Raw genomic sequence first — 56,636 nt, 5'->3', positions numbered from 1 at the left:
GCGAAGTGCCAAAAAGTTGGTCGCCAACACCGGACGGTCTGTTTCTGATGGGCGAGGATGGAACAGCTCTGGTGCATATGAACCGGATTGAGCCCGGTCACTATGAAGCGAAGATCAAACCCGAAACAGTGTTGGTGATGGTGCGTGGCAATCATTAAGTTGTACTGAAATTGTAACTTCAATCGCGCGAGGCTGGGCGCCCCCTGTGAGGAGCGGCGCAAGTGCGCCTGTCAGTTTTATTTATGTGCGAAAGCCGTACTTATCGATCAAGGACGATTCATGAGGCGATTGAAAAACAGCACCGTTGCGCCGTTGATACATGCACTGGCTGACTATAAGAGCATTCTGGTCAGCGTGGGCTGCTTTACTGCCCTGATCAATATATTGATGCTGGTGCCATCGATTTATATGCTCCAGGTGTATGACCGGGTACTGTCGTCACAGAACACAACAACGCTGGCCATGCTGTCATTCAGGGTGGTGGGTTTTTTCATCTTTATCGGGATGCTTGAAACGGTCCGCAGTTTTATTGTGATCCGCATCGGCAGCCAGCTGGAGCGCAGGTTCAACCAACAGGTGTACCGCGCCGCGTTCGAGCGCAACCTGTTCAGCGGCCAGGCCCACGCCGGGCAGGCATTGGGGGATTTGACCCTGATCCGCCAGTTTGTCACCGGTCCGGCGCTGTTCGCCTTCTTTGATGCTCCGTGGTTTCCCGTCTATTTGTGCGTGATCTTTCTGTTCAGTCCCTGGCTCGGTCTTATGGCGACGTCTGGGGCACTGCTGCTCATAGCCCTGGCGTGCATCAATGAGGTGATGACGCGCAAGCCCCTGAGCCAGGCCAGCCTGTACTCCCAACAATCCAGCCAATTGGCTACCAGCCACCTGCACAATGCCGAGACCATTCAGGCCATGGGCATGCTGGGTGTGTTGCGCCAACGCTGGTTTAACCTGCATTCGCGATTTCTGGCCGAGCAAAACAAGGCCAGTGACACCGGTGCAGTGATTGGTTCGGTGAGTAAAACCTTGCGCTTGTGCCTGCAGTCACTGGTGCTCGGCCTGGGTGCCTTGCTGGTGATCAACGGTGATATGAGCGCGGGCATGATGATTGCCGGTTCGATTTTGATGGGCCGTGTGCTGAGCCCCATCGATCAGTTGATCGCTGTCTGGAAGCAATGGAGCTCGGCAAAGTTGGCCTATCAACGCCTGGACAGTCTGTTGCGCGAGCATCCGCCCAGTGAAGACAACATGCAGCTGCCAGCCCCCATGGGTCAGGTGAGCTTTGAACAGGTCAGTGCGGCACCGCCGGGACAGCGCCTGCCCACCTTGCATCAGGTCAGCTTTAGCCTCAATGCAGGCGAGGTGCTCGGTGTGCTGGGCGCGTCGGGTTCGGGCAAGTCGACCCTGGCGCGGGTGCTGGTAGGCGTCTGGTCGACGCTGGCGGGCACGGTGCGCCTGGATGGCGCGGACATTCACCAGTGGAACCGCGATCAATTGGGCCCACATATCGGCTACCTGCCCCAGGATATCGAGCTGTTCAGCGGCAGCATTGCCGAGAATATCGCCCGCTTTCGTGAAGCAGATCCCCGGCAGGTGGTCGCTGCGGCGCAGCAGGCCGGGGTTCACGAGATGATTTTGCGTTTGGCGCAAGGTTACGACACGGTTCTGGGTGACGAGGGCAGCGGCCTGTCGGGCGGGCAAAAGCAGCGGGTCGCTCTGGCGCGTGCCTTGTATGGCAATCCGCGGCTGGTGGTGCTGGATGAACCCAACTCCAACCTCGATGCCGTCGGTGACGCAGCCCTGACCCGGGCCATTGCTCACCTCAAGGCGCAGGGCTGCACCGTGGTGCTGGTGACGCACCGTTCGGCGTCGCTGGCCCAGGCCGACAAACTGCTGGTACTCAATGAAGGTCGCTGCCAGGTGTTCGGACCAAGTGCCGAGGTGCTCAAAGCCTTGTCCGGGGCCCAGCAGCAACACGCCGCGCCGCAGGCGGCCAGTATCAACCGTCAGAGTGCTGACGCATGAGCAAGGACGCTGGATTGATGAATGACCACAATCAACCGCCATTGCGCGAGCGCGGGGCGGGATTTTACGTGCGGGCAGGCTGGGTGCTGACCCTGGTCGGAGCGGGCAGCTTTTTTCTCTGGGCCAGCCTTGCACCGCTGGACGAAGGCATACCTGTACAGGGTACGGTGGTGGTCTCGGGCAAGCGCAAGGCAGTGCAGTCGTTGGGGGCCGGGGTGATGAGCCAGATTCTGGTGCGCGAGGGCCAGACAGTACGTCAGGGCGAGGCATTGTTTCGACTGGACCAGACCCAGGTTGAAGCTGACGTGCAATCCTTGCGCGCGCAGTACCGCATGGCCTGGGCCAGCCAGGCGCGCTGGCAAAGCGAGCGTGACAACCTGGCACGGGTGAGTTTTCCGCCGGAATTGAGTCTGGACCCTGACCCACGGCTGGCCCTGGTACTGGAGGGGCAGGAGCAGTTGTTCAGTAGCCGGCGCGAAGCCTTTGCCCGTGAACAGGCCGGGCTCAAGGCCAGTGTCGAAGGCGCAACCCGGCAACTGGACGGTATGCGTCGTGCGCGCAGCGATCAAATAGCGCAGGCCGACTCCCTGCGCCAGCAGTTGAGCAACCTGCGCCCCCTGGCTGAAAAAGGGTATATCCCGCGCAATCGCCTGATGGAATACGAGCGGCAGCTGTCACAGGTGCAGCAGGATCTGGCGCAGAACGCCGGTGAAAGCGGGCGTATCGAGCAGGGTATTGTGGAGTCGCGGCTCAAACTGGCGCAGCACATCGATGAATATCAGAAGGAAGTGCGTAGCCAACTGGCCGATGCCCAGCTCAAAACCCTGACCCTGGAGCAGCAACTGACTTCGGCCGGGTTTGACCTGCAGCACAGTGAAATCTCTGCGCCAGCTGATGGCATCGCAGTCAACCTCAGCGTGCATACCGAAGGCGCGGTGGTGCGGGCGGGCGAAACCCTGCTGGAGATCGTGCCGCAGGGCACCCGCCTTGAGGTCGAGGGACGCCTGCCGGTGCATCTGGTGGACAGGGTGGGCAGCCAGTTGCCAGTGGATATTCTGTTTACGGCATTCAATCAAAGCAGCACACCGCGTGTGTCGGGGCAGGTCAACCTGGTTTCAGCCGACCAGTTGCTCGATGAAAAAACCGGCATGCCGTACTACGTGCTGCGCAGTTCGGTGAGTGATCAGGCGCTGGAGAAACTCAACGGGTTGGTGATTAAACCTGGCATGCCGGCCGAGATGTTTGTACGCACGGGCGAGCGTTCGCTGCTCAATTACCTGTTTAAACCGCTGCTGGATCGCGCAGGGTCTGCGTTGACTGAGCGCTAGGATGCTGCCATTTATGAAAATAGCTTCGATGTTGGGCCTGGGCCTCGCGCTGTGGGCGGGCCTCGCAGCCAGCGCACAGGCGCTGGGGCCGTTTCAGGTATATGAACAGGCCTTGCGCAATGATCCCGAGTTCCTCGCCGCCATCAAGGCGCGGGACGCGGGCCTGGAGAGTCGTAATATTGGTCGTGCCGGGCTGCTGCCCAAACTCTCGTACAACTACAACAAAGGCCGCAATAACTCCCAGGCCACCTATTTGAATGAGCGTGGCAATACCCACGACGACCGTAACTACAACAGTTATGGCTCGACCTTGACCTTGCAGCAGCCATTGATCGATTACGAGGCGTACGCCAATTATCGTAAAGGTGTGGCCCAATCGCTGTTTGCCGATGAGACATTTCGCAGCAAAAGTCAGGAACTGCTGGTGCGGGTGCTGACCCATTACACCCAGGCGTTGTTTGCGCAAGACCAGATCGACAATGCCCGGGCCAAGAAAAAAGCCTATGAGCAGCAGTTTCGGCAAAACGAGCACATGTTTCGCCAGGGCGAGGGCACCCGCACCGACATTCTTGAAGCCGAGTCGCGTTACGAGCTGGCCACTGCCGAGGAAATCCAGGCCCATGACGAGCAGGATGCGGCCTTGCGCGAGCTGGGCGCGTTGATTGGCGTGGCCACCCTGGATATCGATGAGCTGACGCCATTGACCCGCAGTTTCAGCTCATTGCCGCTGGAACCGGGGAGTTTCTCGAGCTGGCATGAAATGGCACTGGAGAGTAATCCGATACTGGCGTCGCAGCGTGAGGCGCTGGAAGTGGCAAGGTACGAAGTTGAGCGCAACCGGGCAGGGCATCTGCCCAAACTCAATGCCTATGCCAGCGTGCGAAAGATGGAATCCGACAGTGGCAACACCTACAACCAGCGCTACGACACCAACACCATCGGCATTGAAATCAGTGTGCCGCTGTATGCAGGGGGCGGGGTGTCGGCCTCGGTGCGTCAAGCCAGCAGCAATCTGGCCCAAGTGGAGTACGAGCTGGAAGGCAAAACCCGTGAAACCCTTATTGAACTGCGACGCCAGTTCAATGCCTGCCAGTCGGGCGTGAGCAAACTACGGGCTTATCAAAAAGCGCTGATTTCAGCCGAGGCGCTGGTCGTATCGACCCGTCAGAGCATTCTGGGCGGGGAGCGGGTCAACCTCGATGCGCTAAACGCCGAGCAGCAGCTGTACAGCACGCGGCGTGACCTTGCGCAAACCCGTTACGACTATCTGCTGGCCTGGACCAAGCTGCATTTTTACGCAGGCACCCTGGGCGCGCAGGACCTGGCACGGGTCGATGAAGCGTTTATCGCGCCGGGGCAAGCATATTGATTTGATCAACGAAGAGAGAAAAACCATGGCAGTGTTTGACTACAAGGATGTGGGTTCCAGCGTATCGGCAACACAGTTCAAGGATGCGATGGCAATCATGCTGTACAGCTATCACAACCTGGACAACGGCTTTGCCGTGGGTTACCAGCAACATGGCCTTGGCACCGGGCTGCCTGCCACACTGGTCAAGGCCTTGCTCGGCGGTACCGATGCCCAAGGGGTAGTGCCGGGGATTCCCTGGAACCCCGATTCGGAAAAGCTTGCCCGCGAGGCGGTCGAAAAAGCCGGGTGGACCCCTATCAGTGCAGAACAGTTGGGCTACACAGGCAAAGTCGATCAGCGCGGGACTTTTTTTGGTGAAAAAGCCGGCTACGGCACTGCCCAGGTGGAGATCCTCGGCAAGTACGCAGCCGATGGCCAACTGACTTCCATCGGTATCGGTTTTCGCGGCACCAGCGGACCGCGTGAGTCGCTGATTAGCGATTCCATCGGCGATGCCATCAGCGATTTGCTGGCAGCGATCGGGCCTGCCGATTACGCTAAAAACTACAGCGCCAACGCGTTTGACATGCTCCTGGGCAAAGTGGCGACCTTTGCCAGCGCGCAAGGGTTGAGCGGCAGCGACATACTGGTCAGTGGCCACAGCCTTGGCGGCCTGGCCGTCAACAGCCTGGCGGACCTGAGTGGCGATCATTGGGCGGGGTTTTATCGCGACTCAAAGTACATAGCCTTTGCTTCACCCACCCAGAGCGAAAGCACCGACAACGTGCTCAATATCGGCTACGAGAACGACCCAGTGTTCCGTGCCCTCAATGGTTCGGATTTCAATCTGTCGTCGCTGGGCGTGCATGACGCGCATCAGCCATCCGCCACCAACAATATTGTCAGTTTCAATGATCACTACGCGTCCACCGCGTGGAATCTGATGCCCTTTTCGATTGCCAATATTTCGACCTGGATCACCCACTTGCCCAGTGGCTATGAAAGCGGCATGACGCGGATTTTCGACTCGGCGTTTTATGACCTGACCGAAAAGGACTCGACCATTGTGGTCGCCAACTTGTCCAGTCCGGCACGGGAAAACACCTGGGTCCAGGACCTCAATCGCAACGCCGAACCGCACAAGGGCAGCACCTTTATCATAGGCAGCGACGGTAATGACTTGATTCAGGGGGGACGCGGCAATGACTTCCTGGAAGGTCGCGACGGCAATGACACCTTCCGTGACAGTGGCGGCTACAACATCATTCTGGGTGGCAAAGGCGTCAATACGCTGGACTTGCAACAATCGTTGAGCCGCGTGGATGTGGTCAATGACGGGCAGGGCGCCTTGTATGTGCGCGATAGCCACGGCGGGATCACTATTGCCCGTGATATCAGTTTCCTGATAACCGAAGAGCCCGCCTGGCTGGGCCTGACCCACCGCGAAGTCAGCCATCGAGTTGATGATCAGGGGCTGTGGGCCGGCAAAGACCGCACTGATTACACTCACTCGGTCAAGGCAGGGGCTGCGGACAGTACCCTCACGGCCGGTGAGCAGGGTGACTGGCTGCTGGGGCAGGGCGGCAACGATCACTTGATCGGTTTGCACGGCAATACGGTGTTTGTTGGCGGCGCAGGCAATGACCTGCTGGAGTCGGCAGGCGGTAATAACACCTTTGTGTTCAGCGGCCATTTTGGCAACGACACGCTGCTGGGCTACCAGCCCAGTGACAAGTTGGTATTCCTGGGGGTGGATGGTGGCTACAACGCGGACTACCGGGCCCATGCCAGCGCGACGGGGCATGACACCGTGCTCAGCTTTGGCAGCGACTCGGTGACCCTGGTGGGTGTAGGGCTGGCCTCCCTGGCGAGCACGGACATTGTCATCGCCTGACGGCGAGTTGCAAGGGGCAAGCTTCAAGCGTGCTGCTTGTCACTTGCCGCTTGCGGTTGCCTCTAAACCTTAAACTGACGTAACAGCCCATTGAGCTGCACGCTGAGCTCCTTGAGGTGGGCACTGGCAGCGCTTGATTGCTCTGCCGCCAGGGCGGTGCCTTGGGACAGCTCGGCGGCCTGGGTCACATTCAGGTTGATGTCTTCCACGACATGGGCCTGTTGCAGGGTGGCGCTGGCTATCGAGGCATTGAGGTCGTTGAGGTTGCTCAGGGCCTGGCCGATGCTGGTCAGGCTCTGCCCGGCCTGGGTGGCCTGTTCGATGGTCAGCTGCGAAGCGCGACTGCTGCTGCCGATCACGTTGACGGCGGCTTCCGAGTGTTTTTGCAGGCCTTCGATCATGGTCTGGATTTCGGCCGTGGATTTTTGCGTGCGCTGGGCCAGTAGTCGAACCTCGTCCGCCACCACCGCAAAACCCCGACCCTGCTCGCCGGCGCGGGCTGCTTCGATCGCAGCGTTGAGGGCCAGCAGGTTGGTTTGCTCGGCAATCGAGCGGATCACTTCAAGCACGCTGCCAATTTCGCTGCTTTGCGTGGCCAGGGTGCGGATCACCTCGACGGCCTGATGGATGGTGGCAGACAGCTGGCCGATCTGTTCCAGGCTGGTATCGATATTCTGCTGTCCAAGCTCGGCTTGTGACTGCGCACCGCGCATTTCGCTGGCTGCGTGCTCGGCGTTTTTCGCCACGTCTTGCACGGCGTAGGTGACTTCGTTGATCGCCGTGGCCACCTGATCCATTTGCAGGGCTTGCTGTTGGCTGCGTTGTTGCGCGTCGCTGGCGTCACTGCCCAGTTCCGTGGAGGACTGGTCGAGTGCCGTGGCAGTGGCCTGTAAATGGCTGATCACATTGCGCAGCTTGGCGGTAAAGGCATTGAAATGATGGGCCAGTAAAGTGACCTCATCACGGCCGTGGGTATCCAGGCTTCGGGTCAGGTCGCTTTCACCACTGGCGATATTGGCCATGGCCTGCACGGCCTCTTGCAGCGGTCGCACGATGCTGCGAGCAATCAGGGTCACCAGCAGCGCCATGATCAACGCGATGCCAAGGCCAGCCCAACTGGCTTTCCAGGCTTGAGCGCGGAACTCGGCCTGCATGTCGTCGATATACACGCCCGAGCCTATTACCCAGCCCCACGGCTCGAACAGTTGTACATAAGAGGTTTTTTGCACAGGCGCTTCGGCGCCCGGTTTTGGCCAGCGGTAGTCCACCATGCCTGAACCTTTGCTTTTGGCCAGGCTGGCCATCTCGTTGAAAATCGCAAAGCCGTCCGGGTCCTTGATGGCCGACAGGTCTTTGCCATCGAGTTTGGGGTTGGTGGGGTGCATGACCATATAAGGGCGCAGGTCATTGATCCAGAAATAGTCATCGTGGTCATAGCGCAGCTGGCTGATCACGGTCAGCGCCTGCTGTTGCGCGGCTTCACGGCTCAAGCTGCCGGCAGCTTCCAGGCCCTGGTAATAGTTGAGTACCCCGCTGGCCGCTTGTACCACGTGCCGGGTTTTCTGGGCTTTACCTTCATACAAATCGTCATGTATCTGTTTTAGCATCAGCAATCCCAACGCCAGCAGCATGGCCATGGCCACAATCAAGATCAGCCATAAACGTCGGCTGATGGATAACCCGCGCAGGGTATTCATAAAGGCTCACTCCTGGTTTTTCTTCTTGTGGTGATTCACAGAACAACTTTTTTCAGACTTGCCTGTCAGACGAGACCGAGCTCATGTCATAGCAGCGAAAGTGGAACGTGTCTGATAGGATCTCGGCCGAAATTGGCAAAGCTTCATCTTTATTGATTTCTGACAGTTTTTTCACAGCGCGTCGGGGCGCATGTCGCACTTTTATCCTGCTCCGGGGCCGTGGCTGCAACACCTTAATCAAGACTAATCAGCTCTGCATGAGGCAGGGCTTTATGGGGGAATAATGGATCTTTGGACTGCCGCTCAGGCGTTGATTTTGGGCGTCGTTGAAGGCTTGACGGAGTTTTTGCCGATCTCGAGTACGGGCCACCAGATTATTGTGGCCGACTTGCTCAACTTTGGCGGCGAGCGGGCGATGGCATTCAACATCATCATCCAGTTGGGTGCGATTTTGGCTGTGGTCTGGGAGTTTCGCCGCAAGATCATCGATGTTGTCGTTGGTTTGCCCACCAAGCCCGAGGCACGTCGTTTCACCACCAACCTGATTATCGCGGTGATGCCGGCGGTGGTGCTGGGGGTGATTTTTGCCGATGTGATCCACGAGTACCTGTTCAACCCGATTACCGTGGCCACGGCCCTGGTGATTGGCGGTGTGATCATGCTGTGGGCCGAGCGCCGCCAGCATGTGATTCGCGCTGAAACCGTGGACGACATGACCTGGAAAGACGCAGTTAAAATCGGCTTTGCCCAGTGCCTGGCGATGATTCCCGGCACTTCGCGCTCGGGTTCGACCATTATCGGCGGCCTGCTGTTTGGTCTGTCGCGCAAAGCGGCCACCGAGTTCTCATTCTTCCTGGCCATGCCGACCATGGTCGGTGCTGCGGTTTACTCCGGCTACAAATACCGTCATCTGTTCCAGCCTGACGACCTGCCAGTATTCGCGATCGGTTTTGTCACCTCGTTTATCTTCGCCATGATCGCAGTACGCGCCTTGCTGAAGTTTATTTCCAATCACAGCTATGCCGTTTTTGCCTGGTATCGTATTGGTTTTGGCCTGTTGATCCTGGCCACCTGGCAGTTCGGCTGGATTGACTGGACGGCAGCTGCAGCGTGAGGAATGGGCATAACGGCGCACTGGTGCGTGGCTTGAAGCTCAAGTTGCTGGTATTGCTAGTGCTGTGTGCCTTGCCGATTGGTGGCTCGGTGAGCGTGTTGCTCACCGAGGGCAGCCCGCTGCCGTTGCTGGCCTATGCAGTGGCCAGCCTGCTGGCGTTCGGCCTGTACCGCTACGACAAGCAACAGGCCGCAGCTGGCCAGTGGCGCACGCCGGAGAAAATCTTGCACGGGGTTGAGCTGCTGGGCGGTTGGCCAGGGGCACTGGTGGCGCAACAAATGTTTCGCCACAAAACCCGCAAATTGTCTTATCAGCTGTTGTTCTGGTTGATTGTGGCTGTGCATCAGGTGGTATGGATCGACGTCCTGTTCCTGAACAGGTCGTTTCTCCAGCTGTTGCGGTTACAGCAGTAAACCGATCTGACGTTTTTTCGCCAGTTTTCCCACCACCAGTTGGTGGGAACGGCGCAACAGGTCCTGCAGCTCTTCAGCGCCCATCGGATAAGGTGCTTGCATATTGATCCAGTACGCTCGCGCCAGATAAGGCGACGGGCGTATACCCGGCCGATCGATGTAGCCCAGAAACAGTTCTTTCTCGACCTTGAACGAAAGCCCGTTGCTGTTGAGGTTGAACAGGGCAAACATCTTGCTGTCGTCGATAAAAAAAACCTCGACCCCACCCCATTTCACTGCTTCCTGAGCGCCCGGCAGGTTTCGGCAGAATTCGGCTACATCCTGTTTGGTCATTGCGGTCATAGCAGTTTGTCTCCACAGCTTTCGAATGACTCAACCAGGTGGTCGATCCAGGCCCGCACGGCCGGTATCACCCCGCGTCTGTGGGGATACACTGCGTGCAGCCAGCCACCGGGCAGGGTCCATTTGGGCAATAGTTGAACAAGCTGGCCGTCTTGCAGCTCCTGCTCGCAATACATCATGGGTAACACGGTGAAACCCAGGCCGGCCAAGGTGCAAGCTTTGCGCACGATAAAATCGTCAACCCCCAGGCGTGCTTCAAGCACCAGGTTGCAGCCCTTGCCGTGCTCGTCGAGCATGCGCAAGTGAACCATGCGATCGGCCTCGAGCGCGCCCAGCAGCGGGATTTTTTTCAGGTCTTCAGGGCTATCAACCGGCCAATTACGGGCAAATTCGGGGGTGGCTACCATCACGGTGCGGGCCTGACGCAGGCGCCGCGTGACCAGCGACGGGTCTTCATCGCCTTCTTCGCGCACCCGTAAGGCCACATCGATGCCGTCGGTGACCAGATCGACGCGACGGTTGAGCAGGTTGACCTCCAGCTGCACCAGGGGATAGGCCTGCAGAAAGGAACTGATCACCCCGGGCATAAATTCATGGGCCAGCCCCACAGGGCACGACACTCGCAAGGGGCCGCGTGGCTCGCTGGACATGCTGGCAACGGCTTCGTCGGCCATTTCGGCTTCCAGCAACATGGCCTGGCAATGGCGCAGATAACGCTCGCCCACAGCGGTCAGCTTGAGCTGACGTGTGGTGCGCTGCAGCAAGCGGGCGCCCAGACGCTCTTCAAGTTCGGCCACGCGCCGCGACAGACGTGACTTGGGGATGCCCAGCAATCGTCCGGCAGCAGCGAAGCCACCGGATTCGACCACCTTGGCGAAATAGTAAAGGTCGTTAAGGTCTTGCATGGCGTGCTCACTGTCCTGCAGGTGGGACGAACTATCGCATAATGGCCAACTTATCGTCGATTGCTTTCATTGGTAGTATCCCCTCCATCGAGATCGCCCAGAGGCGGTCATCATCTGGAGATCACCATGAAACTGTTGCATATCGATTCGAGCATTCTGGGCGACAACTCGGCATCCCGTCAGTTGAGCAGCGAAGTGGTCAAGGCATGGCAGGCTGCTGATCCACAAGTAGAGGTCAGCTACCGCGACCTGGCCGCTGAAGCCATTGAACATTTCTCGGCCGCCACCCTGGTGGCTGCCGGTACTCCGGCCGAGCTGCGTGATGCGGCACAAAAACACGAAGCCCAGTTGAGTGCTGACACCCTGGCCCAGTTTCTCGCGGCTGACGCGGTGGTGATTGCAGCGCCGATGTACAATTTCACCATTCCAACCCAGCTCAAGGCCTGGATTGACCGCATCGCAGTTGCTGGCCAGACCTTTCGTTATACCGAAGCCGGCCCTGTAGGGCTGTGCGGCAACAAGAAAGTAGTAGTGGTATCGACCTCCGGTGGCCTGCATGCGGGTCAGGAAACCGGCGTAGCTCACGAAGATTACTTGAAAGTGATGCTGGGCTTCATGGGCATTACCGACGTCGAATTTGTCCGCGCCCACGGCCTGGCCTATGGCGACGAGGTACGCAGCAAAGCCATGAGCGATGCACATGCGCATATCAAGCAGGATCTGTTCAGCGCAGCGTAAGCAATCTCAGGCGCAGCACTGTCTAAACTCTGTATTCTGGTCTTTGTAAAAGGATCGGGGTACGGAGTTTTTTGCGTCTGGCCCGGGTTGTGCAGAGTGTGATGCTGTCGAGCAATGCACCGTTGAAGGTGAGCCTCCATGATGCGTCTGTGTGCGGTACTGGTGTTGTTGATCGCAGGTTGCCCTGTCATGGTGCAAGCTGAGCCCGTATACCCCTGGAGCGTGGGTTTTCATCGCCTGAGCTTTCTCGATCCGCTGGACGATCAGCCCATGCGCGCCATTGCCTTTTATCCTTCCACGGATCCCGAAGGCGTCAGCAAGATGGGCAGCTACGAAGTGCAAGCCACCGAAGGCGCGAAAATCGCCATGGGCCGTTATCCGCTGCTGATGCTGTCCCATGGAAACACCGGCACGCCACTGGCGTTGCATGACCTGGCCACCTCATTGGCGCGCAAGGGGTTTGTAGTAGTCGCCGTGCTGCACCCTGGCGACAATTACAAGGATCACAGCCGTCTGGGCACACTGAGTAACCTTTATGGGCGGCCGATGCAAATATCTGCTGCGATCAGCGCGACTCTGGCCGATCACGATTTGTCACCCTATGTGCAAGACGATCAAGCAGGGGTCATCGGTTACTCGGCAGGGGGCGAAACGGCGTTGATCCTGGCCGGCGCCCAGCCTGACCTGGATCGACTGCGCCGCTATTGCCAGGAACGCCCTGAAGACCGTGATGCCTGTACTACCAAGGGCGAGTTGATCGCCGATCGTGATGACTTGGTCGCTGTCTCGGACCCTCGCGTAAAAGCCCTGTTGCTGATGGCGCCTTTGAGCCTGATGTTCGGCCGGCAAACCCTGGCTGATGTGAATGTGCCTGTGCTGCTGTACAGCGGTGACAACGATCAGTTGGTGTTTCCCGATAAGAATGCCGATGCCCTGGCGCGCAAGCTGCCCGTGGAACCTGAGTTCAAGATGATCCCCGGTGCCGGGCACTTCGTCTTCATGGCGCCCTGCAGCGACGAGCAAATGGCGGTTATGCCCGGTTTATGCACGGATGCTCAAGGGGTTGATCGAGAAGACATCCATCGTGACCTGATTTATGAGGCGGGGAGGTTTTTCAGCAAGGTCCTGGAACCTGCAGCACAGGGCAGAACCGCTTCAACCGACCACCAGACTTGCCCTGTTGGCCGGTTGGGCGCTCGCCACTGTTAGTTCTATTTTTGCGCGGCTTCAAGTTGTTTGATACGCGCATCCATTTCGCGCACTGATTCGATCAGGGGGGCGACAAGTTTCTCGTAGTCGACGCGTAACTGATTGTTATCCTCGCGCACCAACTGCGGATAAACTTTTTGTACGTTTTGGGCAAGAACGCCGATATCTTTACGGCCACCGTCCTTCCAGTCGAAAGTTACGCCCTGAATTTGCAGTAACGTGTCAGTGGCATTTTTCATTGGCTGAATATTGGTTTTAAGGTTCGCATCACTGAACGGGCAGCACGGCCATCCCGGCGGGAAGTCATAAAAATCTTTGGACTCCGCGTGGGCTGTTGCTTGCAGGCCCATGAACAAAAAAGGTACTGCCATTATCGTTAGATACTTTTTCATATGATACTCTGCAGTGTTATCCAAAATAATTGGTATTACAGCGCAGAAAATAATATCCCTAAGTGCTCTTCGCACAATGATGGCTAAACGATTTAACTTTTTCCGATTATTACTGAGCGTAATCAGTTCGCCATGTCAGAAGAAGTTTTAACGCGTTTTTCGGTTTGACAACCAAACGCTCAACAGTAATCCCAGAATGCACATCACCGCTGCACTGAAGAATATCCACGGGTACCCCATGTTCAGCGCAATAACCCCCATGATCGGCCCCGCGATGGCCAGTGCCAGGTCAAAAAACACGGCATAGGCACTTAACCCGGCGCCGCGGCTGGAAACAGGCACTTGCTTGACCGCTTCGACACCCAGGGCCGGGTACACCAGGGACAAGCCAAAGCCGGTCAACCCTGCCCCTGCCAGGGCAAATGCGGTGCTGGGTGCCAGCCACAGCATGACCAGCCCCAGCGTTTCGATGCTCATGCAGGCAATCGCCACGTTGTAGCCACCAAAGCGGCTGATGCTGTTGGTAAAGATCAGGCGGCCCAGGATAAAACACACACCAAATACTGACAGGCAATACGCAGCCCCGTCCCAGCCCTGGTCAATATAAAACAGGGTGATAAAGGTGGTCAGCGTGCCATAGCCAATAGAGGCCAGGGTCAGGCTGATGCCATAGGGAGCAATCAGGCCAAACACTGACCAAAAGGGCAGGCGCACGCCAGCGACCGCCGGGATTGCCGGTTTTTTGCGAATCAGCCCCAAGGCTGCCAGCGCCAGCAGCAACAGGGTTACACCCAGCATGGCAAAGCCCAGCCGGTCGACCATCACCACGCCCAGAGGCGCGCCAATGGCGATCGCGCCATAGGACGCAATGCCATTCCAGCCGATAGCTCTGGCGGTATGTTGAGATCCCACCTGGGCAATGCCCCAGGTGATGGTGCCGACACCGATCAGGCCCTGGGCAATGCCGAGAAATACCCGGCCGACAATCAAAACGCCCAGGCTCAACAGTGGCCAGTCTTGCAGCGCTACGGCCAGGGACGTGAGCACGCCGCTGATGGCGATGCCGGTCAAGCCATACACGATGGCGGGCTTGGTGCCGATGCTGTCGACCAGTCGCCCGGCTGAGGGGCGGCTCAGCAGGGTGGCCAGATACTGCGACGCAATGGCCAGCCCTGCGACGATCGCACTGAAGCCCAGTTGGTCATGCACATAGCTCGGCAAAACGGCTATCGGCAAGCCAATACAGATAAAGGCAATAAAGGTGTAGAACACGATCGACAGGATCTGCAGGGTGATCGACAGGGAGCTTGCAGGGGAAGGGTGTTGCGCGGGCATTAGCGGGGAGTCCGGCTGGCGATCGGTAACCGACATGATGGCGCGGCCCCGGGATAAAAGAAAGCAGGCTAACGGTAATATTGGCCCACGCACACAGCCTGTGGGAGCGGGCTTGCTCGCGATAAAGGCGCTGCGCTGTATCAGGCCTCACGCGAGTGGCTAAAGGCCAGAAACGAAAAACCCCATCACCAGGACGGGGTTTTCGTTATAGCTGATCAGGCAGTGCCTGAATCAGAACGTAACGCCCTGGCTGCGCAGGTAGTCATCGTAGGTGCCGCTGAAGTCGATCACGCCGCTTGGGCTCAGCTCGATAATACGAGTGGCCAGGGAGGATACGAACTCACGGTCATGGCTGACGAATACCAGGGTGCCCGGGTAGTTCTCGAGTGCCAGGTTCAGCGCCTCGATGGATTCCATGTCCAAGTGGTTGGTCGGTTCGTCCATGACCAGCACGTTGGCCTTTTGCAGGATCAACTTGCCGAACAGCATGCGACCTTGCTCACCACCGGAAATAACCTTGACCGACTTGAGGATGTCATCGTTGGAAAACAGCATGCGGCCCAAAGTACCGCGCACCATTTGTTCGCCCTGGGTCCATTGGCCCATCCAGTCGAACAGGGTCATGTCGTCTTCGAAATCGTGAGCGTGATCCTGGGCGTAGTAGCCCAGTTCGGCGGCTTCAGTCCACTTCACCGTACCGGCATCCGGGGTCAGTTCGTTGACCAGGGTGCGCAGCAGGGTGGTTTTGCCAATACCGTTCGGGCCAATGATCGCAACGCGCTCGCCGGCTTCAACGGTGAAGCTGAAGTCCTTGAACAGAGTCTTGCCATCAAAGCCTTTGGCCATTTGCTCGACAATCACAGCCTGACGGTGCAGCTTCTTGTTCTGCTCGAAGCGAATGAACGGGCTGACACGGCTCGAAGGCTTGACCTCGGCCAGGGTGATCTTGTCGATTGCCTTGGCGCGGGAGCTGGCCTGCTTGGATTTCGAGGCGTTGGCCGAGAAGCGGCTGACGAACGCTTGCAGTTCGTTGATCTGCGCTTTCTTCTTGGCGTTTTCCGACAGCAGTTGCTCGCGCGACTGGGTCGCGACGGTCATGTACTCGTCATAGTTGCCCGGGAACAGACGCAACTCGCCGTAGTCCAGGTCAGCCATGTGGGTGCACACGCTGTTCAGGAAGTGACGGTCGTGGGAGATGATGATCATCAGGCTGTTGCGCTGGGTCAGAATGTTTTCCAGCCAGCGGATGGTGTTGATATCCAGGTGGTTGGTGGGTTCGTCGAGCAGCATTACTTCAGGATCGGAGAACAGTGCCTGAGCCAGCAATACGCGCAGTTTCCAGCCTGGCGACACTTCGCTCATCGGGCCGAAATGCTGCTCGATACCGATACCCAGGCCCAGCAACAGCTCGCCGGCACGGGATTCGGCGGTGTAACCGTCCATTTCAGCGAACTCGGTTTCGAGTTCGGCTACGGCCATGCCGTCTTCTTCAGTCATTTCCGGCAGCGAATAAATGCGATCGCGCTCGGCCTTGACCTTCCACAGCTCTTCGTGACCCATGATCACGGTATCGATCACGGTGAATTCTTCGTAGGCGAACTGGTCCTGGCGCAATTTACCCAGACGCACGTTCGGCTCCAGCATGACCTGGCCGCCGGACGGCTCAAGGTCATCACCGAGGATCTTCATGAAGGTGGACTTGCCGCAACCGTTGGCACCGATCAGGCCGTAGCGGTTACCGGCGCCAAATTTTACTGAAACGTTCTCGAATAGCGGCTTTGCGCCGAACTGCATCGTGATATTTGCTGTGGAGATCAATTACTTTACCTATCAATAGCTTAGAGTTCGCTGGTTTCAGCCGGTACCCATATGGGACCAATTTGGAGCTTTTCCAGCTCGCTCCAATCTGAGCTTGAGTCGAACCAATGCGCATACGTTGACAGCAACATTTGGACGCTATGGCCAAACTGCTGGGAAATGAAGGCGGGATTCAAACCGGACATTGAGCGTATTGTCTCATAGGTATGGCTACAGTTGTATGGCACCGGGCATCTGATTCAGTGTGTTTGCTGGCTGACTGCACAAAACCCTGGTTTGGTATGACAGGTACCTCTCTTTGAAGCGCAAGCGGCCCAAGGATTTCGCCTGGCCCGTGAGAAGCCTGCTTTTAATGGAGGCTATGAGAAGCCGTCAGCGGCAAATACGAATTTGCATAGGGTTTTTTTGCAGGCAAATCTGCCGGTATTTCCGCGTATGGCCTACAGGGTTGCCCTGTAGAAAGCCGATGTGAATGAGCGGCGCATCTTGCGAAAGGCCCATATTCAATCATGGTGGGCAGCGTCACTCATAGGGTGCTTTATGCACACCTTGGAACTGCAAGCCCCGGTAGTCGGGCGAAGTTCGTGCAGAGGTCAATCATTCAAAGAGACAATCAATGCCTTTGATTTGTAGGGGTGAACAATTTAAAAGCCATGCCCTGAATTGCAGTGTTAGTAAGCAATGCTGCAAGTTTATAAAGTGGGCAGCATCAGCGGCTGATGCGGATTTTTTTACGGGTGAGTTCACACATAAAGGTCCCCGTATCGCCGCGCAGTACGTACAAGGTCGCTCGGTAGAAGGCCGAAGGCCGCGTGCAGTGCAGGTCGCGCATCTTGCGATAAGCCCATTTCCAGCCGCGCTTAGTTACAGTACTCATCTTATTCATCCTTGAAAGATTTTATATTTTGAGTGTATCAGCACTTTTGGATAAATGGACTACTCCGTATGAGGGTGTTTTTCTGGCAAGGAATGTCGCCATGCTCAAGTTTTAGCTGCACTAAATTGTTTCGAATGTATTAAATTTAGATGGTCATCTAAACGAGTTTTGCACTTTTTTAGTGCGCAGCTGAAAGTGAGTGCAAGTTGGCGGTTGTTATTGGGGTAGTAGCACTAAGCCATCTCTTGTCCAGGTTCTCCGTCAAATAATCCATGAACGCTTTGACCTTGGCCGTCAGGGCAGAGCGATCCTGTACGCAGGCATAAATATCCAGTGGCTCGACGCAGGACTGGCTCGAGTCGTGACTGTGTTTGAGCAGTGCAATCAGCCGGCCTGAATCGACATGGGGGGCAGCCACGAACTCTGCCAGGCGGGCAATCCCGGCACCGTAAATGGCCATTTGGGTCAGTGCGTCGATATCGTCACTGATAGCCGTGAAGTTCAGCGCTACATAGTAATGCTCCCCCTCGCGGAAAAACCCCCAGCGCAACAAGCGCCCGTCAAGCGGATAGCGAAAGGCCAGGCAGGCATGCCTCTGAAGATCTTCAGGGCTGCGTGGGATACCGGCCCGCTCCAGATAGGCAGGGGAGGCGCACACCACAAAAGGTACTGAAGCGATCTTTCGCGCAACAATGCCTTCTTCCAGCTGCGGCTTGATCCGCAGGCTCAGGTCAATACCGTCCTGGATATGGTTTATTTTGCCGTCAGTGGTGCACAGTTCAAGGCGCAGGCGCGGGTGGCGTGCCGCAAAACCGGCAATCAAGGGAGCCAGTACATGGCGGCCGAACGCGGAGGTCGATGCAATGCACAAACGCCCTTGCAGTTCTGTCTCGCCAGCGCTGATGGCCATTTGTGCAGACTCAAGGTCTGCAGCGACGCGTCTGACTCTTGCGTAGTACAACGCACCGCTTTCTGTCAGCGCCATACTGCGCGTGGTGCGGTGCAGCAACCGAGCGCCAAGGTGCTCCTCCAGGCGGTTGATGGTCTGGCTGACGGCGGCGGCACTGAGCCCCAGATTTTTTGCCGCGCCCACGATGGACCCCGTTTCGACCACTTTAATAAAGCTGGCAATCGCCGCGAGCAGATTCATGAGGGGCTCTACAGGTTATTCGTAAGATTTTCTTTATAAAGTAAGTGTCCTAGAACGTCTAGTTGACCGTTTTTGATCTTGCTAAGGTGCGTCATCTCTTTATTACATGCTCAAAAAAGGCCTTTTATGACCTCCAAAACATCCAGCGCCGTACTTTCGTCGAAGCGCATGAAGCTCTCCGCGCGGGCTACGCCTTATGTCTTTGCTTTCTACATGTCGACGATCATGGCCTTTCTGATGTCCTTGGTAATCACCGCAGCCAACTCCGGCATTGAGGAAGATTACCTGAGCAATGCGCTTCATGCTTATCAGCTGGCAATGCCGGTTGCGTTCCTGTGCATCCTGGTGGTGCGGCCCATTGTAGTGAAACTGGTGTCATTTACCGTGCACCCGCACCGTTAGTCCGAAAACCCTTTTTGTGACCTGTGGCAAGGGCACAGCAGAAAAAGGCTGCTTAACTGCATCAGTGATTTTGGCGGCTGCCAGACAGGGGGACCTGAGTGGCAGCCACGGATGATTTTTGATCAGGTAAAGGAAGGCCATCATGAAAGCGCTCACCTACCAGGGGCCCGGCGAAAAAGCCTGGGCCGAGATCCCCGATCCGGTCATCGACAAGCCGACCGATGCCATTGTGCGCATCCTGCACACCACCATTTGTGGCACCGATCTGCACATTCTCAAAGGCGATGTTCCCGAAGTGACCCGCGGCACGGTTTTGGGGCATGAAGGTGTGGGGGTGGTTGAAGCGGTCGGCTCGGCCGTGCGCAATTTCAAGCCCGGCGATCATGTATTGATATCCTGCATCACCTCGTGTGGCAGCTGCGCCAATTGTCGACGTCAGATGTATTCCCACTGTGCGGATGGAGGCTGGATTCTGGGGCACTTGATTAACGGAACCCAGGCCGAAAAAGTACGCATTCCCCACGCAGATAACAGTCTGTACCCAGTTCCCGCCGGGGCTGATGAAGAAGCTCTGGTGATGCTCAGTGACATCTTGCCCACCGGTTTTGAAATTGGCGTGCTCGCGGGCAAGGTCAAGCCCGGCGACAGTGTAGTGATCGTGGGGGCAGGGCCGGTTGGTATGGCAGCGTTGTTGACCGCGCAATTTTACTCGCCGGCCCAATTGATCATGGTGGATGGTGATACAAACCGGCTTGAGGTCGCCAAGCGTTTTGGGGCCACGGATATCATCGATATCAATACGCAAAACGCGGTTGAACGTATTTTTGAGCTGACCCATGGCGTCGGGGTGGATGTTGCGATTGAAGCGGTGGGTATTCCTGCCTCGTTTGACACCTGCCAATCAGTGATAGCCCCGGGCGGCAGCATCGCCAACGTGGGCGTACATGGCAAAAGTGTCGAGTTGCACCTTGAAAAATTGTGGATCCAGAACGTCACAATTTCAACCGGGCTGGTCAATACCAATACCACCCCTCTGCTCCTGAAAACCGTGCAGTCCGGAAAAATCGATGCGGGCAAGCTGATTACGCACCGCTTTGCGCTCACAGACATCCTCCAGGCTTACGAGGTGTTCGGGAACGCAGCCAAGGAGAAGGCAATGAAGGTGATTCTGTCGCAACAATAGACAGATACACCATCCACTACTATGTTGTTTGCGGCAGAACTAATGTTACTTAATCGTTGATAATAGGGATATTGGCATATGAAAAAGCACATTTTGTTAGTTGGCGTTGTGGGTTTGGCGGCACTTTCCACACTTGCACAAGCTGAAACCAAACAACCCGTCGCAAAATGGACGTGCGCGGATTTCCTGGCCGTGGATGAGAGCTTCCAGCCGACCGCCGTTGGCCTGGGCGAAGCCATCAACAAACAGGGCAAAGTTGAAGATGCGGTGCTGGATGTAGACGGTATCGCCAAAATCACTCCTTTGGTGGTGACGGCCTGCAAGGAAACCCCTAAAGAATCCTTCGTCTCCAAGCTCAAGGCTGAGTGGGCAAAAGTCAAAAAAGACGTTTAACCCAAACCCGGCCTGTACTTCACGCGAGTACAGGCCTCTGCGGTGCAATCCTGGCCCGTATGCGGCCAATAACCTCCTCGCCGTTGTGAATTTCCTGCGCTGTAACCCCTCTACATAAAGACAGGCCTGCCTTACTGGTCAAAAGGGCGTAGTAGACTAGGCTTTTTTTATCTCTATCTGTCGGGGAACCCTATGTTAATCAAGTCATTAGCTGAGCTTGACCGTATTCGTGACGAGTGCCGTTCCATGGTCACCAAGCGCTCGGCCGTCTCGGCAGGTGCGGCTGCGATCCCCATCCCGGGGCTTGATATCGGTACGGATGTCGCGTTGCTGGTTGAAATGCTGCCGGCCATCAACAGCAAGTTCGGCCTTACCCCACATCAGATCGAACAGATGGACTCACGTTCCAAGCGTCTGATCGTGGTGGCTGTCAGTGGTATTGGCAGTGAAGTGATCGGCAAATTCATCAGCCGTACGCTGGTCATGTCCCTGGTCCGCAAGATGGGCACCAAAGTGGCGACCAAATCCGTGGTTCGCTTTGTCCCTTTTGTGGGGCAGGCCGTGGCGGCAACCATCAGTTTTGGTGTGATGAAACTGGTGGGCAATGGCCATATCGAAGATTGTTATCAGGTTTGCCGCGAGGCATTGCTGGCGCAAGCCAGAGACTCGACGGTGATTGTGATCGGCCCTGAAACCGATAGCTGACACGTTTTGTACACCTTGCAATCGAACCTGTTACGCGCAGGGCCCTCAAAGGTTCAAGGTCGATCAAAAACGGAGGGCGTGATGAACACGTTCAGAACCAGTTTTGCATTCCTGCTGCTGGGGGGTGTACTCGCCACCCAGCTACAGGCGCAACCCCTTTCAGAACCTTTGCCGGCTCAGTATCAGCAGCTGGCGCAAAACACCCCGATCACCAACACCCCGCCTGTTAACAACCCCATCCGCCGTATCAACCCCAACAGCCGTCAGGGCACCGGTGCTTCCGTGCCGGGGGCAAGTGGCCAGGGTATTGATAACGGCAAAATAGGCAATGGTTACCCGCGTAACCCGCCAGTGCCACCGACAATCAAGCCGACCGCACCCTCATTGCAGCCGCGGGACAAACCTTAAACGAACAAGGAATAGTTGATGTTGAGAAAAACCCTGCTGGCCACAATGTGTGCCACTTCGCTGCTCGGTATGGCGTTCACGGCCCATGCCGATGGGCAGAATACGTTTGTTTCCGAGTCCGGGGCCGTTACCGTCACGCCGGTGGTCGAAGGGCTCGATCATCCCTGGGCACTGGCCTTTTTGCCCGACAGGCAAGGCATGCTGATTACCGAGCGGGCGGGCAATCTGCGAGTTTTGAGCCCTGACGGTAAATTGTCCGCACCGCTTTCAGGTGTGCCGCAAGTGTGGGCCAAGGGGCAGGGTGGCCTGCTCGATGTGGTGTTGTCGCCCAGCTTCGGTGAAGACCGGTTGGTGTATCTGTCGTACGCCGAAGGTGGTGCAGACGGCAAGGCCGGTACCACGGTGGGGCGTGGGCGCTTGTCGGATGATTTGACCCGATTGAGCAACTTTGAAGTGATCTTTCGCCAGCAGCCGAAGCTCTCTACCGGTAACCACTTCGGCTCACGGCTGGTGTTCGATCGCGATGGCTACTTGTTTATCGCCCTTGGGGAAAACAACCAGCGTCCGACCTCACAGGATCTGGACAAGCTGCAAGGCAAGATTGCGCGCATTTACCCTGACGGGCGTGTGCCCAAGGACAACCCTTTCACAGGGCAGCAGGGGGTAAGGCCGGAAATCTGGTCATACGGCCATCGCAATCAGCAAGGCGCGGCGCTGAATCCCTGGACCGGGACCCTGTGGACCCACGAACACGGGCCAAAGGGGGGCGACGAAATCAACCTGATCGAGCGCGGTAAAAACTACGGTTGGCCGCTGGCAACCCACGGGATTGACTACTCTTCCAAGCCGATTCCGGAAGCTCAGGGCAAAATCGTCGAAGGCACTGTGGTTCCGCACCACATATGGGAAAAATCCCCGGGTATCAGCGGCATGGCTTTTTATGATTCAGATCGCTTCAAACCCTGGCAGCACAGTCTGTTTATTGGCGCCCTGGCAGACAAGGACCTGATACGCCTGCAACTGAGCGGTGACAAGGTGGTGCATGAAGAGCGCATGCTCGGCGATCTCAATGCCCGTATCCGCGATGTGCGCCAAGGCCCTGATGGCTATTTATATGTATTGACCGATGAGGATGACGGCATGCTGTATCGCGTGGGGTTGCAATAACACTCATCAATGTGGGAGCGGGCTTGCCCGCGATGGCATCAACGCGGTCTGACCGTTCAGCCGCGTCGTCTGCATCGCAGGCAAGCCAGCTCTCACAATGAAAAATAAAAGCGCTTACTCGCTCACAGCCTGCTTGATCTGCTTGGAGGCCGACCAGATACGGTAGCGCACTTCAATATCCTTGGGCACATACACCACGATCGGCAGTTTGCTGTTGTAACGCAGCATAAAGCCTTCACCGACCACCGGCACAAACTCGGGATGCGCCTTGCCTTCAGGGCAAGCCATCATTGTGCTCATGGGCCCGCTGACCTTGTTCAGGCGATACATCGGGTAGCCCCAACCCTTGAGGGTTTTTTCTTCCAGCTTACCGCCAAGACGCTGCTGGTTGCAGTCAACCTGCAGGGTCTTGCCCGCGATGATCTGTACCTTGTAGTCGTCTTCATTCTTTTGCTTGGGCAAATGAATGACCTGACGGCTAAAGCCTGCTTCGGCTTTTGGATAGGGAGCGACATCTTCCAGTTTGGCGGCGTTGGCCACGCTGCACAGCGTACTCAAAGACAGTAATACGGCTGCGCTGATCACCAGTGATTTCATGGTGCTTTCCTTATTTCAGAGCTAAAAATATACCTACAGTTGAATTAAACAACCTGCCCGGGATCAACTTCAGACAACTAACAGTCGATTAAAGTGCCCGTTCGGCCACCGGGTACGGATAGATTACTTCGCACCAGGGTCGAACAGCCAGTAAACTGCTTTTTTTCCTGCGAATCATTAATTTACCGAGGTTTTGCATGACACTCAGTCCTCTTGCGGGCAAGCCGGCCCCGGCTCAGTTGCTGGTCGATATTCCGCGACTGGTGACCGCTTATTACACCGGTCAACCCGATGCAGCCATCACGACCCAGCGTGTCGCCTTTGGTACTTCAGGGCACCGCGGCAGTTCATTTGAACTGAGCTTCAATGAGTGGCATGTACTTGCTATCAGCCAGGCCATTTGCCTGTATCGTCAAATGAAGGGAATCAACGGGCCGCTGTTTGTCGGTATCGACACCCATGCGCTGTCTACCCCTGCCGGCGCCAGTGCTCTGGAAGTATTTGCCGCCAATGGCGTCGAAACCATGATAGCCGCTGACGACGAATACACCCCGACGCCAGCGATTTCCCACGCAATCATTTGCTACAACCGTGGCCGCACCAGCGGGCTGGCTGATGGCGTGGTGATTACGCCTTCACACAACCCGCCAGAAAGCGGCGGTTTCAAGTACAACCCGCCCAATGGCGGCCCGGCTGATACCGATGTCACCAAGTGGATTGAAGCCAAGGCCAATGAACTGCTCGCGGCCCTGCTGGCCGGGGTCAAGCGCATAAGCTACGAGCAGGCCCTTAAAGCCAGCACTACCCATCGTCATGATTACTTGAATACCTATGTTGCCGATCTGAAAAACGTGATCGACATGGACATCCTGCGCGGCGCCAATCTGCGCCTGGGCGTAGATCCGCTGGGTGGCGCAGGTGTGCGCTACTGGTCGGCGATCGGCGAACACTACGGCCTTGATCTGGACGTGGTGAACACCTCGGTCGACCCGACGTTCCGCTTTATGTGCGTGGACTGGGATGGCCGGATCCGCATGGACCCGTCTTCCAGCTACGCCATGCAGGGCCTGATCGGCCTGAAAGAACGCTTCGACGTGGCGTTTGCCTGTGATCCGGATCACGACCGTCACGGCATTGTTACGCCATCGGGCGGTCTTTTGGCCCCGAACAACTACCTGGCTGTGTCCATCGACTACCTGTTCCGCAACCGGCCGCAATGGCGCGCCGATGCCGCCGTGGGCAAAACCGTGGTTAGCAGCGGCCTGATTGACCGGGTAGCCGCGCGTCTGGATCGTCGCCTGTATGAAGTGCCGGTAGGCTTCAAGTGGTTTGCCGATGGTCTGTTTGAAGGCTCGCTGGGGTTTGGCGGCGAAGAAAGCGCCGGCGCCTCGTTCCTGCGTCTGGACGGCAGCGTCTGGTCGACCGACAAGGACGGCCTGATTCCGTCGTTGCTGGCTGCTGAAATGACGGCGCGTACCGGTCGCGACCCTTCTCAGCTGTACCAGAAAATGACCGAAGAGCTGGGCCAGCCGTTCTCCACCCGTGTCGATGCCAAGGCCACCCCGCAGCAAAAAGCGCTGTTGGGCAAGCTGTCGCCCGGGCAGGTCAAGTCGACCACGCTGGCAGGTGAGCCGATCACTCAAATCCTCAGCCATGCACCGGGCAACAATCAGGCCATCGGCGGGCTCAAGGTCATGACTGAAAACGGCTGGTTTGCTGCACGCCCTTCGGGCACTGAAGATATCTACAAGATCTACGCCGAGAGCTTTATCGGCGACGAGCACCTCAGCCGTCTGGTTGAGGAAGCGCAGGTACTGGTCGATACCGCCATCGCCTAAGCCAATAAAAAGCCCGACCCCGCAATGGGGTCGGGCTTTTTTGTGGCTCAGCGCAAAGCACTCAGCTGCGGGTGACCAGTTGCACCACTTGCTGCATGTTTTCGTTGCAGGCACGGGCTTGCTGGAGCATTGCTTCGAATGGCGCGCTCATGATTTCGTCATGGCTCAACCAGCTGTGCTTTTGCGTCATGGAGTACAGGTAACGGTACTCCTCTTTGCTGCGCTTGCTGCTCAGCTCCATATCAAACCACGGCGAGTTCACCTTGCAGGTCTTGATCTCCTTGCCAACCTCGGCCCCTGACAGGGTGATGTCGTAGGTGACTGTCTCCGGATCGGCCATGTACAAATCCGCCAGCTGACCGGTGCGGCGATAGTTCATCAGGCTGTCCCAGCGCTCGCTCGCAAAGGCGGGTTTGTATACCTGCTGCCCGGAGAGGTTTTCCAGTGGCCGAAGGTTGGTCAGCGTGGCCTGCACCTTGTATCGCTCGGGTACGACAAAGCCGGTTTTCTCGCGACTGATCTTGCAGTCGCCGATTTCCTTGCCGAAATGGTTGCACAGGTTCAGGTCGGTGGCACTGACCCCGGAGTCTGTGTCGGCGTAGCTGAGCTGCATCAGCGTCATTTGCCCCATCTGTACTTCAGCCGTGGTGCGGGCCTGGCCATCACGATTGAAGTGTTCGAACTTCTTCACGCCCATGCTCAGGCTCGGCTGTTCTTCCGGAATATGGTCCTGGTACACCTTGCCTTCGGCATCGATGACCAGTGCCCAGCGATTCTGGATATCGGGCATGCTGCGCCCCGGCATAAACACCGGGTTGGTAGGGTCCAGCCACCAGACCTGGCCGTTGACTTGAGCCTTGACGATGGCGTGATTGGCTGCGCCTGTGCCAGGCAGCAACAGGCCAAGCGGGTTGCTGCCACGGCTGACCCAGGCGGTTTGCGCGGTTATGTCGCTGGCCTTCAACATGGCAGTCAGCAATACGGACAGGTCTTTGCAATCGCCGTAACCGCGCTCTTCGATCTCCTTTAAGGTAAAGGGTACATAGCCACGATCTGTGGCGCGCCAGTCACCCATATAACGGTATTGCTCGTGGATGTACTGCATCACGCCTGACACTCGCCCGGCGGCAGGCAAACCCTTGAGGCCCGAAACAACCTTGGCGGCGCCCGCAGGCAGGCTGGCGCCGAGGATTTGCTGATACCGCGCGGCGAGGTTGCCGAAGTGATCCTGCACCTGGCTGGAACTGGCGATTTCAACCCGTGGCATCTGGCGGATATAGGCGTTGCCGGCTTCGTTGATGTAGTTCACGAAGCGCGGTTTTTGCTGCTCGATCACCAGGGTCTTGTTGTCGGAAGAGGGGTTGAAGGTAAAGTCCTCCATCAACTCACTGCGCCAGACCATCGGCTGCTCAGCGGTGAACGTGCTTTTGAAGGCATCCGAGCGCACGGGGGCAGGGCCGAACATCATCGGGTAGTGGAAGTGCTCCATCAGCGGTTTCGCCACCGTATGCTCACGCACGGTGTACATGATACGGGTGCCGATGCGCAGGTTGGGGAAAGCGATCGATGTTTGCCGCGCTCGCTGAAAACCCTGGTCGGGGTTGGGGGCCATGCGCGTATCGATTTGCGAGGGGGCCAGCGCGACCGGTTTGCCACCGGGTTGTGTCGACTGGGCGTCAATGATCTCCAGCCGATCCGTTTCGGGGAAGCTGAAGTCGATGCGCGACAGCATCTCGCGGCCATTGTTGGTCAGGATGGTATAGCGGTACGTGGTAGTGCAGTCGGTGCTGGTGTCTTTGTTGAAATGGCAGTTTTTTGCTGTTTCGCCAGCCAGAGCAGCCTCTGACGCCGGTTGCAATGCCGCGTAAGACGGCAGGCTGACGATCCCCAGTGTTGCGCAAATCAATGATTTGCTGAAAGTAAAGCGGTGCATGAGCGCCTCAGGTCGTTCCCTTGAAACAGCACCCTGCGACGTTTTAGTTATGTTGATAGACGGTTGCAGGATGCTGCGCGAACAGCGGATGATAATCGATCGCAACTGTATTTTCTACATTGTCAGACAATCAACCTCGCGCAGATGCCCGTTCCAGAGCCTTTTCCTGGAATTCAGGCGGCAGGTAGGGGCTGACACACATCGACCCATTGCGCGTTAACCAGATCCGCCATGCGTGTCGGGCAAATTTTCACCGCCGTATGCGTGGCCCCGGCTGCAGGCATGACTTCGCTAAAGCTTTGCAGGGAAATATCGCAGTACACGGCAAGATCGGTGGCCAAGCCGAATGGGCAAACACCCCCCACCGGATGGCTGGTCAAGGCAACGACGGTTTCGGCATCGAGCATTTTGGCTTTGCTGCCCAGGGCATCCTTGATTTTTTTGTTATCGATACGTGCATCGCCGCGGGCCACCAGCAGAACGTTGCGTTCGCCGACGCGAAAGGCCAGGGTTTTGGCGATTTGACCAGGTTCCACCCCATGGGCCTCGGCCGCCAGAGCGACCGTCGCGGTGCTGGTGGCCAATTCGATGATGTGCAGGTCAGGGGCGTTGGCGTGAAAAAATGCGCGTACGGATTCAAGGCTCATCAGACTCGGCTCTCTGGGCAAAAGCCTGAATCTAGAGAAGCCGATGACGCACTGTCAATGCGCCATCGGCGATGTCGCGGTTAGATGTCCAGAATGATCTTGCCGAAATGCTGGTTGGTTTCCTGGTACTTGAAAGCCTCGACAATGTCCGTCAGGGGGAAGTGGCGATCTATTACAGGGCGCATGCCGTTGGCATTGATGGCGCGAATCATGTCTTGCTGCTGGCTGCGGCTACCGACCAGCACGCCTTGCAGGCGGGCTTGCTTGACCAGCATCGGGACAAAGTTCATTGCGCCGCTAACGCCGCTAACGCCGCTGAGGATGCCGATGATCGAGATATGCCCGCCCACACGGATGGCAATCATCGACTGTTCAAGTGTCGCAGGGCCGCCGACTTCAATAATGTGGTCAACACCGCGCCCGCCGGTGAGGGCCAGGGCGGTTTCACCCCAGTGGGTGTCCTTGCGGTAGTTGATCACGTGGTCTGCGCCCAGCGCTTTGAGGCGCTCCAGTTTTTCATCGCTGGAGGAGGTGGCAATGACCGTTGCACCGGCCATCTTGGCGAACTGCAGGGCGAAAATCGAAACACCGCCGGTGCCTTGCACCAATACCGTGTCGCCCGGCTTGAGCGAATCGTCGGCCATCAATGCGCGCCATGCGGTCAGGCCGGCTGTAGTCAGGGTTGACGCTTCGGCATGGCTCCAGCGGGTGGGTGCCAGGGTGAAGGACGTGGCTTTGGCGGTTACCTGCTCGCGGGCATAACCGTCGATGCCATCACCGGGTACGGTAACAAAACCTTCCACCAGAGGGGTGCCGTCGATCCAGTCCGGGAAGAAGGTGCTGACCACCGAATCTCCCACCTTGAATTCGCTGACATCGGCGCCAACGGCAATTACTTCGCCAGCGCCATCGGCCATGGGGATGCGATTTTCGCTCGGACCCCACATGCCGCTTACGACAGCAAAATCATGGTAGTTCAGTGAGTTGGCGTGCAAACGTACAGTGATTTCGCCGTTCCCGGGGGCGCGCGCTTCACTGCTGCCAACCACTACATTGTCATAACCGCCGCCAGGTTGGACGAAAATTGCTTTGGTGCTCATGGGGCTTCCTCATATTTTTACATTGCGCGAAATAACGAAATGTATAATTAAAAATTACAACTCGATTTTCAGCCTAGCCGCAAAGTCATCGATCGCCTGTTCATTGCGTCGGTAGTAGGTCCACTTGCCGATGCGGGTGGTCAGGACGAAGCCGGCGCGCTGCAAGATAGCCAAATGCGCCGAAGCAGTAGAGGGCGACAATCCGGCCTTGTGCTGCAGATGGGTCACGCACACGCCGATGGCAGGATCACCGTGATCCTGAGGCGGGAAATTGCTGAGCGGGTCTTTGAGCCACTCCATCATTTGCATGCGAGTGTCATTGCCCAGGGCTTTGAGCTGTTCGAGTATCATGGTCGGCAATGTTACGCTTTTTAACGAAATGTTCAAGCATATGACCGATTGCCCTGGCCTGTGCGCGGGCTCGCTCGCGATACAGGCAATGAGGTGTAGCTGTCAGCCCCGGCATTTCCCACAAGAAACACCCCGCGACCACCGGCCGCAGGCCGGGCGGATGTTTTGCAATTGCAGGATCAATCCTGTATTTGTTGCGCCATTGAGCCAAGGCTCGTCTGTTTTTTGAATCTGCCCATCAGGAACCATGATGCCTAACCAGTTCCCCGCTGTACGTCCGCGCCGCCTGCGCCGCTCCCAGACCCTTCGCGACATGTTTCAGGAAACCGAATTCAGCCTGAATGATCTGGTGCTGCCGATTTTTGTCGAAGAAGAGATCGACGATTTTGTGCCGATCACCAGCATGCCCGGTGTGATGCGTATTCCCGAGTCAAAACTGGCCGGTGAAATCGAGCGTTACGCCCGTGCGGGTATCAAGTCGGTGATGCTGTTCGGTGTGTCCCATCATCTGGACGCAACCGGCAGCGATGCCATGCGTGAAGATGGCCTGGTGTCGCGCATGGTGCGTATCAGCAAGGATGCCGCGCCGGACATGGTGGTGATGAGCGACACCTGCTTTTGTGAATACACCTCCCACGGCCATTGCGGCGTGATGCATGACCACGGCGTCGACAATGACGCGACCCTGATCAACCTGGGCAAGCAGGCAGTTGCCGCCGCAGCGGCCGGTGCCGACTTTATCTCGCCATCAGCGGCCATGGACGGCCAGGTGCAGGCCATCCGCAGCGCCCTGGACGGTGCAGGGTTTACCGACACCTCGATCATGGCGTACTCCACCAAGTTTGCCTCGGCCCTCTATGGCCCGTTCCGTGAAGCTGGGGGCAGCGCGCTCAAGGGCGACCGCAAGTCTTATCAGATGAACCCGATGAATCGCCGTGAAGCAATCCGTGAGTCATTGCTGGACGAGCAGGAAGGCGCAGATGTGCTGATGGTCAAGCCTGCCGGTGCCTATCTGGACATTATTCGCGATATCCGCCAGGCCTCGCATCTGCCATTGGCGGCTTACCAGGTGAGCGGCGAATACGCGATGATCAAGTTTGGCGCCCAGGCCGGGGCCATCGACGAGGCCCGCGTCGTTCGCGAGAGCCTTGGGTCGATCAAGCGTGCCGGTGCCGACATGATCCTGACTTATTTCGCGATGGATCTGGCCCTGCAGGGAATTTAAGGGATAGTTGCAAGCTGCAAGCTGCAAGCATCAAGCTAGTTTTATCTGATAGCTTGCAGCTGCTTCATCCCACACAAGGAGCCCCCTCATGCCAGACGCTCGACTCGAACGAATCTTGATCACCAACGACGACGGGATCGACGCACCAGGCCTTGCAGTGCTGGAAGCGGTGGCCCGTGAGTTGGCGGACGAAGTGTGGGTCGTGGCGCCTGACCATGACCAGAGCGGTATATCCACGGCAATCAGTATTCACCACCCCTTGCGCGTCACAAAACGTGGCGAGCGGCGTTTTTCGGTTTCAGGAACACCGGCAGACTGTGTCGCGATGGCCTTGCAGCAGTTGTTGGATAAACCCCCGCAGCTGTTGCTCTCCGGCATCAACAAAGGTGCCAACCTTGGGGTTGAAACCCTGTTTTCAGGAACCGTGGGTGCTGCCATGACGGGCTTGTTGATGGGCGTTCCATCCATCGCCTTGAGCCAGTACTTTACCCGCCGCAGCTCGGTACGCTGGGAAACGGCCCGTGCACTGGCTCCTGGTGTTATCCGGCAACTATTGGGCAAGGGCTGGGAGCAGTCGGCGTGCCTGAACATCAACTTCCCTGACGTGCCTGCCGATGAGGCCGGCCCGATCCAGATCACCCGCCAGGGCGCCGGTCGCATGGACGGGGTGGAAGCCATCGAGCGTACCGACTTTCGCGAAGCCAAGTATTACTGGCTCAGCATCACTCGCCACCAGCACCCGGAAGCGCTGGATACCGAAACCCGCGTGGTCACCCAGGGTGGTATTTCAGTGACACCACTGGAGTTTGATCGCACCGCCATCGCCTTGCGCGAGCATCTGCGCACGGCGGTTCAAGTCGTCTAAGCCCAATGCGCCGGGTCATCGACGATGGCCTGGTGTCTTTCAAGCACTTTGGGTATCTCTTCTTTCAAAAACTCGACCCAGGTCTTGACCTTGGCATCCAGAAATCGCCGGGAAGGGTAGAGTGCATAGATGTTTTTTTCATGCAGCCGATAATGCGGCAGCAGGCGCACCAGTGAGCCGCGCTGGTAAGAACCCACCGCCACATAATCAGGCAGCAGGCAGATTCCAAGCCCGGCCTCGGCGGCCTTCGCCATGGCCTCGGCCACGTTGACCTGAAATACGTTACCAGGGCGGATGACTTGCTCGCCCTCATCATCACGAAAGGTCCAGCTGTCGGTAAACAATGGGTCAACCAGATGCAGGCAGCGGTGTTGGTGCAGATCCTCAGGAACCTTCGGGATGTTCCGACCCTCGAGGTAGGAAGGCGCAGCACTGATGACACTGAAGATGCTGCCCAGCGGTTGGCCGATCAATTCCGAGTCCGGCAGGTGGGCCGACAGGGTAATCACCAGATCATGGCCCTCCTCAAGCAGATCGGGCTGGCGTTGTGACAGTGTGAGATCGACATGGACTTGCGGATACAGCTCCGTGTAACGGGCTACCAGCGGTGCCAGTAGCTGGATCCCCAGGCCTGTAGTTGATTGCACACGCAAATGGCCACGGGGGATCAAGTGCGCCCCCGCTGCTTCAGCATTTGCATCTTCAATCTCGCCCAGTATCAACCGGCAGCGTTCCAGGTAACGCGCACCCACTTCGGTCAAGGCCAGGCGCCGTGTGCTGCGCTGCAGCAACCGTGCTTGCAGCGAGGACTCAAGCTCTGACAGCAACCGTGAGGTTTGCGCCGTTGAATAACCCAGAGCCTGCGCCGCAGCGGTAAAGCTGCCGGTTTCGACTACGCGGACAAACACCCGCATCGCCTGAAAAATATCCATTCTGATTATTACCCCACACGTAAGCGTGCTTTCTTGTGGCGGCAATAATTACACAGTCCAGGAAGCTGTGCCGTTCTGGCGTGGAGATTCGATGAAAACGGCACAGACACATTGTTATTTTGCCTTTATTTTTTGTGAGGCAATTCTCATTAGAAACTAGGGTGCATCCTATTTTTAATAAAGATGTTGGATATCATTTTCTAATTACTTGCTTTTGTTGTTCTATGTGCTTGATTTATAAAGATGCGAATTTTTCTAGGAATTGCCTGTCAAACACATTGCGTCATCATGTGATCGATACGCCCTCAGTAGCCAGCTTGACTAAGCTTTATTTACAAGGTGCATTCATTTGACTATTCATCAGTACCCACAAGGACGTAAAGTCGACGCTGAGATCGATTTTTTTGACTTGATCCATTCTTTTTGGCGACAAAAAAAACTGATTGGCGGCACCGTAGTCATTGCCGGATTGATGGCACTTGGCTATGTGTCGTTTGCGCAACAGGTCTATCAAACCAGCAGCCTGCTGCGCCCTGCAGCTATCAATGAGCTTGATGCCCTTAACCGCTCCCAGGTTTATACCCTGCCTGCTGCTGATGCCTTGCTTAAAGTTGGCCTGGCACTTGAGTCTTATGAAAACCGGTTGAGTTTTTTTCGCGACCACCAGGACTTGTTCAAACCTTTGGTACAACCTGGCAGAAGTCTGGAGCAAAGCTTCGAAGTGTTTAACCGGGATGCATTCAATCTGGTTCAGCCTGCGCCCAATAAGGCCAGTTCAGATAATCCTTATCTCAAGCTGGAGCTAACATACCCGGCCTCCCTTGATGGGGTTGCGATTCTCAATGGTTTTGTTGACTACGCGATCACCAAGCAGCGCGAGCAAATCAGTGCCGACCTCAAGGTTATTATTGGTAACCGGCTCAGAGAGCTGGACGCCCAGATAAATGCCGCACGCTCAAGCTATACATCTGATAAAGAAGAAAAAATTGCCACATTCCTTGAAACTGACAGCCTGCAAAAGGCGCAGTTGGAGGATGAGCTGAAGGCCTTGCGCCTGCAGCTGAAAATCGAGCGGGAAGCGCGCATACAGCAGCTTGACGAAGCTATCGCCATTGCCAAATCCCTGGGTATTACCCGTCCGACCACACCGTCGGCGATGGCTGATGCGGCGCAGGGCTCATCGGTCAGGCTGGTGCGCACCGAAATCACTTCGCAAAGTATCCCCTTGTACTTTATGGGGTCCCAGGCCTTGGAGGCCGAGCGTGCAGCCTTGCTCAAGCGAACCACGGACGATTTTACCGATAACCGTATCTCGCAGATCCGCAAAAAGATTCAATTGCTTGAGGTCAATCGCCAGGTCGAAATGCTTGGTAAACGCTCAAATGAGGATGTATTCCTCAATGACATCGAGCCCTTGCGTGCCGAAGCCGTGCGCCTTGGCCGCCTGAATACGGATATGAGCCAGCTTGGGTTGGTCAGTATTGATCGCAAGGCACAGATGCCGACTGATCCGATCAAGCCGAAAAAGGCCCTGATAGTCGCTCTGGCACTGGTTCTGGGCCTGTTGGCGGGGCTGACGATTGCGACCGTGCGCTTCCTGCTCCAGCGGCGCAAGCAAGGCATCAGGCCAGAACAGCCACCGATTTGATCTGCGCCCATAGTAATTGCCCGGGGTGCAGGCCCAATTGGTCCCGGGAGTAACGGGTTATCCGGGCGAGCAGGGGAGTGCCGTCGGCATCCAGGCGTATCAGCACATGAGCCTGGTTGTCGGCGGCCGTTTCGCTGACCACCCTTGCATGCAAGCTATTAAGGATGCTGCTGTGCTCCGACGGGGCCAGGGTCAGGCTGATATCCCGGGCTTGCACTTTGACGCGCAACGGCTGGCCGATGGCCATTGAGGCATGGGCAACCCTCAGCTGCTGGGCGCTGCCGGGCAGGTGCAGAGTCAACAGCTGGTAGTTTAGGTTGTAATCGCTGACCCGGCCCTCAATCACCACTGCGGCATCATTCCCGCGCGCCAGTGGCAGGTCGAGCCTGGCAAGGGTTTCACTGACAGGGCCGCTGGCCAGTACCTTACCCTCGCTGAGCAACACAATATGATCGGCCAGGCGCGCAACTTCGTCCAGAGAATGACTGACGTAGAGCACGGGGATATCCAGTTCGGCGTGCAGGCGCTCAAGGTAGGGCAGTATTTCGCCTTTGCGCTGGTTGTCCAGTGCGGCCAGGGGCTCGTCCATCAACAGCAGTTGCGGGCTGGTGAGCAAGGCCCGGGCGATACCGACCCGCTGGCGTTCGCCGCCGGACAAGTTGTGCGGCGCCCGTGTCAACAGGTGGGTGATGCCCAGTAGTTCGGTGGCATGGGCAAGATCCACTCGACGTTCCTGATGGGCAATGCGCTTGAGGCCGAATTCAAGATTGGCCCGCACCGACAGGTGGGGGAACAGGCTCGCTTCTTGAAAGATATAGCCCAGCGCCCGCTGGTGCACCGGTACGAAGTGATTGCGCTGGCTGTCTTGCCAGATGTGATCATTGACCTGTACATAGGCCTGGCTGGCCCGTTCGAGACCGGCGATACAGCGCAGACAGGTGGTCTTGCCCGAGCCGGAGTGACCGTAGAGGGCGGTGACCCCCTTGCCCGGCAGTTGCAGGTCCAGGTCGAGAGCAAAACCGGGGTAGCGGTGCTGCAACCGAAGGTTGATCTGCGACGTCATCTTCAGCTCCAGCTGGTTTGGGATTTGCGGCTTGAATACAACGCCAGCAGCACCAGAAAGGAAAACACCACCATTGCTCCCGCCAACCAGTGTGCCTGAGCATATTCCAGCGCTTCGACATGGTCGTAGATCTGCACCGACACCACACGGGTTTTTTCCGGGATATTGCCGCCGATCATCAGTACCACGCCAAACTCACCGACCGTATGGGCAAACCCTAAAATAGAGGCCGTTATAAAGCCGGGTCGGGCCAGAGGTACAATGACGCTGAAGAAGGTATCCCACGGGTTGGCCCGCAGAGTCGCGGCGACTTCAAGCGGTCTGGGGCCAATGGCCGTAAATGCATTCTGCAAAGGCTGCACGACAAAGGGCATGGAGTAGATCACCGAACCGATCACCAGCCCGGCGAAACTGAAAGTCAGTGTGCCCAGACCCAGGTACTGGGTGAGCTGGCCAACATAACCATTGGGCCCCATCGCCAGCAGCAGATAGAAACCTATGACAGTGGGCGGTAAAACCAGTGGCAGGGCCACAATCGCCCCGATGGGGCCGCGCAACCGCGAGCGGGTGTGCGCTAACCACAGGGCGATGGGAGTGCCGACCAGCAACAAAATGAGGGTGGTCAGCGACGCCAGTTGCAGAGTCAGCCAGATGGCTGCGAAGTCAGCACTCGTGAGCGGCATTTACAGGTGGTAACCATAGGATTTGATAATGGCGGTGGCCTTAGGACCTTTAAGGTAGTCGGCAAGGGCCTTGGCAGCAGGGTTGTTTTCGCCTTTTTTGAGGATAACGGCATCTTGCCGGATCGGGTCGTGCATCGCCTCGGGCACAATCCAGGCCGAGCCGTCGCTGACTTTGCCGTTTTTGTAGATCTGCGACAGGGCGACAAAGCCCAGCTCGGCATTGCCCGTGGAAACGAACTGGTAGGCCTGGGTAATGTTCTGGCCTTCAACGATCTTGTTCTTGACCTTGTCAGTCAGGTCCAGTTTGGCCAGCACTTGCGTTGCTGCCAGGCCGTAGGGCGCGGCTTTGGGGTTGGCGATCGACAGATGCGTGTACTGATTGGCCAGCAGCGCTTTGTCGGTGCCGTCGATATAACCCTCTTTGGCTGACCACAGCGCCAGGGTGCCAATGGCGTAGGTGAAGCGTGAACCGGGAACGGTATCGCCTTCTTTTTCAAGTCTCTCGGGGGTGGTGTCATCTGCGGCCAGAAACACTTCGAATGGTGCACCGTTCTTGATCTGGGTATAGAACTGGCCTGTTGCGCCATAGGCCGCTATCAACTTGTGCCCGGTGTCTTTTTCAAAGTCGCTGGCAATGGCCTGGATTGGCGCCGTGAAGTTGGCTGCCACGGCAACCTGCACTTCATCGGCCTGGACCGAAGTGAATGCGGTACATCCGATCAGAACAGCCAGCGCGGCAGGGATAAAGGGGCGGGCACGAACATTCATGGCAAAACTCCGTTTTTATTAGGCCGTGTCAGGCGTTGGCAAGATATCCGCTATATAGAAATATTTACAGCGCTTTGTCAGCGTGCGTGCGAGGAAAGGGGGAAGTGAAGCAGGTAACTGCGGTTCAGCCTGCCTGACGCAGGGTGATATTGATCCGCTGTTCGCCCAACAGTGAGTGATGCCCGGGCTTGATGGGCATTACTCCGTGATACCGCAGGCGGTCAACGCCGCCCCAGACCATGATGTCGCCGTGAAACAATGCTATTCGTTGAGTCGGGTCACTTCGTTCGAAACCGCCAAACTGAAAAATCGCCGGCAGCCCCAGAGAAATGGAAACAATCGGTGCGGTATGGCAGCGCTCGTTTTTATCCTGATGCAGCGACATTTTTGCGCCTGGCGCATAGGCATTGATCAAGCAGGAATCAGGGACAAAACCGCTAAAGCCTGCGCTGCTGGCCGCCGCTGCAGCCAGCGCCAGGAAGACGCCGGGCATGGCTGGCCAGGGTCGGGCACTTAGCGGATCGAGCGGACTGTAATGGTAACCATCGCGGTCAGTGGTCCAGCCCAGAGCACCGCAACTGCTCAGTCGGGCGGACATGGTGTAGCCACCGGGCGTCTGCATCTGGCGCAAGGGTGCCTGCAGCAGAACGCTATCAAGGGCTGCCAGCAGCTCCTTGGCCTTGGGCAAGGCAAACCCGCGAAGCGCAAACGCCTGGTCGCTGATACGCTCGACACGGGCGGGCTGCTGCAGGTCCTGCTCGGCAAACAAGTCCACGGCTTAAAGTGCCTTGCTTGCCTTGATGTCGGTAATTACTTCGTCAGCATCGCCATGGATCTTTTCAAGTGCTGCGCGAGCTTCTTGTTCCGATCCCGACTGGAGCTGGGCAAACTCGAAACGACGCTCGCCGTTGAGCTTGTACTTGATCACGTACTTGGTGGTTTGCACGGTAATTCCTGCTTTGGGTTTAGCGAAGTTTGGAGCTTGAGCGACGCACGATTTTAATGGTCGGCTTGAAGCTTGGCTTGCGGGTTACGCTGATGGCACGGCTGGTCACGGTATCGATGGTGATGTTCCAGAAACCGGTGCTCGGCGCGGTGATGCGGGCCGGGAAGTCCTTGAAGGCGCCGCCATGGTAGGAGTGGCGGCCACCATTTTTAAAACTGCGGAAGTGCGCATCGCTCATCAGGCGGATGTTGCAAGGCTGGGAGCACTCAATGACGACGATGTCGTCTTCGTTGAGGTGCTCGCGCTGGTGAATAAATTTCATGGTGTCTCCAAAAACGTGAATCTGCTGAATAATCAGCACGATAGCATGTGCTTCAGCCCTATCAGGGGGGCTAAAGCCGAGTATTATGCCGTGATGCGGGTGAGTTTGACGTAAAACGTGGATAATCCGCCACTATTGAGTATTTATTCACTATGGCCCGGGAGAAATTCCGCATATCCATTGTCGTAGTGTCTTTAACGGAGAATGTCTATGAAGTGGGGCGTATTAGCGGCGTTGCTGGCCTTGGGTGGCTGTGCATCCGTTACCGATATTGAGCAGACGCTGCCCACCATGAGTGTGATTTCGGGCAAGAAGCCCGACGCCTATGCTCAATGTGTGGTGCAACAACTGTCCAGCACACGCAGGGCACCTCAGATTGAACCGCATAAAGACGGTTTTCGGATTATCGTCCCGCAAAAGCTGACCTCCAATCCAACGGCGGTCATTGATATTGAAGAGCGCTCCGGCGGCAGCAGTATCAAGGTGTACGAAAGCATGTCCAATGTACCGGTGCGCCCGGGCGATATTCGCAAAGCCGCCACTCACTGTATTTCTGGTGACTGACGCCTTATCTCAGTCAACCGGCGGCAAGACCCCAACCTGACGTTTGCCTTGCGAACGTCAGGTTTTTTTTGTCCTGCTTTACCATTGGATCCGAAGCAGTGTTGTGACCAGGTAAGAATTCTCCTAGGATCTGTAGGCTTATATTTTATAGGCCTAAGCATATAACAATAATGGAGCTGGTCATGATTCCACTCAAGCGAACGCTATTGAGCAGCCTCATGCTGCTCGCCGTGAGCAATACCCAGGCACAACCGACCCCCAACATCTACCTGCAGGGCGGTGCCCAACCGGGTGCCACGGCCTGCGTGGCGTGCCACGGTGCGGATGGCATGGGGCTGGCACCTGCCGGGTTTCCGCGATTAGCCGGTCTTTCTGCCGATTACCTGAGCAAGCAACTGCACGACTTTCAAAGTGGCAAACGGGTCAGCCCGGTGATGCAACCTCTGGCCAAGGCCCTGAGCGACCAGGAAATTGCCGCAGTCACCGCCAGCATTGCAGCAATGCCGGCCCCTGCGGTGCCTGCCATCAACCTCAGCACCATGCCTTCAGGCCCTGGAGAAAAGTTGGCCTTGCGCGGCGCCTGGGAGCGTCAGATACCCGAGTGCGTCAGCTGTCATGGCCCGGGTGGGGTGGGGGTGGGAAGTGCCTTCCCGCCCCTGGCCAATCAACCGGCGCTGTACCTGACGGCGCAGCTCAATGCCTGGCGCGATGGCACCCGGCGCAACGATCCCAATGACCTGATGGGTCATATCGCCAAGGCCATGAGCGAAGACGAAATCAAGGCGGTTGCCGACTATTTCAGCACTGTAGGGCACAAGGAGGTCAAACCATGAAGCGTCTGATATCAACCTGTGCGGCATCCTTCCTCCTTGGCAGCGCGGTCCATGCAGCGCCCATTGCGATGGAAGACCAGTCGCAGATCAAGGTGCCTGCACCTGCCGATAACATCACCTACTTTCAGCCGCCGCAACAAAGCGATTTGCCCGACAACGCCTACGGCAAAATGGTGATGGACGGCTATGCCCTGTTTGTTGACACCAAACGCCAGGCCCCGAAGTTTGTCGGCAATGGCCTTAACTGTACGAACTGCCATCTTGATCAGGGTCGTCTGGCCAACTCAGCCCCGCTGTGGGGGGCGTACCCCATGTACCCGGCGTACCGCAAGAAAAACGACAAGGTCAATACCTTTGCCGAACGCCTGCAGGGCTGCTTTCAGTTCAGCATGAATGGCGGTACGCCACCGGCTGCCGATAGCCGCGAGATCACGGCGCTCTCAACCTATGCCTATTGGTTGTCGACCAAGGCTCCTACGGGGGTTGAGTTGCCGGGACGAGGGTATCCCGATGTGCCCGAGCCCAAGGCTGGGTACAACCTGAGCCGTGGTGCTGCGCTGTACAAGGACCAATGTGCCGTCTGTCATGGTGACAACGGGCAGGGGCAAAAGGTGGGGGAGGACTATGTGATGCCGCCATTGTGGGGCAAGGATTCCTACAACTGGGGAGCCGGCATGCACCGGATCAATACCGCGGCATCGTTTATCAAGCACAACATGCCACTGGGCAAGGCCAACAGCTTGAGTGACGAGCAGGCCTGGGATGTGGCGGCGTACATCAACACCCACGAACGGCCACAGGACCCTCGACTGGTCGAAGGTTCAGTGGAAAAAACCCGGTTGAAGTTCCATGCCAATGACGGCGTCAACGTTTATGGGCAAACCGTGAATGGCGTTTTGGTCGGCCAGGGCACCCGGTAATTGCAGTTACCGCTAAAGTCATGCGCTTTAGCGGTATCCCTTACTTGCAGGCCACTACGACAGTGCGACTTTTAAAATTACCTACATCTGCGCCCAGGGTTTTCTCGCTTTGCGCAAGCGCAGGCGAACCATCCGTGGCAATGATGGTATAGCCAGTACCGGCACATGAGGCCTCGGCTTTCTCATAGCACTTGGCCCAGGACATGGCCTCGCCAGAACAGTCTATGCTCAACCCTTGTTTGCCATCGGCCAGGTAAGTGCTGGATGCCGTCGCGCACCCACCCAGAGTCACCAATGCGAGCAGTGTCAGAACTTTCTTCATCCGGGTAACCATCACATAAGTGGAGTTGCTGTTATTTTTTGCTGCGGCGGGCTGCTGGCTCAGGTTGGTCCTGAAATACCGAGGCGACTTCTGCTGCGGCCTGTTGCGAGCTGAATGGTCCGGCAACGTTTTCACCCGAGGCAGCAAACACGCACCATTGGCCCGATTCATCGGGTTTGATCTCATAACCGTTAACGCTGATTGTTGCTGACATCGAAAAGCTGCCTGATTGGCTGGATTAATGGCGTGATAATAGCGCAAGGGCATCACGGGTAGTGGTAAACACGATGGGCGCCAATCAAATTCAATCGCAAAGGAACTAACGGGCTAAATATTTATCTAGGTTGGCATCAGTTTGCTATCGAGAAGCATTGTAACGTCGATGCTGCCTGATTAGACTGCGCCAAATTTGGAACGTACAGCCCTTTAAAGGACTCATATGATCAAGAAATGCTTGTTCCCAGCAGCCGGTTACGGCACTCGCTTTTTGCCAGCGACCAAGGCCATGCCAAAAGAAATGCTGCCGGTGGTGAACAAGCCACTGATCCAGTACGGGGTTGAAGAAGCACTGGACGCTGGCTTGACTGAAATTTCCATCGTGACGGGCCGCGGCAAGCGCGCCCTGGAAGACCACTTTGACATCAGCTACGAGCTGGAAAACCAGATCAAGGGTACTGATAAAGAGAAGTACCTGGTCGGTATCCGCCGCCTGCTGAGCGAATGCTCGTTCTCGTACACCCGTCAAACCGAAATGAAGGGCCTGGGCCACGCAATTCTGACTGGCCGCCCGCTGATCGGCGACGAACCCTTTGCCGTGGTTCTGGCAGACGACCTGTGCGTCAACCTGGAAGGCGACGGCGTCCTGACACAAATGGTCAAGCTGTACAATCAGTACCGCTGCACCATTATCGCGATCCAGGAAGTTGATCCGGCAGAAACCAACAAGTACGGCGTGATCGCTGGCGACCTGATTGGTGACGACCTCTACCGCGTGCGCAACATGGTTGAAAAACCAGCTCCGGAAGATGCACCTTCCAACCTGGCCATCATCGGCCGTTACATCCTGACTCCGGATATCTTCGATCTGATCAAACAGACCGAACCGGGCAAAGGCGGTGAAATCCAGATCACCGACGCGCTGATGAAGCAGGCGCAAAACGGTTGCGTGATTGCTTACAAGTTCAAGGGCAAGCGCTTTGACTGCGGTGGCGCCGAAGGCTACATCGAAGCAACCAACTTCTGCTTTGAAAACTTCTACAAAACCGGCAAAGCTTACTGATAGCGGCCCGTTGTAGATCGCTTCAAGAGAAAGCCACCCTCGGGTGGCTTTTTCGTTTTTTTGCTGTCGGCAACTTCCAGCGCTGGTCAATCGCGCAGGAGCGATTATGCTGATGGCCTGCCTAGGAGAGAGAAATGGCCTACGAATTTGATCTATTTGTCATTGGTGCGGGTTCTGGTGGCGTGCGTGCTGCACGTTTTGCCGCAGGTTTTGGCGCAAAAGTGGCTGTAGCAGAAAGCCGCTATCTGGGCGGTACCTGCGTGAACGTTGGCTGCGTGCCGAAAAAGCTGCTGGTGTACGGCGCGCACTTTGCTGAAGATTTCGAGCAAGCCTCGGGGTTTGGCTGGAGCCTGGGTGAGGCCGACTTTGACTGGGCGACCCTGATCGCCAACAAAGACCGCGAGATCAATCGTCTCAACGGTATTTATCGCAACTTGCTGGTCAACAGCGGTGTGACCCTGATCGAAGGTCACGCGAAAATAACCGGCCCCAATGAAGTTGAAATCAACGGTCAGCGTCATACCGCCAAACATATCCTGATCGCCACCGGCGGCTGGCCGCAGATTCCCGACATCCCGGGCCATGAACATGCAATCAGTTCCAACGAGGCATTCTTCCTCAAAGAGCTGCCCAAGCGTGTGCTGGTGGTGGGCGGTGGCTATATCGCCGTCGAGTTTGCTGGGATTTTCCACGGTTTGGGTGCGAAAACGTCCTTACTCTATCGTGGCGAGATGTTCCTGCGCGGTTTTGATGGCGCAGTGCGCAAGCACTTGCACGAAGAACTGATCAAGCGCGGCATGGACGTACAGTTCAATGCCGATATCGAGCGGATCGACAAGCAGGCCGATGGCAGCCTCAAAGCCACACTCAAGGACGGTCGCGAGCTGATCGCCGATTGTGTGTTCTACGCCACGGGCCGTCGGCCGATGCTCGATAACCTGGGCCTGGAGAACACCGGGGTCAAACTCGACAAGCGCGGTTTTGTCGAAGTGGATGATCTGTACCAGAGTGCCGAGCCATCGATCCTGGCCATTGGCGATGTGATCGGTCGCGTGCAGTTGACGCCCGTGGCGCTGGCCGAAGGCATGGCCGTGGCGCGCCGCCTGTTCAAGCCCGAGCAATATCGGCCGGTGGATTACCAAATGATCCCGACGGCTGTGTTCAGCCTGCCTAACATCGGCACGGTGGGTTTGAGCGAAGAACAGGCCATTGAGGCGGGACACAAGGTGCAGATTTTCGAAAGCAGCTTTCGCCCGATGAAACTGACACTCACCGAGTGCCAGGAGCGTACGTTGATGAAGCTGGTGGTGGATGCTGACACCGACAAGGTGCTCGGTTGCCATATGGTCGGGCCGGAGGCGGGGGAGATCGTGCAGGGACTGGCGATTGCCTTGAAGGCCGGGGCGACCAAACAGCACTTTGACGAAACCATCGGCGTACACCCGACGGCTGCTGAAGAGTTTGTGACCATGCGCACGCCGGTAAAACGCTGATTTTCACTGTGGGAGCGGTCTTGCTCGCGATGCAGACGGCGCGGTCTATCTGTTAAACCGCGTCGCTCCGATCGCGAGCAAGCCCGCTCCCACACTGATTTGCCAATTACCTGAAATCGGCATACGGAATCAACGGTTGCACCGGCATCGGCAAGTTGCCCTGCCACACGTCGAAGGTATAACGCAGGTAGAGCATCGCCCGGCTCGGGGCATAGTCATCGCTGTGCTGATAGAGCACTCCGCCGCCCAGTACCAGATGATCCGACAGCCTGCGCTCTACCAGCCCCTGTACGCGGTAACCAATGCCAGTGCTGCTGCCGCCCGAGGTCTGCCCCAGACCGTCGGCAAGCTGGTAGCCAGCATCATCGAGCCGCTGCAGCAGTTTGCTGTTCAGTCCGTCCAGCGGGTAAAGGTCATTGGCATCGGTTTTCGCATACGACCAGCTCACCGAGCTTTCCAATGCCACCGACCAGTTGGCGGTACGGAAGGCGTAGTTCAGCGGCACACCAATCGAATAGTACTTCTGCGGGCTGTAGTAACCGCCCTGGCCGAGAGTGTATTCACTCGAGTCCTTGTCATACCCCCAATACATCAGTGTCAGACCGGTGCGCAAACGTTCGTCGGCGCGCTCCACCAGACGGTAGTAATAACCGGCCATGGCCGTGCTCTTGTGGTTGTCTTCGACGTTTTTGCCGCGCAACCAGTGCTGGCCGAAACTGGCCCATACACCGTCTACGCCCCCTTCGTCGTGGCTCAGGCTCAAGGTCACACCGTTGGACGTGACGCCGCCCCAGGTGACACCGGTGTTGGGATCGGTAGCCCCGGCATAGGACAGGATCGAGTTGCTCAGCGGGCGACGTGAACCGGTCAGGGTCCAGCCCAGTGAGCCGATCTTGCTGCTGTAGGCCACGCCGCCCAGCCAGTTGGGTACCTTGAAGTTATCCGGTGTACGACCGATATCGATGTTCCACACCTCGTTTTTCCAGCCCGCCGCCATCATCGTGCCGTTGACCGATTGCGAGCGTTCATCGCAGCCAGAGAAGTCAGGGCCATTGGTACCCTTGCGATTGACCTCCACAGCACAGGTGCCGTAGTTCTCGCGCACGAGTCCGTCCGGGTCGGCATCGAATTTTCCTGCATCCATATTCAACTGTTCTGCGCGCAGAAAACCGCTGCCATCGGCCACCGGCAGGTCCAGTTGCAGGATGGTGGTTCGGGTGTCGGTGTCCGAAGTGCCGGCGGAAGCATCGTCCGAACGCCAGCCGTAGTCGGTATACAGATGAACTGTCGGATTTTGCCGCTGGTAGAGTTCGTCCACATCACTGCGCAAGCTACGGGCCAGCCACTCGTCATCGTCCTTTTCACGACTGGCCATGGTCATGGCGCGATTGTCCCGGGGGTTGCCTTGCTCAGGGGTAATCAGCCCTGCGGCGGCCATGCTTTTGGCATAGTAGTCCAGTGCCTTTTGCGGCTCCCTGGCCGACATCAGCCGCGCCGCGTCGCGATACATCAGCGGGTCAGCCTGCGGTGATTGCAACAATTGGGCATAGATGGCCTGGGCCTTTTCAGGCTCACCCACGGCGGCCCAGACATTGGCTACCCGACGTTGCTGTGAAGGGGTCAATGGCGTGCCGGGGGCAGGGGTAAACTGTGTCAGTTGCTGACGAGCCGAAGGCAGCTGTTTGCTGGCAATCAGGGTTTCGATCTGGCCCAGGCGCGCATCAATGTTGCCCGGTTCTTTTTTCAGCACCTGGCTGTAGAGGTTTTGCGCCTGTTCATAGTCACCACGCTCCTGGGCCCAGCCAGCGATGGTCATCAGATCGTCGTTGTCCGAGTTCTGCATCAACAGGGCAATCGCTTGCGGCTCTTGCCCGGCGGCGCGCAGACTTTCAGCCCGGGCCACCAGTACATTGCGTTGCAGCCGCGTATCAAGATCACGCATGGAGTCGCTCCATTGCGCCTTGGGCAGTTGTTCCAGAACGCTCAAGGCACTGGCATCGCGCTCGGTACTTGATAGGTACAACGCGTAGGCATAAAGCGCTTCAGGGTTGCGACCCTGACGAGTCATCAGCTGTTTGAAGCTGTCATCAGCGGCGCCCGGCTGGTTGATTTCGCGCTGGGCGTTGGCCAGACGATAAGTGACCCAAGGCTCATCGGGGCTGAGGTTACGGATTTTGCTGAGCAAGGCGACCACTTGCGGCCAGTCCTTGCGCTCGGTAGCGGCATCGGCCTGACGGTTCAGTTCGTCAAGTTCGATGCTCTGGCGCAGGCTGGCAAATTCCTTCTGGCTGGCAGGCGGCAGGCGATCAAGGAAAGCCTTGGCCTTTTGCGGGTCTTGCGCGCTGTACAGACGCATCAGCCCACGCACCGCACTGCCATTGCCGGGCTCAAGACGACGGGCCTGCAACAGCAAGGCTTCGGCCTGGATATCGTTGTGCTCGGCCTGGGCCACGCTGGCCAGGCCTATGAGTGGGTCGGCATCGCCGGGCTTGGCCTTGCGTGCCTGGGTAAAGGCCGTGCGCGCCGCTGCCGGGTTATGTTGTTCAAGGGCCTTGTCGCCCTGACTGAGCAGCATGCGGTAGCGGCTGGCGTCCATCAGGTCTTGCCACTTGCTGATATTGGATGTGTCCTGTTCTTTGCTGCGAGCGGTGGCAAAGTTGCTGTTGGCTTCGGCATAGCGGCCCTGGCGAAACTGCGCCATGCCCAGGGCACCGTAAAGGGTCGGGTCGTCGGGGTATTGTTTTAGAGCGCGGCGCAGCAGGCCTTCGGCGGCTGCCGGGCTGCGCGACTGGTCGATCATTTGCTTGCCCTGGGCGCCGGCGGTCCATGCCGGGTCATTCAGCAGGCTTTGCTGCTTTTGCAGGTTTTTATTGGCCTCGCCAATCAGCGGCGAATTTGGATAGCGCGCAATAAAGCCCTGCCAGGCCTGTGCCGATGTGCGATCCACCGGCAATGTGCTGAGGTAGGTGTATTCACGCTCAGCCGCAGCATTACTGGCGACCGGGTCTTTGGCCAGTTGCTGCAGGACGATCAGGGCTTCTGGCGCACGGTCTTCGCGGAACAACAGGTCGGCCAGGGTTTGACGCAGGCCGGGGTTACCCGGGTACTGTTTGTCCAGGCTGCGCAGTTGCTCGATGACCTGTGCACGCTGGCCCTGGATATTGCTGCGGATGCGCAGGTATTCCAGTGCCGTGGCAAAATCCGGCGGGGCATTGCCAAACAGTCGCTCGAAAATCGCCACGGCTTCTTCAGGACGACCGGCCGCAGCAAACAGGCGCGCCTGTTGCAGGTCTTTCTGGCTTTGTGGGTCTTGCAGCTTCATCAGGCTCTGGGCCTGACGCAGTGCCGCCGAATCAGGGGCAACATTTTGCAACTGGGCCAGACGCTGCCTGGCCAGCTCCGGGTTTTTCTCCAGCAATGCCTGGCGTATCGACGCCACCAACGCTTGCGGGTTGTTGGGTGAGATCAATTGCAGCCGTGCCAGCGAGTCACGCACCAGGTCTTCGCGGTACATGGCTTCGCCGATCCGAACCTGCTCCAGCAGCCATTGTTGCTGCTCCTGCACCGTGCTCGGCTGTGCAATGGCTGCAGTGGACAACCCACCGAGCAGGAACGCCCACGTTGTTATTTTTGGCATGTTTTGATCCACGAAGGTAAAAGCTGCCCATCCTTGTCAAAGCGATAGCGTTGTTCATCCCAGCCCTGGCCGAACAGCAGCAGTGACTGGTTGTAATAGGCATCGGCCGCAGGCGGCTGTTGCTTGATCCGTTCCTGTTGAACCGCCAGCGCGGGGGAGTCCAGGCTGGACAGTAACGGCAGCATGGCGGCGGAAAACCCTACCGGCCCCGTGCCGGTGTATTTGCCGGTAACGGCATTGACGCTTTCTGGCACATAGCTCAGGGTTTGGGTGAGGTTGGCCATGGGCGCAAAATGTTGTTGCAGTGGCTGGCGACCGGCCGCGTCCTGGGCCAGCATGCCAACCCACAGGTAGACGCGAATGGCATCGTAGTCCCCCAGCGAACCCTCCTTGCTGTCCGGTGCCCAACCGCCACCGGCTTTCCACTGCAGCCAGTCCGGGGCAAAGCCTTTGGGCGAAGTCTCTATCAGCATGCGTTGCTGGTTGCTCGCCAGTTCGGCCCAGATCGGTGATATACGCGCAAAACGGGCCAACAGTTGCGGTGGCAAATAGCTGGGGTTCAGGCGCCAACCCTTGGGGCTGTCAAAACCCACATCCCCGGGCAACAGCATCAGGCCCAGCCCGGGCAGCTTGCGCAGGCTTTGCGCAGCGCTGCGCCAGAGCATGTTCTGCCCAAGCGCGACATACTCGGGCCACTGCCACAGCCGGCCGGCTTCGAGCAGGCTGTAGGCGATCCACAGGTCGGCATCGCTGGCATTGTTGCTGTCCAGGATCTGCCACTTGCCGTTTTTTGCCAGACCCCATTGCCAGGCTGGCAGATGAGCCTCAAGGCTGCCACCGGCGAGGTTATTGCGGGTCCACTCGAGAATCCTCGCAAAACTCTTTTTGTCGTTGCCCAGCAAGGCAAAAAACAACCCGTAGCTTTGACCTTCCGAGGTGGTGATCATTTGCGCCGACGAGCCATCGATAATCCGCCCGTCGCTGCTCATCATGGCCTTCTTGTAACTGTCCCAGGCGGGCCAGTCACAGGATTGCGCACTCGCCACCTGAGGCAATAGCCCCAGGGTCGAGCTCAGGGTAAGTGCCGCCAGTCGCTTCATGGCGTTAGTCATGCTTGTTCAGGCGACGGTTGGCCGCCCAGCTCAAGGCACGCCACAGCAGGAAGGCGCTGAGCAGAACGCTGATCACGGCCAGCACGGTCAGTAGCACCGGGTGCTCGGAGAGCTGGTACCACAGCAACAGGTACCATGGCAGGTTGCCAACAAAGTACTGGTCACCCACCAGTTGGCTGTAAACACCGCTGCTGCGGATCAGTGCCGCGGAGCCCGCTACTGCGTCCAGCTTGCCGCTGTCACCGAGGACTTCGCGCAACAAGTTGTAGTCTGCATCGTCATTGGCCAACATTGCCACGACACTGCGCTGGTTATGGGTCGGGGACTGCATGCCCAGGATAGCTGCAATCGGGGCCTGCGCTGTGACTTCCACCTTGTTGGCTGGCACGTTGCGTGCGTCGGTCGACGGCGTGCGACGAATGTTGGCATCAATACCGGTGGTGCCATGTGGCTGTACCAGCATGTCACGCTGGCGTTGCAGCAATACGCTCAAGTCCGGGTTATCGCGCAGGTCTGGTGCCATTTGTCCCAGTACCAGCAGGTCGGCATCTTCCTTGGAGGCGGATTGCCAGTCATCGGTCAGGCGCAAGCCGAACGCCGGGTAGCCGGAACGCGCAGAAATGCTGGCCACGGTTTCAAGCAGGGTGCTGATTTGTGTCGGTGTGGTGTCTTTGGGTACGACAACGATGGATTCGGACATGTCGGCCATGCGGCTGAACGGGAAACCACTGCGGGCAAAGGCTTTGAGGTCCGGCATGCTGATGTAGTGGTAGTAGCCGGACATATCGATGGTGGAGTCCTCATCGATAATTGCCTGGGTGTTGGCCGGCAGGATGGTCTGGCAGCGATCTTTCTGTGAACTGCCCATGGTGCTGGCAAAGTTGAAGTCGAAACGCAGACGGTTACGGTCGCCAATTTTCAGCGAAGGCACGATCAGTTTGTCATTGACGTTGGCTGAGTCGTTGGACAGCACCGACAGGCGCAGTTCTTCGAGGTTGCTGGTGTCTTTGCGCAGCAATGGCAGGCTGGTGAGGAACTGGTCATTGAGGCTGATATTCAAGCGCGAATCATCATTGGCCGACGGCGCGGTGTAGCGGTACTGGGTGCGCAGCGGGATACCCTGGTTGCGCCAGACAAACAGGTCAGGCGGCAGGTTGACGTCCAGGGTGATGGCGCGTGGCACCAGCCCGCTGACTTGCAGTTGTTGCGGGTAACTGACCAGTTCGGCAAAACGCACAGGGCGGTCGGTACGCATCCACGCCGGAGCATCGTAGGGTTTGCGCGGTTGCAGTTCCTGGACCTTGTCGATGGTCACACGGGAACCGCGCATCAGGTTGCCGCCCAGGGCCAGGGCCTTGGCGGCTGTAGCCAGGTCTTCTTCGTTGCGACCCATGACCAGCAGGATTTTGCTGTAAGGCGCATCAGGGTGGTTGATCATTTCGACCACAGGCGCGGTCACGGCCGGGAATTTCTCCAGATCGCTCATAAATGCAGGGCGGTGATCGTTGGTGGCAAACACCACGGTGGGCTGGACGGCATCCTTGTCTTGCACGCCTGGCAGGGTATCGAACACGACCGGGAAATTGGCCCCGCGCCAGTTGGACTGGCTACCGAAGTAGGAAGCCAGAATCGCGGCGGCTTTCTGTTCGCCCAGGGTCGGGTTGGCCGCGAAGACAAACGGCAGTTCGAGTTTGCCGCTGTTGCGCGGGTCGAAAAACGGCAGCGGGAAAAACGCCAGATCGTTTTGCAGGCTCAGCGCCTGTTCCTGCAGGGTAATGCTGCTGCCACGGCTGATATTGACCCACAGGGTGCTGTTGGCCGGGTCTTCGCAGAATTCGGTGTAATGGCCGACAAACTCCAGGCGTACGCGGTTGAAGTCCGAAATCAGTCGCGGATCAAGGGCCATCTTTTGCGTGGTTTTACGCCCCAACTGGTCCTTCTCGATCGGCAGCACGCCCATCAGCACATCGTTGAGGTAAACCCGGATATGGGAAACCGTCGGGATCAGCGAAGGCGAGGGCGTGTATTCCAGCTGCAGGCTGGCGTCGCTGGCAATGCGGTCCCGGCGCATGCCGAATTCCACCTGGTCGGCGCTGTTGATACCCAGCAGCAGGGAGTCACCGGGGCGCCCCAGTTGCTCAAAGGTATAGGTCACCGGCCAGCTTGGCAGTACCTGATCGGTTTGTGCAAATGCAGGTTTTGGCAGCGTTTCGGCCACTGGTGAGCTCCCCGGCAAAGGCAGGGGGGCCGACATCAGCTGTGAGGCGAAGGTCATCAGCGCTAGGCTGGCGAAAATGGTTTTTTTGGTTATACGACTCATGATCTGCTCACTGGCCGGGAAATAAGAGGGGTGGAGGTGGGCATGCGCGGCAAAAAGCTGCCCAGCCACTGAAAGATGTGCAGGAAAGGTTTTGCCAACACGCGGACCCACGCCGGCAGGTATTCATACAGGCGGTAATAACCCTTGATGCCCAGGGCCAGGATCTCCTTGAGACTCTGGATCGGCTTGTCGGCTTCAAAACCGCTGTTGTGATCAAGCCAGGCATCGGCGCGGCCAAAGGTGCATTGCACGAAGGCAATTTTTTCTTCGGCCGGTAACCGGGCAAAGCTGAGACCAATAAAACGTTCGCTGGAACGGGTCAGGGTGCCGGTGAATACAAACTCGCGGTTGCCGCGTTGCAGAATCAGTGAAACCGGCGTGCCGACGGGCAATTGCAGAGCCTGGCTCAGTTGCAGGCCGACGCCACCGTCGGAGTAGTCCACCAGCTCACAAGGGTAGCTGTGCCCGTCAGCCAGTTTCACCGCCCCCGGCAAGCGCGCGAGTACCCGGTGGGTGTTGCGCACCTGGCGTACTTCCGCGGCAACTGCAACCGCAGCCCCGATGATCAGCAGGTTGTAGATCACCCACAGGACGCTGACGATCACGGTGAAGATTTCATCCCTGGGGCCATAGAACAGGCGCCAGACGGCAAAGCCCAGGCCGAGGATGTTCAACACCGACAAAATCAGATAGGGCTTGGCGGTCTGCCAGTCGAACTGGTTTTCCTCCATCATGCCGCCCTTGGCCGTGACGTTGAATTTGCCCCGTGACGGGCTGAACAAGGCCACCGTGGTCGGCCGTGCGATGTACCAGGCCAGCACGGTTTCATACACCTCGCCCCAGAATGTCTGGCGGTAGGCGCCTTGCATCCGCGAGTTGGTCAGGCTGGCGTGGATCATGTGCGGCAGCACATACAACAGGATCATCGCCGCCGGGGCGTAGATGATGTAAGCGTGGAAGAACAGGAATGCCAGGGGCGCAGTGAGGAACACCAGCCGCGGCAGTCCCACCAGAAAGTGCATCATGGCGTTGGTGTAGCAGATGCGCTGGAAGATCGTCAGGCCCTTGCCCAACAGCGGGTTGTCAGTGCGGAAAATCTGCACCATGCCCCGCGCCCAACGGATGCGCTGGCCGATATGCGCCGACAGGCTCTCGGTCGCCAGCCCCGCCGCCTGCGGAATACGCAGATAGGCCGAGGTCCAGCCATTGCGGTGCAGACGCAAGGCGGTATGGGCATCTTCGGTCACGGTTTCGACAGCAAAACCGCCGATGGAGTCAATTGCGGTACGCCGCAGTATGGCGCAGGAGCCGCAGAAGAACGCGGCGTTCCACATGTCGTTGCCGTCCTGGATCAGTCCGTAGAACAGCTCGCCTTCGTTGGGGCGGTTACGGAAAGTACCCAGGTTGCGCTCGAACGGATCCGGCGAGAGGAAGTGGTGCGGGGTTTGCACCAGCGCCAGTTTCGGATCGCGCAGAAACCAGCCAACCGTCAATTGCAGGAAGGAGCGGGCAGGCATGTGGTCGCAGTCGAAAATCGCCACCAGATCGCCGTCGAGCAATTTCAGGGCATGGTTGAGGTTACCCGCCTTGGCGTGACGGTTGTCGGTGCGGGCGATGTAGTTGATACCCACTTCCTCGGCGAAGGTCTTGAAACTTGGGCGGTTACCGTCATCGAGCAAATGGATGCGCAGCTTGTCTTTCGGCCAGTCGATACCCAGCGCCGCATACACCGTGCCACGGGTAACCGACAATTCTTCGTTGTAGGTGGGAATCAGCAGATCCACTACCGGCCACTGATCGGTGTCTGCCGGCAGCTGTGCCGGTTTGCGATTGAGCGGCCATGAGGTTTGCACATAACCCAGCAACAGGATCAGCCAGGTATAGGTTTCGGCCACCAGCAAGGTCAGGCCGCAGACCAGATCGAAGGTGTCGTTCCAGTTCAGGGTCGAGGTATAGCGCCACCACAGATAACGGCACGACACGATGACCGAGAGCACGATCAGCAATAATGTAGGGAAGCGCCCCGGCATGCGCCGGACCAGCATGGCCAGCATCCACAGCAAGACGACAAACACCAGTTGCGCAAGGAAACCGAACGGTTCGGTAATGCACAGCACAATCAACGCCAGGGCCAGTACGCCCATGGCGATATACAGGCCCTTGCGCAGCGGCCATTGAATGTTGTCCCACCAGTGCGAGCCTTTGGTGACTTGCGGGCTGAGGGTGGTGGGCAAGCGGGCAAAGGCATTGGACAGCAGGTTCCATGGCCGTTGCACGATCATCAGCAAGGCCGAGAAAAAGCTGGCCGTGCGCTGGCGGAAGCGTTGCCGGCCGATCTGGTCCTGGTTGGGCGTTCGCACCAGCAGTAGCCACAGGGTTTGCACCGTGTAGCGTAGCGGGTCACCGATGGTCGAGGGCTTGTCCGCCAGGTGCGGATACAGGCGCCGGTGCTGTTCGCGCAAGGCTTGCCAGCGGGGTGATTCAAGGCGCAGGAAGATCCAGCCCAGCGCTTGAATCAGCGCCAGGGTGAAGGCGGTAAAACGGGTGCAGTTCTGCTCCCGCCGCAATCGTGTATAGGGGAACCAACGCCTGATCATTCAAGCCTCCTGCCGCGCAGCAGGCACCAACTGGCCAGGCTGATAATGTCCAGGGCAATCAGGCTGGAGGGCGCATAGCGCCCGGCAGGCTCGCTTCTGGCCAGGGCCTCGGCCATGGCTTCATCGGCATGCAGGTTGACTGGCACCAGTGCATGGGCATAACGCTGTTGCCAGATCAGCAGCAGATCGCGCTGCAACTGGCTGGCGGCATCGAAGCGATTGACCAGAAACAGCGGGGTCTGCGTCAGCTGCGGTTGCAACAGCACATGGCAGGCAGCATCGGCGTTGGTAACCATCATCGAGAGTGCGCAGTGCGGGTTGGTCATATGCCCAGGCAAGCGTTGCGGCAGGTCGAAGAGTATCCAGTCAAACGCGTTCGCCAGCGCAGCCTGGCGCTGGCTCCAGAGCTTTGGCTGTTCAATCAGCAGGGCATCGAGGGCAAAAAGCTCGCTCGGCTTCAATTGGCCATAGGGCAGCACGCACAGGCCTGGCTCTACCACCCAGGCGTGTTCGTGCCAGGGTTGCCGGTCAAGGGTCGCCCGCGCCCAGCCTTCACGGGGGGCAAGGTCCATATTGAAGTGCAGGCCCAGGGAGTTCTCCGGGCACATGTCCACCAGCAGCACTTTCTGCCCCAGCTCATGCAGCGCATGGCCAAGGGCCGCCAGGGTTGAGCTGGTGCCCACGCCACCCCGCACGCCACGCAAACTCATGCTGATCATGGGGTTTGCTCCGTGTCCTTGGCCAGCAACGGGGGCTGCTTGTACTGCGCCTCTAGATAGGCCAGCAACGGCCAGCGCTCAAAGGCCTGCAACAGCTCCATGTGTGCCGACACATCGACATATTCCAGGGCATGCAGCTCCATCATGGATTTAAGCCGGGCAATATCATCGGCCCGTTCTTTGCGCGAAAGGATATCGGCGCTTATTTGAACCGCTGTGGGTAAGGCAGCCATCCGCCGTTCTCCTTGATTCGCACATAAGGTTTGCCGTTGTAGTCGAGTACTACGGTCCCTGAGTTTTCCGATACTTTCGCGGTTTTCGGCAGATCGGTGAGCAGCCTGGACCAGTCCACGGTCTGGCCATTGCTCAGCGCCGGATCGGCGTACAGGCGAGCTATGATTTCTGCCACGGCCAGGTAGCTGCTGGGTTCACTGACGTGGATAGGCTGGGTTTGCGCGTTGTCGCCCATATTGATCAGCCTGATACCCACCGGTACATGGGTGATGGAGTCACTGGGGATTTCGCGCATGCCGGCTATCTGCATGCGGTCACCGTGCAGCGCTGCGCCATGCTCAGGGACGATGGCTACCACGACGCGACGGCCACTTTTTTCCAGCTCTTTAAGGAAGGCATTAAGATCGTCGAGAAGGATCTGCGCCCGGCTGCGGTAGTCAGCGGCCTGGGTGCCGCCATCGGACTGCACCTGGCGGTTACCGTCGTGCAGGCTGGTGGTGTTGTAGAACAGCGCCATATTGGGTGAGTCTTCAGTCATGCGGTGCTGCCACCACTTGCTCAGCACATCACGGTCGCGCCAGATCGGCGAGCCATCAAAACCGACATAGGTACGCGGCAGGCCTGCGGGTACAACACCCAGAGCCGGAGGAGGCAACTGGCCCTGTTCACGCACTTCCTGCAGGAAACCGTCGAATTCACCGGTGTGGTTAAGCATCAGCTCATTGGAAAAGCCCAGCTTGCGCAAGTCATCGAACAACAGGCACTGATCCGCCGGTTGTTTGTACAACTGCGCATGGGAGGTCTGGCCGCAACTGGCGCGCAGCAAGCGAATGGCTGCGGGGCCGCTGTAGGCGGTGGCCGAGTTGAAGTTGTCGAATATCACGTCCATCTGGCTGAACAACGGGTTGTCACGCAAGCCCACGGCATCCAGGTCGTCCCAGGCCATGGAACAAATATTGATCACCAGCAGATCGAACGGGGGCGGCTTGACTGCCGGTTCCTTGAACTCGACCTTGCGCGTGGATTCGTTGAGATAGAACTTCTCCAGGTAGCCATTGAGCGTCGCGTCGTCGGGCTCGCCTGCGCTGACGGTCGGCGCGCCCGTGGCAGTCTGTGCGCCGGCCATTTGCGGTTGCACGGAAGGTGGCAACAACCACTGCAGATTGCCCATGCCCAACCAGGCAAAGCCCAGCAGGGTGAGGGTGGTCAGGCGCAGCCACTGGTTCAGGAACAGGTAGCCGACAAACAGCAACAGCAACAGGGCGCACACTTGCCAGTCGATAAAACGCCCCAGCAGCTCGACGATATAGTCGAACGAAAAGTTCAACACCCCGGGTTGTGCCAGCAGGCGGCTGAAGGGCGGGAACCAGGTGTCCTGGTACAGAAGGGCCACGGCCACCGGAATGGCAATCAGGGTGCGCAAACGGCGTAGCGCCGGGTTGGCGATCGGAATCAGCAAAACGGCAGCAAATATCAGGTTGGGCAAAATCTGGATGTTCAGATGCCCCGTCCAGGCCAGCAGGAACTTGGCCAGGAAATACAGGTTCCAGGCGCCCAGGCCGCTCCAGGATCCGGCAATTTTGTGCGCCGGTGCGTCAGACTTAAACAGACTCATCAGGCGTTCTCTGAGCAGGGCTGGCTGGCATGCGACGGCGAACGCCGCACGATTTCAAATAGCGGGGAGAGAGGTACTGCTCGAAATGACTTTTCAAGTACATCCGCATGCGCTGCCAGAACAGCGTCAGCAGTACGGTCACCACACAGGTCAATGCAATGACATCGATTAGCTCAAGGAACGTCATGACTGTGGCTCACTGATAGGCAGGGTGAATCTTTGCGGATTTAACGGCGCACGTTCACCCGTAGCAGATACCGCTTGCGTCGCATGGGTCTCGACGGGGATATGCAAGTGTGCAGGCACGGCGCCAGCTTTAATAAAGGCGTCAGCCGGCAGATCGGACAACCCGCTGAGCATGCGGCGCTGGCTGAACATGTCGCGCCAGGGCAGGCGGCAAACATTGCCCAGTGCCGGTTCCAGTCCGTCAGCGCGGCAGGCAAACAGAAAGAGGTAAAGCTCGCCATCCAGCAGGCAGGCAAAGTCGCCGAATCGACGCAGGCACATCTGATTGAGGAACAGTTCCTCACCAATGCCGGGCACCGGTTCGAACTTCATCAACTGGTGGGTTACCTCACCCGAACTGTCCTGGTAGATCTGCGCAACGGCTTCGAAGAAATCACGGGGGCTCACCAGCCCGCGAATTTGCGGCGGGCGCTGACGTTCCAGGAGGGTCTTGAAATTAATGTTCTGCGTGTACTGCCAGCGCTGCCCCTGAATGCTTTCAATCATGCTCAGAAAACGTGAGAGCAGGGTGCCGTCGGGAACGATCAGGTTGGCCCCGCAGGCCAGCAACAGACGTTCATCGCGGTAGCGCACCGACGGTTCCATTTCGCGCACAACGATCTTCAACTGCGGCCCGCAATGTTCGCGCAAGTCGTGCAACTGCTGTGCAAGCTCAAGTAACTGGTAGCTGTTGTCGATGCCGACAATTACGGTCGCGGCGCTGGCTGACTGGGCTGCTTCGAGCAATGCATCACGGTTTTCGAACAGGTACCAGTGCTTGGACATTGACGGCGTACCCTCCAGCACGGAGCGCTCGGCAAGATAAACGTGCTGATCGTCCGCTACCCGGGGCTGGGTATCGACCTCGGTTTGCGGGATCAGGCGCAAGGTCGCGTCATGGTCCGACAACTTGAACTCCTGCCCGGCGCTAGGCTCTGTACGTAAACCCAAGAAATACGATTTTCTGTAAAATACACCGCCATTAAAGCCAGGAGGCCAAGATGG

The 56,636-nt window shown here is 57.7% G+C and carries 55 protein-coding genes and 1 pseudogene (1 of these 56 running past the window's edge); 24 read left to right on the top strand and 32 right to left on the bottom strand.

Annotated features, from left to right (window positions below; genetic code table 11):
• From GHN92_RS12695 to GHN92_RS12675, 5 genes are all read left to right on the top strand, one after another.
• Positions 1–158, top strand: the final stretch of a protein-coding gene (locus tag GHN92_RS12695) for an AprI/Inh family metalloprotease inhibitor (RefSeq protein ID WP_095018535.1). Its footprint begins 232 nt before the window's first position; 158 of the gene's 390 nt are visible here — the last part of the coding sequence; its start codon lies off the left edge, out of view; the stop codon is at positions 156–158.
• A 121-nt stretch (positions 159–279) separates the two neighbouring features.
• Entirely contained in the window at positions 280–2,022 is a 1,743-nt protein-coding gene (locus GHN92_RS12690) for a type I secretion system permease/ATPase (protein ID WP_153380308.1), read from the top strand.
• A gap of 17 nt (positions 2,023–2,039) precedes the next feature.
• The gene (locus GHN92_RS12685) at positions 2,040–3,350 is read left to right on the top strand and encodes an HlyD family type I secretion periplasmic adaptor subunit (RefSeq protein ID WP_256666461.1); all 1,311 of its coding nucleotides are present in this window, start codon (positions 2,040–2,042) and stop codon (positions 3,348–3,350) included.
• Positions 3,351–3,363: 13 nt separating this feature from the next.
• Positions 3,364–4,719 carry a TolC family outer membrane protein gene (locus tag GHN92_RS12680; RefSeq protein ID WP_095038920.1) on the top strand — a complete coding sequence of 452 codons (1,356 nt, stop codon included), beginning with the start codon at positions 3,364–3,366 and terminating at the stop codon, positions 4,717–4,719.
• A 25-nt stretch (positions 4,720–4,744) separates the two neighbouring features.
• Positions 4,745–6,595 carry a polyurethanase gene (locus tag GHN92_RS12675; protein WP_095032137.1) on the top strand — a complete coding sequence of 617 codons (1,851 nt, stop codon included), beginning with the start codon at positions 4,745–4,747 and terminating at the stop codon, positions 6,593–6,595.
• 62 nt (positions 6,596–6,657) lie between these two features.
• Here GHN92_RS12675 and GHN92_RS12670 read toward each other — a convergent pair whose 3' ends face one another.
• On the bottom strand, positions 6,658–8,292 hold the full coding sequence (locus GHN92_RS12670) for a methyl-accepting chemotaxis protein (protein ID WP_153380305.1): 1,635 nt from the start codon (positions 8,290–8,292) through the stop codon (positions 6,658–6,660).
• Between the two features lie 283 nt (positions 8,293–8,575).
• On the opposite strand from GHN92_RS12670, the gene GHN92_RS12665 reads away from it, so the two are divergent.
• Positions 8,576–9,406: an undecaprenyl-diphosphate phosphatase gene (locus tag GHN92_RS12665; protein WP_095019896.1), complete on the top strand. Its 831-nt coding sequence runs from the start codon at positions 8,576–8,578 to the stop codon at positions 9,404–9,406.
• On the top strand, positions 9,403–9,819 hold the full coding sequence (locus tag GHN92_RS12660; RefSeq protein ID WP_372239744.1) for a DUF1294 domain-containing protein: 417 nt from the start codon (positions 9,403–9,405) through the stop codon (positions 9,817–9,819). Before GHN92_RS12665 ends, GHN92_RS12660 begins: the two co-directional genes overlap by 4 nt.
• Here the strand turns inward: GHN92_RS12660 and GHN92_RS12655 are convergent.
• On the bottom strand, positions 9,808–10,152 hold the full coding sequence (locus tag GHN92_RS12655; protein WP_095018561.1) for an MmcQ/YjbR family DNA-binding protein: 345 nt from the start codon (positions 10,150–10,152) through the stop codon (positions 9,808–9,810). The genes GHN92_RS12660 and GHN92_RS12655 overlap by 12 nt on opposite strands.
• Positions 10,153–10,157: 5 nt before the next feature.
• Positions 10,158–11,066: a LysR substrate-binding domain-containing protein gene (locus tag GHN92_RS12650; protein ID WP_095000157.1), complete on the bottom strand. Its 909-nt coding sequence runs from the start codon at positions 11,064–11,066 to the stop codon at positions 10,158–10,160.
• A 126-nt stretch (positions 11,067–11,192) separates the two neighbouring features.
• Between GHN92_RS12650 and GHN92_RS12645 the strand changes: the two genes are divergently transcribed.
• Positions 11,193–11,804 (top strand): FMN-dependent NADH-azoreductase, encoded by a 612-nt coding sequence (locus GHN92_RS12645; protein WP_095000158.1) that lies wholly within the window; start codon positions 11,193–11,195, stop codon positions 11,802–11,804.
• Positions 11,805–11,942: 138 nt separating this feature from the next.
• Entirely contained in the window at positions 11,943–13,013 is a 1,071-nt protein-coding gene (locus tag GHN92_RS12640) for a dienelactone hydrolase (RefSeq protein WP_153380301.1), read from the top strand.
• 2 nt (positions 13,014–13,015) lie between these two features.
• On the opposite strand, the gene GHN92_RS12635 is transcribed toward GHN92_RS12640, so the two are convergent.
• The 6 genes and pseudogenes from GHN92_RS12635 to GHN92_RS12620 form a co-directional block, all read right to left on the bottom strand.
• Entirely contained in the window at positions 13,016–13,405 is a 390-nt protein-coding gene (locus tag GHN92_RS12635; RefSeq protein WP_095000160.1) for a tail fiber domain-containing protein, read from the bottom strand.
• Positions 13,406–13,552: 147 nt separating this feature from the next.
• Positions 13,553–14,740, bottom strand: a complete 1,188-nt coding sequence (locus GHN92_RS12630) for an MFS transporter (RefSeq protein ID WP_095000161.1) — start codon at positions 14,738–14,740, stop codon at positions 13,553–13,555.
• Positions 14,741–14,971: 231 nt separating this feature from the next.
• Positions 14,972–16,558 carry an ABC-F family ATPase gene (locus GHN92_RS12625; protein WP_153380299.1) on the bottom strand — a complete coding sequence of 529 codons (1,587 nt, stop codon included), beginning with the start codon at positions 16,556–16,558 and terminating at the stop codon, positions 14,972–14,974.
• A 20-nt stretch (positions 16,559–16,578) separates the two neighbouring features.
• Positions 16,579–16,797: pseudogene (locus tag GHN92_RS24165) on the bottom strand (hypothetical protein); the annotation flags it as partial.
• A gap of 470 nt (positions 16,798–17,267) precedes the next feature.
• On the bottom strand, positions 17,268–17,435 hold the full coding sequence (locus GHN92_RS23860; RefSeq protein WP_169916325.1) for a hypothetical protein: 168 nt from the start codon (positions 17,433–17,435) through the stop codon (positions 17,268–17,270).
• A 178-nt stretch (positions 17,436–17,613) separates the two neighbouring features.
• Positions 17,614–18,585, bottom strand: coding sequence for a LysR family transcriptional regulator (locus GHN92_RS12620; protein WP_095000162.1), 972 nt, complete (start codon positions 18,583–18,585; stop codon positions 17,614–17,616).
• Between the two features lie 126 nt (positions 18,586–18,711).
• Between GHN92_RS12620 and GHN92_RS12615 the strand changes: the two genes are divergently transcribed.
• From GHN92_RS12615 to GHN92_RS12590, 6 genes are all read left to right on the top strand, one after another.
• Positions 18,712–18,987 (top strand): DUF2798 domain-containing protein, encoded by a 276-nt coding sequence (locus tag GHN92_RS12615; RefSeq protein ID WP_095000163.1) that lies wholly within the window; start codon positions 18,712–18,714, stop codon positions 18,985–18,987.
• A 142-nt stretch (positions 18,988–19,129) separates the two neighbouring features.
• Positions 19,130–20,170: a zinc-dependent alcohol dehydrogenase family protein gene (locus tag GHN92_RS12610; RefSeq protein ID WP_095000164.1), complete on the top strand. Its 1,041-nt coding sequence runs from the start codon at positions 19,130–19,132 to the stop codon at positions 20,168–20,170.
• A gap of 78 nt (positions 20,171–20,248) precedes the next feature.
• A complete protein-coding gene (gene hdeA / locus GHN92_RS12605) occupies positions 20,249–20,563 on the top strand; it encodes an acid-activated periplasmic chaperone HdeA (RefSeq protein WP_095000165.1) in 315 nt (104 codons plus the stop codon).
• A gap of 246 nt (positions 20,564–20,809) precedes the next feature.
• Positions 20,810–21,268 (top strand): hypothetical protein, encoded by a 459-nt coding sequence (locus GHN92_RS12600; protein WP_232527584.1) that lies wholly within the window; start codon positions 20,810–20,812, stop codon positions 21,266–21,268.
• 81 nt (positions 21,269–21,349) lie between these two features.
• Positions 21,350–21,676: a hypothetical protein gene (locus tag GHN92_RS12595; protein WP_153380297.1), complete on the top strand. Its 327-nt coding sequence runs from the start codon at positions 21,350–21,352 to the stop codon at positions 21,674–21,676.
• 69 nt (positions 21,677–21,745) lie between these two features.
• The gene (locus GHN92_RS12590; RefSeq protein WP_372239746.1) at positions 21,746–22,843 is read left to right on the top strand and encodes a PQQ-dependent sugar dehydrogenase; all 1,098 of its coding nucleotides are present in this window, start codon (positions 21,746–21,748) and stop codon (positions 22,841–22,843) included.
• A 114-nt stretch (positions 22,844–22,957) separates the two neighbouring features.
• Here the strand turns inward: GHN92_RS12590 and eco are convergent, their stop codons facing one another.
• Positions 22,958–23,440, bottom strand: a complete 483-nt coding sequence (gene eco / locus GHN92_RS12585) for a serine protease inhibitor ecotin (RefSeq protein WP_095000169.1) — start codon at positions 23,438–23,440, stop codon at positions 22,958–22,960.
• Between the two features lie 197 nt (positions 23,441–23,637).
• Here eco and pgm point away from each other — a divergent pair, with 197 nt between their 5' ends.
• A complete protein-coding gene (gene pgm / locus GHN92_RS12580) occupies positions 23,638–25,278 on the top strand; it encodes a phosphoglucomutase (alpha-D-glucose-1,6-bisphosphate-dependent) (RefSeq protein WP_153380293.1) in 1,641 nt (546 codons plus the stop codon).
• A 61-nt stretch (positions 25,279–25,339) separates the two neighbouring features.
• On the opposite strand, the gene GHN92_RS12575 is transcribed toward pgm, so the two are convergent.
• From GHN92_RS12575 to GHN92_RS12560, 4 genes are all read right to left on the bottom strand, one after another.
• Positions 25,340–27,211 (bottom strand): DUF3857 domain-containing transglutaminase family protein, encoded by a 1,872-nt coding sequence (locus GHN92_RS12575; RefSeq protein WP_153380291.1) that lies wholly within the window; start codon positions 27,209–27,211, stop codon positions 25,340–25,342.
• A 173-nt stretch (positions 27,212–27,384) separates the two neighbouring features.
• Complete coding sequence (locus GHN92_RS12570) at positions 27,385–27,858, bottom strand: YbaK/EbsC family protein (RefSeq protein WP_095000172.1); 474 nt, start codon at positions 27,856–27,858, stop codon at positions 27,385–27,387.
• 80 nt (positions 27,859–27,938) lie between these two features.
• Complete coding sequence (locus GHN92_RS12565; RefSeq protein ID WP_153380289.1) at positions 27,939–28,958, bottom strand: NAD(P)-dependent alcohol dehydrogenase; 1,020 nt, start codon at positions 28,956–28,958, stop codon at positions 27,939–27,941.
• A gap of 54 nt (positions 28,959–29,012) precedes the next feature.
• Positions 29,013–29,309 carry a helix-turn-helix transcriptional regulator gene (locus GHN92_RS12560; RefSeq protein ID WP_019822791.1) on the bottom strand — a complete coding sequence of 99 codons (297 nt, stop codon included), beginning with the start codon at positions 29,307–29,309 and terminating at the stop codon, positions 29,013–29,015.
• 250 nt (positions 29,310–29,559) lie between these two features.
• On the opposite strand from GHN92_RS12560, the gene hemB reads away from it, so the two are divergent.
• Positions 29,560–30,534 carry a porphobilinogen synthase gene (gene hemB / locus GHN92_RS12555; protein WP_095000174.1) on the top strand — a complete coding sequence of 325 codons (975 nt, stop codon included), beginning with the start codon at positions 29,560–29,562 and terminating at the stop codon, positions 30,532–30,534.
• Positions 30,535–30,622: 88 nt separating this feature from the next.
• The gene (gene surE, locus GHN92_RS12550; RefSeq protein ID WP_095000175.1) at positions 30,623–31,399 is read left to right on the top strand and encodes a 5'/3'-nucleotidase SurE; all 777 of its coding nucleotides are present in this window, start codon (positions 30,623–30,625) and stop codon (positions 31,397–31,399) included.
• Here the strand turns inward: surE and GHN92_RS12545 are convergent.
• Positions 31,396–32,331, bottom strand: a complete 936-nt coding sequence (locus GHN92_RS12545) for a LysR family transcriptional regulator (protein WP_095000176.1) — start codon at positions 32,329–32,331, stop codon at positions 31,396–31,398. The genes surE and GHN92_RS12545 overlap by 4 nt on opposite strands.
• 349 nt (positions 32,332–32,680) lie before the next feature.
• Here GHN92_RS12545 and GHN92_RS12540 point away from each other — a divergent pair, with 349 nt between their 5' ends.
• Positions 32,681–33,979 carry a Wzz/FepE/Etk N-terminal domain-containing protein gene (locus GHN92_RS12540; RefSeq protein ID WP_153380287.1) on the top strand — a complete coding sequence of 433 codons (1,299 nt, stop codon included), beginning with the start codon at positions 32,681–32,683 and terminating at the stop codon, positions 33,977–33,979.
• Here the strand turns inward: GHN92_RS12540 and modC are convergent.
• From modC to GHN92_RS12515, 6 genes are all read right to left on the bottom strand, one after another.
• The gene (gene modC / locus GHN92_RS12535) at positions 33,954–35,042 is read right to left on the bottom strand and encodes a molybdenum ABC transporter ATP-binding protein (RefSeq protein WP_095000178.1); all 1,089 of its coding nucleotides are present in this window, start codon (positions 35,040–35,042) and stop codon (positions 33,954–33,956) included. The genes GHN92_RS12540 and modC overlap by 26 nt on opposite strands.
• Before the next feature lie 2 nt (positions 35,043–35,044).
• Positions 35,045–35,725 carry a molybdate ABC transporter permease subunit gene (gene modB / locus GHN92_RS12530; protein ID WP_130871419.1) on the bottom strand — a complete coding sequence of 227 codons (681 nt, stop codon included), beginning with the start codon at positions 35,723–35,725 and terminating at the stop codon, positions 35,045–35,047.
• Entirely contained in the window at positions 35,726–36,493 is a 768-nt protein-coding gene (modA, locus tag GHN92_RS12525; protein ID WP_095019906.1) for a molybdate ABC transporter substrate-binding protein, read from the bottom strand.
• Positions 36,494–36,617: 124 nt separating this feature from the next.
• The gene (gene alkB / locus GHN92_RS12520; RefSeq protein WP_095018547.1) at positions 36,618–37,268 is read right to left on the bottom strand and encodes a DNA oxidative demethylase AlkB; all 651 of its coding nucleotides are present in this window, start codon (positions 37,266–37,268) and stop codon (positions 36,618–36,620) included.
• Positions 37,269–37,271: 3 nt separating this feature from the next.
• Complete coding sequence (locus GHN92_RS23855; protein WP_095000182.1) at positions 37,272–37,439, bottom strand: hypothetical protein; 168 nt, start codon at positions 37,437–37,439, stop codon at positions 37,272–37,274.
• A gap of 19 nt (positions 37,440–37,458) precedes the next feature.
• Positions 37,459–37,761 carry a DUF1883 domain-containing protein gene (locus tag GHN92_RS12515; RefSeq protein ID WP_048379727.1) on the bottom strand — a complete coding sequence of 101 codons (303 nt, stop codon included), beginning with the start codon at positions 37,759–37,761 and terminating at the stop codon, positions 37,459–37,461.
• A gap of 210 nt (positions 37,762–37,971) precedes the next feature.
• Here GHN92_RS12515 and GHN92_RS12510 point away from each other — a divergent pair, with 210 nt between their 5' ends.
• The 3 genes from GHN92_RS12510 to GHN92_RS12500 all read left to right on the top strand — a co-directional run bounded on the left by GHN92_RS12510 (position 37,972) and on the right by GHN92_RS12500 (position 40,078).
• Complete coding sequence (locus GHN92_RS12510) at positions 37,972–38,325, top strand: hypothetical protein (protein ID WP_095000183.1); 354 nt, start codon at positions 37,972–37,974, stop codon at positions 38,323–38,325.
• Positions 38,326–38,507: 182 nt separating this feature from the next.
• Positions 38,508–39,158: a cytochrome c gene (locus tag GHN92_RS12505; protein ID WP_153380285.1), complete on the top strand. Its 651-nt coding sequence runs from the start codon at positions 38,508–38,510 to the stop codon at positions 39,156–39,158.
• Positions 39,155–40,078, top strand: a complete 924-nt coding sequence (locus tag GHN92_RS12500) for a c-type cytochrome (RefSeq protein WP_095000185.1) — start codon at positions 39,155–39,157, stop codon at positions 40,076–40,078. The genes GHN92_RS12505 and GHN92_RS12500 overlap by 4 nt, the downstream gene beginning before the upstream one ends.
• 40 nt (positions 40,079–40,118) lie before the next feature.
• On the opposite strand, the gene GHN92_RS12495 is transcribed toward GHN92_RS12500, so the two are convergent.
• Together GHN92_RS12495 and GHN92_RS12490 are read right to left on the bottom strand one after the other, a co-directional pair.
• Positions 40,119–40,400: a hypothetical protein gene (locus tag GHN92_RS12495; protein ID WP_095000186.1), complete on the bottom strand. Its 282-nt coding sequence runs from the start codon at positions 40,398–40,400 to the stop codon at positions 40,119–40,121.
• 31 nt (positions 40,401–40,431) lie between these two features.
• Positions 40,432–40,614, bottom strand: a complete 183-nt coding sequence (locus tag GHN92_RS12490) for a hypothetical protein (protein WP_095000187.1) — start codon at positions 40,612–40,614, stop codon at positions 40,432–40,434.
• A gap of 225 nt (positions 40,615–40,839) precedes the next feature.
• Here GHN92_RS12490 and galU point away from each other — a divergent pair, with 225 nt between their 5' ends.
• Entirely contained in the window at positions 40,840–41,679 is an 840-nt protein-coding gene (gene galU, locus GHN92_RS12485; RefSeq protein WP_016780941.1) for a UTP--glucose-1-phosphate uridylyltransferase GalU, read from the top strand.
• Positions 41,680–41,813: 134 nt separating this feature from the next.
• A complete protein-coding gene (gorA, locus tag GHN92_RS12480; RefSeq protein ID WP_095000188.1) occupies positions 41,814–43,172 on the top strand; it encodes a glutathione-disulfide reductase in 1,359 nt (452 codons plus the stop codon).
• Positions 43,173–43,278: 106 nt separating this feature from the next.
• On the opposite strand, the gene bcsC is transcribed toward gorA, so the two are convergent.
• From bcsC to GHN92_RS12435, 9 genes are read right to left on the bottom strand one after another with little or no spacing between them, the layout of a single operon-like run.
• On the bottom strand, positions 43,279–46,809 hold the full coding sequence (bcsC, locus tag GHN92_RS12475) for a cellulose synthase complex outer membrane protein BcsC (RefSeq protein WP_153380283.1): 3,531 nt from the start codon (positions 46,807–46,809) through the stop codon (positions 43,279–43,281).
• Positions 46,797–47,909, bottom strand: coding sequence for a cellulose synthase complex periplasmic endoglucanase BcsZ (gene bcsZ, locus GHN92_RS12470; RefSeq protein WP_095000190.1), 1,113 nt, complete (start codon positions 47,907–47,909; stop codon positions 46,797–46,799). Before bcsZ ends, bcsC begins: the two co-directional genes overlap by 13 nt.
• Positions 47,910–47,913: 4 nt before the next feature.
• Positions 47,914–50,241 carry a cellulose biosynthesis cyclic di-GMP-binding regulatory protein BcsB gene (gene bcsB, locus GHN92_RS12465; RefSeq protein WP_095000191.1) on the bottom strand — a complete coding sequence of 776 codons (2,328 nt, stop codon included), beginning with the start codon at positions 50,239–50,241 and terminating at the stop codon, positions 47,914–47,916.
• The gene (gene bcsA / locus GHN92_RS12460; RefSeq protein WP_095000192.1) at positions 50,238–52,838 is read right to left on the bottom strand and encodes a UDP-forming cellulose synthase catalytic subunit; all 2,601 of its coding nucleotides are present in this window, start codon (positions 52,836–52,838) and stop codon (positions 50,238–50,240) included. The genes bcsB and bcsA overlap by 4 nt, the downstream gene beginning before the upstream one ends.
• Entirely contained in the window at positions 52,835–53,557 is a 723-nt protein-coding gene (bcsQ, locus tag GHN92_RS12455) for a cellulose biosynthesis protein BcsQ (protein WP_095000193.1), read from the bottom strand. The genes bcsA and bcsQ overlap by 4 nt, the downstream gene beginning before the upstream one ends.
• Entirely contained in the window at positions 53,554–53,790 is a 237-nt protein-coding gene (bcsR, locus tag GHN92_RS12450; RefSeq protein WP_095000194.1) for a cellulose biosynthesis protein BcsR, read from the bottom strand. Before bcsR ends, bcsQ begins: the two co-directional genes overlap by 4 nt.
• Positions 53,760–55,406, bottom strand: a complete 1,647-nt coding sequence (bcsG, locus tag GHN92_RS12445) for a cellulose biosynthesis protein BcsG (RefSeq protein ID WP_153380281.1) — start codon at positions 55,404–55,406, stop codon at positions 53,760–53,762. The genes bcsR and bcsG overlap by 31 nt, the downstream gene beginning before the upstream one ends.
• Positions 55,393–55,593, bottom strand: coding sequence for a cellulose biosynthesis protein BcsF (gene bcsF / locus GHN92_RS12440; protein ID WP_095000196.1), 201 nt, complete (start codon positions 55,591–55,593; stop codon positions 55,393–55,395). Before bcsF ends, bcsG begins: the two co-directional genes overlap by 14 nt.
• The gene (locus GHN92_RS12435; protein ID WP_256666460.1) at positions 55,590–56,582 is read right to left on the bottom strand and encodes a BcsE family c-di-GMP-binding protein; all 993 of its coding nucleotides are present in this window, start codon (positions 56,580–56,582) and stop codon (positions 55,590–55,592) included. Before GHN92_RS12435 ends, bcsF begins: the two co-directional genes overlap by 4 nt.
• Positions 56,583–56,636: the final 54 nt, after the last annotated feature.

It is taken from the genome of Pseudomonas sp. FSL R10-2964 (assembly GCF_009600035.1).
GTDB lineage: Bacteria > Pseudomonadota > Gammaproteobacteria > Pseudomonadales > Pseudomonadaceae > Aquipseudomonas > Aquipseudomonas bubulae.
The sequence above is the reverse complement of the archived record's forward strand: the minus strand, read 5'-3'. Positions and strand labels throughout refer to the sequence as shown.

Coding starts and splice junctions, on each gene's coding strand:
- GHN92_RS12690 (WP_153380308.1), top strand. CDS start 280: ATGAGGCGATTGAAAAACAGCACCGTTGCGCCGTTGATACATGCACTG.
- GHN92_RS12685 (WP_256666461.1), top strand. CDS start 2,040: ATGAATGACCACAATCAACCGCCATTGCGCGAGCGCGGGGCGGGATTT.
- GHN92_RS12680 (WP_095038920.1), top strand. CDS start 3,364: ATGAAAATAGCTTCGATGTTGGGCCTGGGCCTCGCGCTGTGGGCGGGC.
- GHN92_RS12675 (WP_095032137.1), top strand. CDS start 4,745: ATGGCAGTGTTTGACTACAAGGATGTGGGTTCCAGCGTATCGGCAACA.
- GHN92_RS12670 (WP_153380305.1), bottom strand. CDS start 8,292: ATGAATACCCTGCGCGGGTTATCCATCAGCCGACGTTTATGGCTGATC.
- GHN92_RS12665 (WP_095019896.1), top strand. CDS start 8,576: ATGGATCTTTGGACTGCCGCTCAGGCGTTGATTTTGGGCGTCGTTGAA.
- GHN92_RS12655 (WP_095018561.1), bottom strand. CDS start 10,152: ATGACCAAACAGGATGTAGCCGAATTCTGCCGAAACCTGCCGGGCGCT.
- GHN92_RS12650 (WP_095000157.1), bottom strand. CDS start 11,066: ATGCAAGACCTTAACGACCTTTACTATTTCGCCAAGGTGGTCGAATCC.
- GHN92_RS12645 (WP_095000158.1), top strand. CDS start 11,193: ATGAAACTGTTGCATATCGATTCGAGCATTCTGGGCGACAACTCGGCA.
- GHN92_RS12640 (WP_153380301.1), top strand. CDS start 11,943: ATGATGCGTCTGTGTGCGGTACTGGTGTTGTTGATCGCAGGTTGCCCT.
- GHN92_RS12635 (WP_095000160.1), bottom strand. CDS start 13,405: ATGAAAAAGTATCTAACGATAATGGCAGTACCTTTTTTGTTCATGGGC.
- GHN92_RS12630 (WP_095000161.1), bottom strand. CDS start 14,740: ATGCCCGCGCAACACCCTTCCCCTGCAAGCTCCCTGTCGATCACCCTG.
- GHN92_RS23860 (WP_169916325.1), bottom strand. CDS start 17,435: ATGAGTACTGTAACTAAGCGCGGCTGGAAATGGGCTTATCGCAAGATG.
- GHN92_RS12620 (WP_095000162.1), bottom strand. CDS start 18,585: ATGAATCTGCTCGCGGCGATTGCCAGCTTTATTAAAGTGGTCGAAACG.
- GHN92_RS12615 (WP_095000163.1), top strand. CDS start 18,712: ATGACCTCCAAAACATCCAGCGCCGTACTTTCGTCGAAGCGCATGAAG.
- GHN92_RS12610 (WP_095000164.1), top strand. CDS start 19,130: ATGAAAGCGCTCACCTACCAGGGGCCCGGCGAAAAAGCCTGGGCCGAG.
- hdeA (WP_095000165.1), top strand. CDS start 20,249: ATGAAAAAGCACATTTTGTTAGTTGGCGTTGTGGGTTTGGCGGCACTT.
- GHN92_RS12600 (WP_232527584.1), top strand. CDS start 20,810: ATGGTCACCAAGCGCTCGGCCGTCTCGGCAGGTGCGGCTGCGATCCCC.
- GHN92_RS12595 (WP_153380297.1), top strand. CDS start 21,350: ATGAACACGTTCAGAACCAGTTTTGCATTCCTGCTGCTGGGGGGTGTA.
- GHN92_RS12590 (WP_372239746.1), top strand. CDS start 21,746: ATGGCGTTCACGGCCCATGCCGATGGGCAGAATACGTTTGTTTCCGAG.
- eco (WP_095000169.1), bottom strand. CDS start 23,440: ATGAAATCACTGGTGATCAGCGCAGCCGTATTACTGTCTTTGAGTACG.
- pgm (WP_153380293.1), top strand. CDS start 23,638: ATGACACTCAGTCCTCTTGCGGGCAAGCCGGCCCCGGCTCAGTTGCTG.
- GHN92_RS12575 (WP_153380291.1), bottom strand. CDS start 27,211: ATGCACCGCTTTACTTTCAGCAAATCATTGATTTGCGCAACACTGGGG.
- GHN92_RS12570 (WP_095000172.1), bottom strand. CDS start 27,858: ATGAGCCTTGAATCCGTACGCGCATTTTTTCACGCCAACGCCCCTGAC.
- GHN92_RS12565 (WP_153380289.1), bottom strand. CDS start 28,958: ATGAGCACCAAAGCAATTTTCGTCCAACCTGGCGGCGGTTATGACAAT.
- GHN92_RS12560 (WP_019822791.1), bottom strand. CDS start 29,309: ATGATACTCGAACAGCTCAAAGCCCTGGGCAATGACACTCGCATGCAA.
- hemB (WP_095000174.1), top strand. CDS start 29,560: ATGCCTAACCAGTTCCCCGCTGTACGTCCGCGCCGCCTGCGCCGCTCC.
- surE (WP_095000175.1), top strand. CDS start 30,623: ATGCCAGACGCTCGACTCGAACGAATCTTGATCACCAACGACGACGGG.
- GHN92_RS12545 (WP_095000176.1), bottom strand. CDS start 32,331: ATGGATATTTTTCAGGCGATGCGGGTGTTTGTCCGCGTAGTCGAAACC.
- modC (WP_095000178.1), bottom strand. CDS start 35,042: ATGACGTCGCAGATCAACCTTCGGTTGCAGCACCGCTACCCCGGTTTT.
- modB (WP_130871419.1), bottom strand. CDS start 35,725: ATGCCGCTCACGAGTGCTGACTTCGCAGCCATCTGGCTGACTCTGCAA.
- modA (WP_095019906.1), bottom strand. CDS start 36,493: ATGAATGTTCGTGCCCGCCCCTTTATCCCTGCCGCGCTGGCTGTTCTG.
- GHN92_RS12515 (WP_048379727.1), bottom strand. CDS start 37,761: ATGAAATTTATTCACCAGCGCGAGCACCTCAACGAAGACGACATCGTC.
- GHN92_RS12510 (WP_095000183.1), top strand. CDS start 37,972: ATGAAGTGGGGCGTATTAGCGGCGTTGCTGGCCTTGGGTGGCTGTGCA.
- GHN92_RS12505 (WP_153380285.1), top strand. CDS start 38,508: ATGATTCCACTCAAGCGAACGCTATTGAGCAGCCTCATGCTGCTCGCC.
- GHN92_RS12500 (WP_095000185.1), top strand. CDS start 39,155: ATGAAGCGTCTGATATCAACCTGTGCGGCATCCTTCCTCCTTGGCAGC.
- GHN92_RS12495 (WP_095000186.1), bottom strand. CDS start 40,400: ATGAAGAAAGTTCTGACACTGCTCGCATTGGTGACTCTGGGTGGGTGC.
- GHN92_RS12490 (WP_095000187.1), bottom strand. CDS start 40,614: ATGTCAGCAACAATCAGCGTTAACGGTTATGAGATCAAACCCGATGAA.
- galU (WP_016780941.1), top strand. CDS start 40,840: ATGATCAAGAAATGCTTGTTCCCAGCAGCCGGTTACGGCACTCGCTTT.
- gorA (WP_095000188.1), top strand. CDS start 41,814: ATGGCCTACGAATTTGATCTATTTGTCATTGGTGCGGGTTCTGGTGGC.
- bcsC (WP_153380283.1), bottom strand. CDS start 46,809: ATGCCAAAAATAACAACGTGGGCGTTCCTGCTCGGTGGGTTGTCCACT.
- bcsZ (WP_095000190.1), bottom strand. CDS start 47,909: ATGAAGCGACTGGCGGCACTTACCCTGAGCTCGACCCTGGGGCTATTG.
- bcsB (WP_095000191.1), bottom strand. CDS start 50,241: ATGAGTCGTATAACCAAAAAAACCATTTTCGCCAGCCTAGCGCTGATG.
- bcsA (WP_095000192.1), bottom strand. CDS start 52,838: ATGATCAGGCGTTGGTTCCCCTATACACGATTGCGGCGGGAGCAGAAC.
- bcsQ (WP_095000193.1), bottom strand. CDS start 53,557: ATGATCAGCATGAGTTTGCGTGGCGTGCGGGGTGGCGTGGGCACCAGC.
- bcsR (WP_095000194.1), bottom strand. CDS start 53,790: ATGGCTGCCTTACCCACAGCGGTTCAAATAAGCGCCGATATCCTTTCG.
- bcsG (WP_153380281.1), bottom strand. CDS start 55,406: ATGAGTCTGTTTAAGTCTGACGCACCGGCGCACAAAATTGCCGGATCC.
- bcsF (WP_095000196.1), bottom strand. CDS start 55,593: ATGACGTTCCTTGAGCTAATCGATGTCATTGCATTGACCTGTGTGGTG.